Origin of the sequence: Sphingomonas profundi (assembly GCF_009739515.1) — a bacterium.
In the GTDB taxonomy this organism is placed as follows: Bacteria; Pseudomonadota; Alphaproteobacteria; order Sphingomonadales; family Sphingomonadaceae; genus Alterirhizorhabdus; species Alterirhizorhabdus profundi.
On sequence record NZ_CP046535.1, the window covers coordinates 1,414,722 to 1,469,378 of the forward strand.

Sequence of the window (54,657 nt, forward strand, 5' to 3'; positions counted from 1 at the left end):
GTCGCGCGCCAGCTCGTGCCAGCGGACGTCGAGGATGCGGACCTTCACGATCGCGTCGGCGGTGGACTCCACCAGCCACCAGGCGCCGCGCCACAGCGCCTCCATCCGCTGGAAGCCCGGATGGTGCAGCACGGCGTCCAGCTGGCGCCCGATCAGCGCATCGATGCCGACGATCAGGCGGTTCGCCCGCGCCCGCACGGCGGCGGGGTCGCCACCGACACGGGGCAGCCGCTCGTCGCCGGCGGGCGGCGCCTCCCGCGATTGGGCGGGTGGGACGGGCGCGTCGCCAAGGGGCTGCGCGCCCGCCGCCAGCCCCGGATCGGCCAGATCGGTCATGCCGTGCCTGGCCTGCCCGCCCTCAGCCTTCCTTCGCCGGGATGCGTGCGACCAGCCGCATCGAGGTCGTCAGTTCCTCGAACTGCAGCCACGGCCGCAGATGGGCAACGGCGGTGTAGGAGCCCGGCGCCCCCGGCACCTCCTTCACCTCCACCTTCGCCTCGCGCAGCGGGAATTTGGCGCGTGCCTCTTGGCCCGCGCCCTCGGACGCGTTGACATAGTTGCTGATCCAGCGGTTCAGCCACTTCTCGGTGTCGCTCGCCTCCATGAAGGAGCCGATCTTGTCGCGCGCCATCACCTTCAGATAATGGGCGAAGCGGCTCGTCGCCATCAGATACGGCAGGCGCGCGGAGATCGCCGCATTGGCGGTCGCCTCGGGCCGGTCGTACTTCTTCGGCTTCTGCGTGGATTGCGCGCCGAAGAACACCGAGTAATCGGTATTCTTATAGTGGCAGAGCGGCAGGAAGCCGAGGTCGGAGAGCTCCTTCTCGCGCCGGTCGGTGATGCCGATCTCGGTCGGGCACTTGCTGTCGAGATCGCCGTCGTCGGAATGGAAGACGTGGGTCGGCAGGTTCGTCACCTTGCCGCCGCCCTCGGCGCCGCGGATGGCCGTGCACCAGCCATGTTGCGCATGAGCGTCGGTCAGGCGGGCGCCCAGCGCGTAGGCCGCGTTCATCCAGCAATAATCGTCGTGCACCATCGGCTTCGCGTTGCCATACTCGTCGCGCGGGCCTTCCTCATAGTCGAACCCGTCGACCGGCTTGGTGTCCTTGCCGTAGGGCAGGCGCGCCAGCACCTTGGGCATCACCAGGGTGACGAAGCGCGAATCCTCCGTCTGGCGGAACGCGTTCCACTTCATGTAGTCGGCCGTCTCGAACAGCTGCTTCATGTCCATCGGGTTGGACAATTCGGTGAAGCTGTCCATGCCGAACACCTGCGCGCCCGCAGCCGAGATGAACGGGCAGAAGCCGGCCGCCGCCACGCTGGAGATGTTGCTCAGCAGCTCCACGTCCGTCGGGCTCTTCGAGAAGTAATAGTCGCCGATCAGGGCGCCGAACGGCGCACCGCCGGCGGTGCCGAACTGCTCCTCGTAGATCTTCTTGTAGATGTTGCTCTGGTCGAAGTCGGTCGCCTTCTCCAGGTCGCTGGCCAGTTCCTTCTTGGTGATGTTCAGCACCTGCACCTTCAGGCCCTCGCCGATCTCGCTGTTCTTCACGAGATAGTTGAGGCCGCGCCAGCTGCCTTCCAGCGCCTTGAACTTCTCGGCGTGCATCACCGCCGCCAGCTGCTCGCTGATCTGCGCGTCGATCTTGGCGATCGCCTCGCGCAGCGTCACCGTCATGTTCTTCTGGAACTGCACGGTGCCGCTCATCGCCTCGTTGGCGAGGGTGCGCATCAGCTCTTCCACGCGGCTGGGTTCGGTCTGCTTGGTCGCGCCGATCGCCTGGTCGAGCAGGCTTGCCTCTCCTTCCAGAACCGTCGTCTGGGCGCCGCCCTGTGCCTCGGTCTCGGCCATTTTCACTTACTCCTTGGAACCGGACTTGTCGCCGAGCTGGCTAGAAAGGCTCGCCAGCGATGCGTCGTCCTTCAGGATCTTCTCCAGCAGGCCCTCCAGCTCCTCGGAGCCGTCCGCCTTGGCCATCAGGTCGCGCAGCTGGTTGCGCGTCTCCATCAGCTTGCGCAGCGGCTCGATCTGCTCGACGACGCGCTCCGGCTCGAAATCGTCCATCGAGCGGAACTTGAGGTTCACCTCGAACTCCTTGCCGTTCTTCTCGATGGTGTTCTCCACCTTCAGCTTCAGGCCGGGCTCGATGCGCGCCATCACCTGATCGAACTTGTCCTTCTTCAGGTCGACGAACTTGCGCTCCTTCAGCGCGCGCTTGGCGATGGCCGAGTCGCCGGAGAAGTCGCCCATCACGCCGACGACGAACGGAAGCTCCTTCACCTCCTGCGCGCCCTCGGTCTCCACGTCGTAGGTGATGTGAACGCGGGGCTTACGCACGCGCTTCAGCTTGTCATGCACCGAGTCTGCCATGTCCCACCCTCCACTTCGCGCTTCATGCGCATGATGCCATGCTAGAACGGAAAGATGCCGCCGCCTATTCCTCTTCGCCCGTTTCTTCGGCGGGCGGCTTGATCCCCGATCTCCAGTAGAACGTCTCGCGCGTATCACTGTCCGGGATCAGTTCCTCCAGCAGTTTGGAGAAGCTCATCCGCGCCCGCCGGTCGATATCGCGCAGGGACGGGCCCATCGGCGACAGCGGCTCGATACGCTCGAAATACTCGGCCGCGGCGGCCACGGCGCGCAGCGCGTCGGCGCGGTTGTCGATCCGGCCGAGCACCATCGGTCCGCCCGCCCTGGCCTGGCCGGGGGCGGCCTCGGCGACGCCGGCCTCGCCTTGCTCAAGCGCCTCGGGCAGCGCGTCCTCGGGCACGAACTTCAGCAGCGACTCGAGCCACTCGCGCATGCCGCGCAGCTCGTCCGTCACCTTGGAGGTGGCGGGGAAGCGCGGCTTGGTGCGCTCCGCGATGAAGTTGGTGCCGCGCCGCCACCCCGCCTCGGCCGAGGCGAGCGCGGCGATCGCCCCCTTCAGCGATCGCGCGGAGAGCTTGCGCGCAACCCCCTCGATCTCGGTCAGCGCGGCCTCCGCCTCCTGCAGCAGAGGGGCGCGCAGCTGATCGGTCTTGGCGTTCTGCGCGGTGGCGAACTGGGTGTTGGCGACGTAGCGGTCGAGGTAGCGCAGCTCCCCGGTCGAGGGATCGCCGGCCAGCACCATGCGCCTGAGCGGCATGATGAGCGTGCCGTCCTTGTCGCTGCCGCCGCCGCTCAGGCCGGAGAGCGGCTGGAAGCGCGCCTCCACCCCCTCGTCCTCGTCCTCGGGCGGGTACAGCCCCTCGTCCCAGAAGGCCTCGATCAGGTCGGCCAGTACGTTGATCGCCCGGTCCAGCCCGTCGATCCCGTCCAGCCGGGCGCTGGCCTCCACCACCATCGCCATCGGCTCCAGATCCTTGCCGATGGTGACGAGATGGGCGATCGCGGCGTCCGCGATCATCGGCCAGCTCCAATTGTCGCCGTCGCCGGGGTCCTCGCCCATCGCCGCGCGCTGCTCGGCGCGGAAGATCTGCTTGCGCTGGCTGCGCAGCTCGCGAAAGTCGTCGCCGGGGCCGCCCTCGTCGGCGCGGCCGTCCGCCCCGGCGCCGCCATCGATCGGCGCAAGTATTCCCGAAGCGATGTCTTCGCCGACGAGCAATTCGATCCCCGATCCCGCTGTGCCTTCATGCATAAGCGGGCGCCTTCCCCCGGGGAACGATTCTTTTTGGCGGCCCGCCCGCTTTTGCCTAAGGTCCGCGTCTGGCCCGGCCGACGTGCCGATGGGGGAGAGTCGCATGGGCATGCCGGCGTCGCGGATCACCGACATGCACGTCTGCCCGATGGTCACGGGCGTGGTGCCGCATGTCGGCGGGCCGATCTCCGGCCCGTGCGCGCCGACCGTGCTGATCGGCAAGCTGCCGGCCGCCCGGGTCAGCGACATGTGCGTCTGCGTCGGCCCGCCGGACGTGATCGCCAAGGGCAGCATGACCGTGCTGACCCAGAAGATGCCGCAGGCGCGCATCGGCGATCTCACGGTGCATGGCGGCAACATCATCCTCGGCATGCCCACCGTCCTCGTCGGGGGCTGAGGCGCATGGCGCTGCGATACGCGGTCGGCGCGCGGACCCATGTCGGTCTCGTCCGCAAGGTGAATGAGGACAGCATCCTGTGCCACCCGGCCGGCGGCCTGTGGGCCGTGGCGGACGGCATGGGCGGCCACGCCAACGGCCAGTGGGCGGCGATGGAGGTGACGGCGGGCCTCGCCGCCACCGGCCTCTCCGCCGGCGCCTCGATCGACTCCGATTGCGAGCGGCTGGCCGATGCGCTGGCCGACGCGAACGATCGCATCGTCGCCACCGCCGCCGGCGCCGGCGCCACCATGGGCGCCACGATCGTCGCGCTGCGCATCGTCGGCGATCGCTTCGCCTGCCTGTGGGCGGGGGACAGCCGCGTCTATCGCCTGCGCGGGGCGGCGCTGCGCCAGATCACCCGCGATCACAGCCAGGTGGGCGAACTCGTCGAGGCCGGCATATTGACGCCGGAGCAGGCAGAGAAGCATCCGCTCGCCAACGTCATCACCCGCGCGGTCGGCGTGGCGACGGACCTCGCGCTCGACGTGGTCGAGGATCGCGTGCTGGCCGGCGACGCCTTCCTGTTGTGCAGCGACGGCCTCACCCGCTGCGTGGCCGACGCGCGCATCGCCGCCCTCGCCGCCGCCGGCACCGCCGACGCCGCCTGCCAGGCGCTGCTCGACGCCTGCCTGGCGGAAGGCGCGCCCGACAATGTCAGCCTCATCCTCGTGCGGTGCGAAGCGGCGGAGTGACGCGCGACACCGCCCGCCTTTTGACTTGCCCCTATGCGGGGCCTATCCTTGCGGTATGCCGCGATCACTCTGTTGCCGGGATCTTGACTATGTATCGGATGATTGCAGGCCTGTCCGCCACCTTGCTTGCCGCCACCTTCCTCGCCGCCACCGCCGCCCCGGCGCAGACGGCGGCCGAGCAGAAGGAGGAGGTGGTCTGCCAGCTCCTCGACACGTGCGGCAGCGAGACGGCGGCACCGCCGCAGGCCAGCCCCTCGCCGCGCGGCGCGCCGCGCACCACCAGCACGCGCGGCTTCAGCCTCGCCCGGCCGAAGGCGGACACCGCGGCCGCCGCCGCCGCCGCCCCGGTCGCGAACCGCCCGACGGCGACCAAGCAGAGCTATGCCAGCAGCAAGCCGAAGCCCGCCGCCGCCGGCAAGGCGGGCGCCTACGATCTGCGCGTCACCTTCAAGTCTGGCTCGGCCGAACTCGCACCCTCCGCCAAGTCCCGCGCGCAGATGTTCGCCAGCGCGCTCCAGGATCCGCGCCTCGCCGGCCGCCGCGTGCGGATCGAGGGTCATACAGATTCGATCGGCAATGCCGACAAGAACAAGGATCTGTCGGAGCGCCGCGCCCGCGCCGTCGCCGACCTGCTGACCGCCTCCGGGGTGGAGAGCGGCCGCCTCGACGTCGCCGGCTACGGCCCGTCGGAGCCGCTGGCGGGCCTGCCCTCCACCGCTCCGGCCCAGCGCCGCGTGGTCGCCGTGCTCGTAAAGTAGCGGGGCCTAGCTTCACACGGAAACGGAGCGGCGGCCCGCCCCTATTCGCCGGAGACCCGCTCGAACGGCAGGAAGAAGGACCGGGCGTGGTCGATGAAGCGCTGCTCGTCGGCGAACGCCTCCTGCGCGATCTCGGGTGAGGCGAGCTTGGCGGCAAGCTCCGCCACATCACCGAAATAGGCTTCGGCCGTGCCGTCATAGGATGATGGCGGCAGGCCTGTTACCGCCGCCACCAGCGCGGCGGCCGCCGTATCCTGGTGCAGCTGGCGATAGCGCGCCGCCGGATCGCGCCTGCCGAAATCGGCGTGGCGGTTCAGCCAGTAATCCTGGAAGCCGGCGCGATCCAGCGCGGCCACGCGCGTCAGCGGGCAGATCAGCGCGATCGGGTCGTCGCCGGGCATCACATGATGCTCCAGGCCGGCGATCACGCCGCAGCGATCGCTATCCACCAGGGCGTCGATCGCATCGCCCAGCCCCGCGAGCGGTGCCGCCAGCCCATCCCACGTCGTTCCCTCGTCGCCGCTGATCTCGACGACGGCGTCCACCGGCGCGCGTGCGCCGCCCGCGCCACCCTGCGGGCTCTCCCCCAAAATCCCGCGCGGCAGCGCGCGCAGCACGGCGGCACCCTCCACGCCGCGCGTCCGCCCGGCCAGCAGCGACACCAACGGCGCGATCGCCTCGTTCGATCGCGCCGCCAGCAGCAGCTGGATCTTCGCGCGGACGATCACGCCGCCGCCGCCGTCGTCTTCGCCGTCGCCAGGATCCGCTCGGCCGCGCGCCAGCCGAGCGCCATCGCCGGCGCGTTGGTGTTGCCCGAGACGGTCGCCGGCATCACCGAGCAGTCGACCACGCGCAGCCCGCTCACCCCGTTCACCCGCAGGTCGGGATCGGTGACGGCGGCATTGTCCGTGCCCATCCGGCAGGTCGCCACGGCATGGGTGCCGCACATCGAGAAGCGACGGAACGCGTTCAGCAGCGCGGCATCGTCCTCCACCGCGCGGCCGGGAAACAGCTCGCGCTCCACATGCTGCGCGATCGCCGGCTGGTCCATCCACCGGCGCATGTAGCGGATCATCGCCACGGCGGCATGCTGGTCCTCCGGCGTGGTCATCCAGTTCGGCTCGATCACCAGCGGCGCGTCCGGATCGGCCGATCGGATGCGCACGCTGCCCTCGCTCGTCAGCCGCAGCAGCTGGCCGTACATGGTGAGGCCCGGCTCGCGCTCCACGTCCGCCAGCGGCACCGGGAAATTGTCGTCGTCGCCGCGCGCGAAGGTGAAGGCGCCCATGTAGAGTTGCGCGTCCGGCCGGTCGACGCCCGGCTCGGTCCGCACGAAGGCGCCTACCTCGAACGGGCCGGTGGCCAGCGGCCCGTCGTGGCGCAGATAGTAGCGCAGCACGTTCCTGGCCAGGCCAAGCCCGTGGAACTCGCGGTTGATGCCCGGATCGCCCTTCAGCCGGTAGGGCATCGAGAAGCCGAGATGGTCGAGCATTCGCTCCCCCACCTCCGGGCTGTCGACGAGCGGATCGATGCCCAGCCCGCGCAGGCGGTCGGCCGATCCGATGCCGGAAAGCTGCAGGATCTTGGGCGAGATCAGCGCGCCCGCCGACAGGATCACCTCGGCCCGCGCGTGGTAGCTGCGCGGCTTGCCCTCGAACCGTCCCTCCACACCCGTCGCCCGGCGCTGGCCGTCGAACGTCACCCGGTCAACCAGCACGCCCGTCACCACGCGCAGGTTCGGCCGCTTCATCGCCGGCTTCAGGAAGGCCACGGCCGCGCTCTGCCGGCGGCCGCGCTTGATGTTGTGGCTGTAATAGCCGACGCCCTCCTGATCCTCGCGGTTCAGATCCTCCCGCCGCTCCAGCCCCATCTGCTCGCCCGCCGCGATCAGCGCCTCGCTCAGCGGATAGCGATAGTGGCCGGAGGAGACGTGCACCGGCCCGCCCTCCCCGCGCACCCCGTCGTCGCCCAGCTCGTGATCCTCGATCGCGCGGAAGGCGCGCTTCATCGTCGGCCAGTCCCAGCCGGTGGCGCCGCGCGTCACCCACTCCTCATAATCCTCCGGCTGGCCGCGCACGTAGATCATGCCGTTGATCGAGGAGGAGCCGCCCAGCCCGCGCCCGCGCACCCACGTCTCCGATGGCGGATCGCCGGGGATGCGCGGCTGGTCGATCGGGAAGTGCCAGGCGTGCTTCGGATCCAGCACCAGCTTGCCGAGCCCCTTGGGCATGTGGATCAGCGGATGGCTGTCGATCCCGCCGGCCTCCAGCAGCAGCACGCGGTTGCGAGGATCGGCCGACAGGCGCTCCGCCAACACGCAACCGGAGGAGCCGGCGCCCACGATGATATAGTCGTAGCTGTCGGGCACGGGCACTCTCCTTGCAGGTCTCGGCGCCTGTCTAGCCGTCGGCGGCCGGCGGCCGCACCTGATCGAAAGGCTGGCACGCGGCGAGGGATCGGCGATGGCCCCGCCACGTTCTCGCTCCGCACACGCCAGCGGAGGTTTCCATGCTCACCGTCCACCATCTCGGCATCTCGCAATCGGATCGCATCGTCTGGCTCTGCGAGGAGCTGGAGATCCCCTACGATCTGGTCCGCTACGATCGCGATCCGGTCACGCGCCTGGCGCCGGCCGAGTATAAGGCGCTGCACCCGTTCGGCACGGCGCCCGTCATCGTCGACGGCGATCTGGTGCTCGGCGAATCCGGTGCGATCATCGAGTATATCGTCGGTCGCTACGGGGAGTGGCGGCTTGCCCCGCGGGCGGACGATCCCGATTTCGCCGACTATCTCTACTGGTTCCACTTCGCCAACGCATCGATGATGCCGGCGGCGATGATCGACATCGTGATCGGCATGATCGGCGGCACGGCCGAAGGCGTGGTGGCGGCGCTGCGCGCGCGTGGCGACCGCGCTTTTGCCATGGTCGAGCAGCGGCTGGGCGAGGTCGACTATTTCGCCGGCGACCGCTTCACCGCCGCGGACATCATCATGCTGTTCCCGCTCACCACGATGCGGGCGTTCGTGCCGCGCGATCTCTCGCCCTATCCGAACATCCTCGCCTATCTCCAGCGCATCGGCGCTCGGCCCGCCTACCAGCGCGCGATGACGAAGGCCGATCCGGAACTGCCGCCGATGCTCACCTGAGCGGGCCGCCCCATTTTCGCACGACCGCCCCGGTGGCGGATACGACGCACCCCTTCCCTTCCGCTGCGACGCAATATAGGTGACGTGCGCGTAAAGCTGGGAGACACAAGAGCATGGCTATCGATTTCGCCGGTCGCGTCGCGATCGTCACCGGGGCGGGCGGCGGCCTGGGCCGCGCCTATGCGCTGGCGCTGGCGCAGCGCGGCGCGAAGGTCGTCGTCAACGATCTCGGCGCCTCGCGCGATGGCACCGGCCACTCCGACGCGGCGCTGAAGGTGGTCGAGGAGATCGAGGCCGCCGGCGGCGAGGCCATGTCGAACGGCGGCAGCGTGACGGACGCGGCGCAGATGGTGGAGATGGTCGCGAAGGCCAAGGAGACGTGGGGCGGCGTCCACATCCTCATCAACAATGCCGGCATCCTGCGCGACAAGAGCTTCACCAAGATGACGATGGAGGACTTCCGCCTCGTCATGGACGTGCACGTCAACGGATCGGCCAACGCCACCAAGGCGGTGTGGGATCTGATGCGCGAGCAGAATTACGGCCGCATCCTGATGACCGCCTCGTCGACCGGCCTCTACGGCAATTTCGGGCAGGCGAACTACGGCGCCGCCAAGCTCGGCCTCGCAGGTCTCACCAAGACGCTCTATCTGGAGGGCGCGAAGTATAACGTGAAGTGCAACACGATCGCCCCGGTCGCCGGCACGCGCATGACGGAGGACATCTTTCCGCCCGAGGCGTTCAAGGCGTTCGCGCCCGAGAACGTCGTGCCCGCCGCCCTGTACCTGGTGTCGGAGGAGGCACCGGCCAACGCGATCATCGGCGCCGGCGCGGGCTTCTACCACGCCGCTTACGTCACGATGACGCAGGGCGCGCTACTGGACGAGACGGATCGCACGCCGGAAGGCATCGCCGCCAACTGGGATCGGATCACCGATCGCACGGGCGAGCATGTTCCCGCCTCTGGCTCCGAACAGTCGATGGCGATTTTGTCCAAGCTGCAGGGCAAGTAGCACGGGAAAAACCAGGTGGCGGCACGGGTAACCACCCGGGCCGCCGCCTTACTCCTCAACCAGCTTCATCAGCTTGCGTTCGACCGGCGCCAGTACCGGGCCGAGTTCGTGCCCACGCCGCAGCACCGCCCCGCCCTCGCCGATCAGCGCCCACATGCCCTGGCGGCCGCGCAGCGCCGGACGCTTCTCGATGCGATATTCCGGCCGCTCCGCCGCCCGGCGAAAGGCGCTGAACACCGCCGCGTCGCGCCCCAGATCGATCGCATAATCGCGCCAGTGACCGGCCGCGACCATGCGGCCGTAGAGATCGAGGATGCGCGAGAGTTCGGCGCGATCGAAGCCGGTCTGGCGCGGCCCGGCGGCGGCGATCGGAAAAGGCGTCACCACCCCCGTCAGGCGCGGCTACGCTCCCCGTCGGCCTGCCGGGCGTGCTGCGCCTGCCGCTCGTCGATCAGGCTGGTCAGACGGCCGCGCAGCACCTCCATCTCGTTGCGCAGCGCCTCCAGCGATTGCGCCTGCGGGTCGCACCGCTCCGCGCAGGAGGTGCCGTAGGGCAGGAAGCTCTTCTGATACTCGGTCGCGTCCACCAGGGTCGCGCGCGCCGGTATGCCGATCATCGACGCGCCTTCGGGCACGTCCTTCGTCACCACCGCGTTGGCGCCGATGCGGGATCGGCGGCCCACCGTGATCGGCCCCAGCACCTGCGCGCCGGAACCGATGATCGCATCGTCCTCGATCGTCGGGTGGCGCTTGCCGGCCACGCCGTTGGCGGGGTTGGTGCCGCCCAGGGTCACGCACTGGTAGATCGTCACATTGTCGCCGATCACCGCCGTCTCGCCGATCACGGTGAAGCCGTGATCGATGAAGAAGTGCCGGCCGATCCTGGCCCCCGGATGGATGTCGATAGCGGTCAGGAAGCGGGAGATGTGGTTCACCAGCCGCGCCAGGAAGTACATCTCGCCGCGGAACAGCCAGTGCGCCACCCGGTGCAGGCCGAGCGCCAGCACGCCGGGGTAGAGCAGGATCTCCCACCGGGTGCGCGGCGCCGGATCGCGCAGCTTGATCGAATCGAGATACGCGACGAGTTCACCGAACATAAGCGTCCTCCCGATCGATGCGGCGATCGGACCCATGTAGGAAGCCGCCCGGCGAAACGCCAGAGCGGCGGCGGCGCATCAGATCATCGTGGCATGCACGGTCGCGACGGCCTTCAGCACCGCGCCGATGCGGGCGGCGGCCTGGATCGTCTCGGTCTTCACGCCATGCCCCTTCAGCACCTTCTCGTGGCTGTCGATGCACATGCCGCAGCCGTTCATCGCGCTGACGGCCAGGCTGAACAGCTCGAAATCGTCCTTCTCGATGCCGGGCGCGCCGATCACGTTCATCCGCAGGCGGGCCGGCAGCGTGCCATATTCGGGATTGGAGGCAAGGTGGACGAAGCGATAGTAGACGTTGTTCATCGCCATCACCGCCGCCGCCGCACGCGCGGCATTGGCCGCCTCGGCGCTCAGCTTGCCGGTGGCCTCGGCCTCCGCCGCCTCGACCAGCGGCTTGTAGCCGGAACCGTGCGCGCAGCTGAGCAGCAGGCCGTATTTGCGCTGGTCGCCCAGCGTCTGGTCGGACAGCAGGGAGCCCACGTTCAGGCGGATGTCCTTGGCGTAATCGGGCAGCGTATCGGCGAAGGCCTTGAGCGACATTGTCTGTCTCCGTTCAAATGAATCGGGCGCGGGAGGGATGGTTCCCCCCGCGCCCGATCAGCATCGTGATCGTCGGAAGGATCAGGCGGCGGGCTTCAGCACCTCTTCGCCGGCCTGCCAGTTGCACGGGCACAGCTCGTCGGTCTGCAGCGCGTCGAGCACGCGGATCGCCTCGGCCGGGTTGCGGCCCTGGTTCAGGCCGTTCACCGTTACGTGCTGGATCACGTTGTGCGGATCGACGATGTAGGTCGCGCGATAGGCGACGCCAGCCTCCGCGTCGACGATGCCCAGCGCGCTCGCCAGCTTCTTCTGGTTGTCGGCGATCCACGGGAAGTCGCAGGCCGCCAGCCGCTCGTCGGACTTGCGCCACGCGAAGTGGACGAAGTCGGTGTCGGTCGAGGCGCCGATCAGCACGGCGTCGCGATCGGCGAAATCATTCTTCAGCTCGCCATAGCCGATGATCTCGGTCGGGCAGATGAAGGTGAAATCCTTCGGCCAGAAGAACACGATCTTCCACTTGCCGTTCGTCTCGCCGGTATCGATCGTCTCGCCACCCGGCAGCGCGGCCGTGCCCTGCTGCACCGGCAGCACGAACGAGGGAAACTTGTCACCAACGGTAAGCGCCATGGGGAATCTCCATCCTTGGGGGCGTGTAAATGGAATAGAGGGGCTATTGGCAGAGTGGCGTTCAACGATCAAATAGATTATTCGGAGTTCGTTGATCGAGTGGAACGATGAATGACGAGCTTCCTGCCTACCCTGAAACAATTGCAATATCTGGTCGCCCTGCGCCAGCACGGCCATTTCGGGCGTGCGGCGGATGCGTGCTTCGTCACCCAGTCCACCCTGTCGGCGGGCCTGCGGGAGCTCGAGTCGCTGATCGGCATCGTGCTGGTGGAGCGCACCCGCCGCGTCGTCCGCTTCACGCCGCTCGGCCTGCGCATCGCCGACAAGGCGCAACGCGTGCTGCGCGAGGCGGAGGAGCTGACCGACATGGCGCGCAGCGCCGGCAAGCCGCTCTCGGGCGAGCTGCGCATGTCGGTGATCCCCACGATCGCGCCGTTCCTGCTGCCGCGCATGCTGCGCCGCCTGCGCGCCGACTGGCCCGAGCTGAAGCTCTATCTGCGCGAGGAGACGACCGGCCTCGCCTGCGATGCCCTGCACCGCGGGCACATCGATTGCGTGCTGCTGGCGCTGCCCTACCAGTGCGGCGACGTGGAGGTGGCGACCCTGTTCGACGACCGCCTCTGGGTGGCCTTCCCGAAGAGCGAGACGGTGCCGCCGGCCGCGATCGCCTCCGATGCCATCGACGAATCGCAGCTGCTGCTGCTGGAGGACGGGCACTGCCTGAAGGATCACGCGCTCGCCGCCTGCAACCGGCCGGAACTGCGGGCGGAGGCGTCGATGCTCGGCACGTCGCTGCACACGCTCGTGCAGATGGTCGATAACGGCCTCGGCGTCACGCTGCTGCCGCAGATGGCGATCGATGCCGGCATCCTCGACAATACCGACGTCGTCGCCCGGCCGCTGGCCGCCGAGCACCCGTCGCGCCGCATCGCGCTGGCGTGGCGCAAGGGATCGCCGCGCGACCGCGAATTCGCGCTCCTCGCCGATGCGCTGCGGCAGGCGCAGTCGACGCCGCCGGCGGTTGCGGTGCCCGCATGATTTCGCCAAAATAACGTTAAAGTCTCTTGCAACCGTCATGGATCGGGGGGCGTATCTCACCTGTCCGTCTTCTTCAGGCGGAATCGAACAGGAGAGTACTCGATGATGAGCATGTTCAAGCGCGGCGCGATGGGCGCTGCCATCCTTCTCGCGGTCGGTGGCGTCGCTTCGGTCGAGGCCAAAGTCACCTACCCGATGGTCGGCGGCGCCGCCATGTACCCAACGAAGAACATCGTCGAGAATGCCGTGAACTCGGCCGATCACACCACGCTCGTCGCCGCCGTGAAGGCCGCCGGCCTCGTCGACACGCTCTCCGGCCCCGGTCCGTTCACCGTGTTCGCGCCTACCAACGCCGCCTTCGCCAAGCTGCCGGCCGGCACGGTCGACACGCTGGTGATGCCGGAGAACAAGGGCACGCTCACCTCGATCCTCACCTACCATGTGGTGCCGGGCAAGATGACCGCCAAGGATCTGGCGGCGGCGATCAAGAAGGGCAAGGGCAAGGCCACCCTCACCACCGCGCAGGGCGGCACCCTCACCGCGACGATGCACGGCAAGGGCATCATGCTGACGGACGCCAAGGGCGGCATGAGCATGGTGACGCAGGCCGACGTGATGCAGTCCAACGGCGTGATCCACGTCGTCGATACGGTGCTGATGCCGTAAGCGGACGCGCCTGAGGTGAAGAACGGGCGGCTCGCCGGCAGGCGGGCCGCCCGCTTTTGCGTCGTGAACGCCGCATTTATGGTCTTCGCAACTAGCCTGGGCCGCGGGCGGAAATTTCCAAGATATCTGTCATCGCCTCGAGCAATGTCGAAAACCAGCTGCAATCCTGCCCCATCGCGGGAACACGATCATGCAGCCACACCAATCCCCATGGGCTTTGCGGGCCAAAGCCTTCGTCGCAATACACTATGGCGACGCCCCTTAGCGGCTCTTCCGCTATCTTCCAGCAGCGAAGGGTCTCGGCTACCAGGCTGTAATCCCATCTACATCGCATGAGCGATGGCTCGACAAGCCTAGCGACAATGATGCTCCTCACATCGACGTCTGAAACCTCGGCCAACTCACCTTCGATGCGCTTTAGAATTTGGCGCCGGGTGAGAGTCACTTATCGTCCGTATCTTGCCGGCTTGCTCTAGGACGAAAGGAAGTTGCTGGGCGCGGCAAGCTCACGCCCCCGTCAGCGCCATCGGCTTGCCCGAATACATCACCGCGCCGGTCGGCCTGCCCGCCGGCGCGCCGCCCTCCGGCTCGGCGGTGATGGCGAAGGTGCTGGCGTTCAGCCGGTCGCCGCGCGCCATCATCGGCCCCAGCGGCATCTCCATGCGCGCGTCGCCGGCGATCGTGCCCAGCGACTGCGGATCGCGGCCCTCGCCGATATACCACAGCTCCAGGCTCTTGCGCGCCGGCGGTGTCAGGCCGATCGCGCGGACGATCGCCTTGCCGGTGGCGGCGTCGATCGTCACCAGCAGCGCCGGCTCCGCGCCCTTGGCCGTCACCGCCGCGACATAGGCCGGGCCGGCCGCCGGCGTCGACGCGAGCACGACCGGCGCTGGGATCGGCGAGGCAGGGAGCGGCGGCCGCAGCGCGAGCGTGCCCGTCACCACCGCCAGCAGCGAGGCGGCGATCGCCAGACCGCGCCAAAGAGGGGACACGCGATTGTCGTTGGCGGCCGCGGGCGCCACGCGACGCTCGATCGCCGCCCACAGATGCGGTGGCGGCGCGATCTCCGGCGCGGTCGTCAGCAGCGGCTCCAGCCGGCCGCGCCACGCCGCCACGGCCCGCCGCGCGGCGGCGTCCCCCGACAGCCGCCGGTCGAACGCCGCGCGCTCTGCCGCGTCCAGAGTGCCGAGCACATATTCGCCGGCCGCCGCCTCCAGCTCCTCAGACACCGCTCAGGCACCCCCGCAACGAGGCGAGGCCGCGGCTGATCCACGACTTGATCGTGCCGCTCGGCTTGCCGAAGCGCGCGCCCAGTTCCTCGCGGCTGGCGCCGTGCAGGTAGGCGAGCAGGATGCACTCGCGGTGCACCGGATCGAGCGTGGCCAGGCACTGCGCCAGCGCCGCGCTCTCGGCGGGATCGGTATGTTCGTCGGGGATCGCCGCCAGCAGCTCGGCGTCCACGTCGACGACGCGGCCGTGCGCGCCCGATCGCTCGCGCCGCAGCACGTCGAGCGCCCGGTTGCGCGCGATCGTGGCGAGCCAGGTGATCGGCCGGCCGCGCGCGGCATCGTAGCCGCCGGCGATGTGCCAGATCCTCGCATACACATCCTGCAGCGCATCGTCCGCCTGCCCTCCCTCCGGCAAGATACGCAGGATCGTGCCGTAGAGTTTCGCCGCCGTGCGCGTGTAGAGCGTGGCGAAGGCACGGCGATCTCCCTCGGCGATCGCGGCGAGCAGCTCCTCCAGCGGGCGGTCGTCGGCGTCAGGCCCGCTCACCAGCGCGACGCGGCCTCGTCGTCCGCCGCGCGCGGCGCCACCCAGCCGGTTGTGCCGTCGGCGAAGCGTTCGCGCTTCCAGAAGGGCGCCCGCGTCTTCAGCCAGTCGATCAGGAAGGCGCACGCCTCCAGCGCGGCGCCGCGGTGGCGGGCGGCGGTGCCGACGAACACGATACGCTCGCCCGGCGCCATCTCGCCAAAGCGATGCACCACGATCAGGCCCAGCAGCGGCCACCGCGCCGCCGCCTGATCGGCGATGGCACCCAGCATCCGCTCCGTCATGCCCGGATAATGATCGAGCGTCAGGCTGGCGAGATCCCCCTCGCCGCGCACGATGCCGGTGAAGCTCGCCACGCCGCCGCCGCCCAGCGCCTCCAGCCGGTCGAGCTCCTCGCCGGGTATGAACCGGCCGGCCTGCACGCGCACCTCGATCATGCGGCGCCCGATCCGCCCGTCACCGGCGGGAAGATCGCCACCTCGCGTGCGCCGGCCAGGCTCGTGTCCAGCGCGGCGAACTCCTGGTCGATGGCGGCGCGCAGGCGGGATCGGTCGGCAAAGGCGCGGGCGTGGCCGTCGCTGCCGGCCGCCAGCCAGTCGAGCAGGGCCGTCACCGTCGTCACTTCCGCCGGCGGCTCCACCCGCTCGCCGTCCCGGCCGATCGCCTCGCGCACCCAGGCGAAATAGAGCATCTCCAGCGCCATCGCCGTCAGTCCATGTGCTTCAGGCCGACGCGCAGATAATCCCACCCGGTCAGCAAGGTCAGCCCCGCCGCCGCCCACAGGCTGACGAGGCCGACCATCCGCACGAACGGGAACTGGGTGAGCGCGCCGCCGAGGATGATCGCGCCGAGCGAGATCAGCTGGAATGTCGTCTTCCACTTGGCCAGCTGGCTGACCGGCACGGAGACGCGCAGCTGCGCCAGGAACTCGCGCAGGCCGGAAACGGCGATCTCGCGAAGCAGGATCACCAGTGCCGCCACCACGTGCCAGCCCTCGATCAGCGGGCGCTGCGTGGTGATGCTGTCGAACGCTACCAGCATCACGATCACGGAGGCGACCATGATCTTGTCGGCGATCGGATCGAGGAAGATGCCGAGCTTGGAGACGGTGCCCTGCGCGCGGGCGAGGTAGCCGTCGAAATAATCGGTCACGCCGATCAGCACGTACAGCACGAAGGCCAGCGCATAATCGTACCAGCCCGGGTGCCACAGCAGGAACACCAGGATCGGCACGGCGAAGATGCGCGACAAGGTGAGGATATTGGGCAAGGTCAGCATGATCGCCACCGCCTTAGCGCGCGCCGCGCCGCTTGGGGAGGGGCCGCGCGGATTATCCGGCAGGCAGCGCTTGGACGTGCCCGCGCTAATCGGCTATGGCCCGCCCGAACAACGACAGAGCGACCGCGCGTCCGCATGACCCCTTCCATCCGGCTTCTGGCCCGGCGCAGATTCCTGCCGCTGTTCGCCACCCAGTTCCTCGGCGCGTTCAACGACAATCTGTTCAAGACGTCGATGGTGCTGATCGCCACGTTCGAGATCTACTCGAACCCGGAGGTGGAGGCCGGCTTCAACGCGCTCGCCACCGGCCTGTTCACCCTGCCCTTCTTCCTGCTCTCCGCCCTCTCCGGCCAGCTCGCCGACACGCGCGACAAGGCGCGCATCGTGCGGCTGGTGAAGACGTTCGAGATCGCCATCATGGTGGTGGGCGCCACCGGCCTGCTCCTTCAGGCGATCCCGGTGATGCTGGCGGCGGTGCTGGCGATGGGCGTGCACTCCACCTTCTTCGGCCCGATCAAATACGCGATCCTGCCCCAGCATCTTGAGCCGGACGAGGTGCTCGGCGGCACCGGCCTGGTGGAAGCCGGCACCTACATGGCGATCCTGGCCGGCACGATCCTGGCCGGCTTCATCGACAGCAAGGCGGCGGCGATGATCGTGCTGGGCGTGGCGCTGCTCGGCTGGCTGACGGCGCGGCAGGTGCCGCCCGCGCCGCCGATCGGCACGGATCTGCCGCCGCTCGACTTCCACATCATCCGCTCCTCGATCGCGCTCGTCTCCGGCACGATGCACATCCCGCGGCTGTTCCTGGCGATCTGCTCGATCAGCTTCTTCTGGACGATCGGCGCCGTGCTCATCATCGAGTTCCCGCCGCTGGTGAAGAACGTGTTCACCGCCGACGAGCGGGTGGCGAGCCTGTTCCTCGCGATCTTCTCGGTCGGCGTGGCGATCGGCTCCGTCGCGATCAACCGGCTGCTCGGCGGCAAGGTCTCCGCCCGCTTCGCGCCGGCATCGGTGATCGCGATGGGCGGCTTCGTGCTGTTCATGTACTTCGTCGCCAAGGGATGGGAAGGGCTGCCCGGCGGCCGCCTGTACGGCCTGGTCGAGTTCGTCGAGCATCCGAAGGCGCTGCTCGTCTCGATCGCACTGATGGGCGTGGCGATCACCGGCGGCATGTTCGTGGTGCCGCTCTACGCCTTTCTCACCACCACCGTGCCGAAGGATCAGACGGCGCGCACGGTGGCGGCCAACAACATCGTCAATTCCGGGGCGATGGTGGCGGGCGCGCTGATCGTGATGGCGATCACCTGGATCGGCGCGACGGTGCTGGAGATCCTGCTGCTGGCGCCGGCGATGTGCCTGGTGGCCGCCTGGCTCGCCAGCAAGCTGCACCGCGCCTGCGATTGAGGCGGAGCCGTCAGGCGAGCAGGATCAGGAAGAACAGGAAGCCCGCCGCCCAGGTGAGCGCGAACAGGCGGAGATCGTCGCGCCAGCCGCCGGGCGCAGATACGCCGGGCTCATCGCCTCCGTCGCCCTGCACCATGGCGCGGAGCCGGCGCATGGCGTGGGCCCCTGCGGTATCCTGAACGTCCCCGTCGATCATCGCCGATGTTTAACGCGGCGCTAACCGGATTGTCGCGCGGCGGATCGCGCCGCCGCGTCCCGCTCGGGGACGATCGGCACGGCGCACATGAAAACGGGGCCGATCGGCCCCGTTCCCACATCGCCCGACGTCAGGGCGGGGTCATGCTCAAGCGATCAGGCGATCGCCGCCTTCCGCTCCGCGCGGCGACGGCGCAGCGTGCCGCCGATCAGGCCGAACCCGCCGAGCATCATCGCCCAGGTGCCCGGCTCCGGCACGATGGAAATGCCGTCCGCCACCGAGATGCCGTACAGCGTCTCACCGACGGAGCCGAGCGAGGTCAGCTGGCCGGACGCGAGATTCACCGAGTAGAGGTTTGTCGCATCCAGCACATAGCCGACGCCGTTGCGCGCGATATCGAAGCTGGTGCGCGAGTTCAGGTCCACGCCCAGCGCGCCGACCGACGCGAGCGTGCCGGCATTGTTCGCCTGCGTCACCAGCAGGTCGTTCGCCGTATCGATGCCGTAGAGCTGAGTCGGCCCGCCGAATACGGACGGCGTATAGGCCGATGCGACCACGTCCGGTTCCAGGCCGTTGCCGTAGGAGACATCGGTCGCGATCAGCTGGATGGCGCCCGTATCCGGGTTCAGCACGTAATTGTCGTTCGCGTTGCTCACCACGCGGATACGATCGATGCTCTGGTTGAAGTCGAAGCCGAACTCGGTGCCGTCCAGCGCCAGCGGCGATCCGATCCGCTGCGCCGCGCCGTTCAGGCCGATCTTCACCAGCGAGAGATTGGTGGTGAGGCCGTAGAGCGCGCCGTCCGCCAGGCGGAAGTCGATCGCCTTCACCGCATCGGTGATGCCGGTGATCTTCATGCGGGACTGGATCGTGGACGGGCTGGCGCTATCGAAGCGCACCAGCTCGTTCATCTCGTTCACGCCGTAGATGGACGCCGCACTCGCCGGCGCGCCCAGCGACGCGATGGCCGTCGCTGCCAGGATCAGGTTGCGCATGACTTCCTCCCGTCAGGGCGCGCCCGCGCACCCCCTCTTCGACCAGAAGCGGTCAAACATTAAATATCCATAATATTTCGTTCAGGTCCAGCGCAATCGAACGCGGCAACGAAAGCTTACGCGATGCGGCCGTGACAGTGCTTGAACTTGTTGCCGGAACCGCACGGGCACGGTGCGTTGCGGCTCACCCGGCCGCGCCACTCGTCGGGATCGTCAAGCGTCTCGGGCATGTCGGGCTGGCCGATCTGCATCGGCGCGATCCGCGTCGTCACCAGCCCCAGCGCCGCCGCATCGCGATCCCACGTATCGTCCTCGCCGGTCAGTGGATCGTAGTGGCTGGTGACGAAGTCCGGCATCTCCGGCATTTCGGGCGGCGCATCCATGAACTGCGCGTGGCTCAGCACCCGGGTCACATCCTCGCGGATCGACGTCAGCATCCGCTCGAACAGCGCGAAGGCTTCCTGCTTATATTCGTTGATCGGCGTCTTCTGCGCATAGGCGCGCAGGTGGATGACTTGGCGCAGCGCGTCCAGGGTCGCCAGATGCTCCTTCCAGTGATGATCGAGCGACTGGAGCAGCACGCTTTTCTCCACGCCGCGCCACGTCTCCACCGGCAGCTGCGCGGCCTTCGCCTCGATGCCGGCGGCCGACGCCTCCTGAAAGCGTTCGAGCAGCAGCTCGGGATCGATTCCCTCCTCCGCTACCCACTCGTCGACCGGCAGATCGAGGCCCAGAAGCTCCTGCGAGCGTTCCCGCAGCAGGTCCACATCCCACTGCTCGGGGTAGCTGTTCGGCGGGCACGCCAGGCCGACCAGGCCGTTCACCGACTCGCTGCGCATGTCCGCCACCACGTCGTCCACCGCCTCGGCGTCCATGATGTCGGATCGCTGCTCGTACACGACCTTGCGCTGGTCGTTCATCACGTCGTCATATTCGACGACCTGCTTGCGGATGTCGTAGTTTCGCGCCTCCACCTTGCGCTGCGCCGTCTCGATCGCCTTGGAGATCCAGGGGGAGACGATCGCCTCGCCGTCCGCCAGATTCTTGTTCATCATCTTGGCGAACATCGTCTGCGGGCCGAAGATGCGCAGCAGGTCGTCGTCGAGGCTCAGATAGAAGCGGCTGAGCCCCGGATCGCCCTGCCGGCCGGAGCGGCCGCGCAGCTGGTTGTCGATGCGGCGGCTCTCGTGCCGCTCGGTGCCGAGCACGAAGAGGCCGCCGGCATCCAGCACGGCCGCCTTCTCGGTCGCGATCTCGGCGCGGATGCGCGTGGCCGCCGCGTCATATTCGGGCGTGCCCTCGACCAGCTCGGGATGCTCGTCCAGCATGCGGAACTCCAGGTTGCCACCCAGCTGGATGTCGGTGCCGCGTCCGGCCATGTTCGTGGCGATCGTCACCGCCTTCAGCCGCCCGGCCTGGGCGACGATATGCGCCTCCTGCTCGTGGAAGCGCGCGTTCAGCACCTTGTGCGCCACACCGTCGCGATTGAGGAACTCGCTCAGCAGTTCGGACTTCTCGATCGATACGGTGCCGACCAGCACCGGCTGGCCGAGCGCCGATTTCTCGCGGATGGCGGCGGCGATCGCGGCGAACTTGTCCGCCATGTTCTTGTAGAACTCGTCATCCTCGTCGATCCGGCGCACGGCGACGTTCGTCGGGATGGTGACGACGTTCATCTTGTAGATCTGGTAGAATTCCGGCGCCTCGGTGGCGGCGGTGCCGGTCATGCCCGAGAGCTTGGGGTACATGCGGAAATAATTCTGGAAGGTGATCGAGGCGAGCGTCTGGTTCTCCGGCTCGATCTGCACGCCCTCCTTGGCCTCCACCGCCTGGTGCAGCCCGTCGGACCAGCGGCGCCCGTCCATCATGCGGCCGGTGAACTCGTCGATGATGACGATCTTGCCGTCCTTCTCGATATAATCGATGTCGCGCTTGAACACCACGTTGGCGCGCAGCGCCTGGTTCAGGTGGTGGACGACCTGGGTATTCTCGAAATCGTAGAGGTTGGCGCCTTCCAGCAGGCCGGCCGCCTCCAGCATCCGCTCCATCCGCTCGGTGCCGTCCTCGGTGAGGATCACGGATTTCTGCTTCTCGTCCAGCTCGTAATCCTGCTGGTCGATCTGCTTTACGATCGCGTCGACGGCCTTGTAGAGTTCGCTCTTGTCGTCGGTCGGGCCGGAGATGATCAGCGGCGTGCGCGCCTCGTCGATCAGGATCGAATCGACCTCGTCGACGATGGCGTGGGCGAAGGGGCGCTGCACCATCAGCGCGCGCTCATACTTCATGTTGTCGCGCAGATAGTCGAAGCCGAACTCGTTGTTCGTGCCGTAGGTGATGTCGGCGGCATAGGCGTCACGCCGCTGCTGGTCGCTCAGGTTGGGCACGATCACGCCAACGGTGAGCCCCAGGAAGCGGTACACCTGCCCCATCCACTCGGCATCGCGGCTGGCCAGATAGTCGTTCACAGTGATGACGTGCACGCCGTTGCCGGTGAGCGCGGAGAGATAGGTGGCGAGCGTCGCCACCAGCGTCTTGCCCTCGCCGGTCCGCATCTCCGCGATCTCGCCGCGATGGAGCACGATGCCGCCGATCATCTGCACGTCGTAGTGGCGCTGGCCCAGCACGCGCCGCGCCGTCTCGCGCACCGTCGCGAAGGCTTCCGGCAGGATGTCGTCGGTCGTCTCGCCGTTCGCCAGCCGCGCCCTCAGCACCACCGTCTGGTCGCGCAGCGCCGCCTCGTCCAGCGCCTGCATCTGCGGCTCCAGCGCGTTGATCCGCTCGACGATACCGCGCAGCGACTTGACGTAGCGATCGTTCGACGATCCGAAGAGGGCCTTGGCGACGGCGCCGAGCATGGGCTTTCCTTAACGTGCGGCAGGCCGGCGCGCGGCCGGCATTCTGGTGGCGCAGATAGGTGCCGCGCGGGTGCAGGTCAATTCGGCGGCGTGACGGTGGCGCGCAGTTCCGCCCGCCCCTCCCCGGCGATCCAGCGGAAGGCGCGCACGTCGCTGGATCGGATCGGCCTGCCGGTGGCGTCGGACGCGGGGCGGTAGCGCGCCCGCTCCTCGATCAGCGGGCAGGTGGCGTCGTCCAGCCGCAGATAGCCGCTCGACCGGATCACGCGGCAATTCTCGACCGCGCCGGTCTCGGTCACGTCGAACGCCGCCGTCACCTCGCCCTGCTCGCGCGCGGCGAGCGACTCCGGCGGATAGTCGCTCTGCTTCAGCCAGTTCAGCACCACCGGCCGGTCGCGCGGCGCGGGCGCGGCGGGGCCGTAGGTGGCGGCGGCGGCGGCGAGCGGCGCGGCGCCTGCCAGCCAAAGGATGAAAGCCGGGATCCGCATCGGCCGGCCCTCAGAACGGCTTCAACACGTAGGGCACCACCGTGTCCGGCTGTGCCACCGGGATCTGCCAGCGTACCCGCCGGGCGGCGGCGGCGCGCGCCGGCCTGCCTTTCCTGTCGAGCGCCGGCGTGTAGCGAGCGCGCTCGACGATCAGCCGGCACGTCGCTTCGTCCAGATCGGGCGATCCGCTGGAGGCGGTGACGGCGCAATTCTCGGCCCGGCCGAGGATGCTGATGTCCCACTTCACCGCCACCACGCCTTCGGCGTCGGCCTTGAGCGCGGCGGCCGGATAGTCGTCCGCGGTGATCCACGTCTCGGACGCCTGCGCCACCGCCGCAGCGGAGCGGTCCTTCGCGTGAGCCGGCACGGACAGCGAGAGCGCGGCGACAAGGATGGCCGCCATCGGCAGCGGGCGGCGCGAGAAAGGCATCGTCATCGTCGGCAGTCTTGTTTCCCGTTCGAACGACGGCCGCTATAGCGCGGCCTCCAGACTGGAGCCAACGCCCGATGTCCACCCGTTCGCCGCTCGCCCCCGCCGGCTTTCCCGCGCTGCCCGCGATCCGCGGCGTGCGCCTGGCGGTCGCCCGAGCGCGCTACAAGGCGTGGGATCGGTGCGACCTCACCTTCGTCACGCTGGACGAGGGCACCGCCGTCGCCGGCGTCACGACGCAGAGCCGATGCCCCTCGCCGGAGGTAGAGTGGTGCCGCGCCGCGCTCACCCTCGGCCGGGCGCGGGCGCTGGTGGTGAATGCCGGCAATTCGAACGCCTTCACCGGCCATCGCGGTCGCGCCGCGGTGGAGGCGATCGCCGCCAGGGTGGCGGGCGGCATCGGCTGCCAGCCCTCCGACGTGTTCGTCGCCTCCACCGGCGTGATCGGCGTGCCGCTGCCGATCGACCGGGCCGAGGCGGGGATCGACGCCGCGCTGGCCGCGCCGGAGGCAACGTGGGAGGAGGCCGCCGCCACGATCATGACGACGGACACCTTCCCCAAGGCCGCGGTCGCCCGCGCCAGCCTCGGCGGCACCACGGCGAGCGTCGTTGGCATCGTCAAGGGATCGGGCATGATCGCGCCGGACATGGCGACGATGCTGGGCTTCGTCTTCACCGATGCCGCGATCGATCCCGCCTTCCTCCAGACGATGCTGGCCGAGGCGAACCGCCGCAGCTTCTCCTGCATCACCGTGGACAGCGACACCTCCACCAGCGACACCGTGCTGGCCTTCGCCACCGGCCGCGCCGGCAATGCCCCGCTCGCCTCGTTCGACGATGCCGGCGCCGACGCCTTCCAGGCCGCGCTGACCGATGTGTGCACCCAGCTGGCGCAGCAGGTGGTGCGCGATGGCGAAGGCGCGACGAAGTTCGTCACCGTCACCGTCACGGGCGCCACCGCCGATGCCAGCGCCCACCGCATCGCCCTCTCGATCGCCAACTCGCCTTTGGTGAAGACAGCGATCGCCGGCGAGGACGCGAACTGGGGCCGGGTGGTGATGGCCGTGGGCAAGGCGGGCGAGCCGGCCGAGCGCGACCGCCTCGGCATAATGTTCGGCGCGACGCAGGTGGCGCGCGACGGCCTGGCGGTAGAGGGCTATGACGAAGCGCCCGTCGCCGCGCACCTGAAGGGCAGCGAGATCGACATCGGCGTCGACCTCGGCCTGGGCGAGGGCCGCGCCACCGTGTGGACGTGCGACCTGACCCACGGCTACATCTCGATCAACGCGGATTATCGCAGCTGATGCACGCGCTGCACGAGAGCGTCTCGGCGCTGATGCGCACGGTGGCGGCCGACGTGGTGCTGCCGCGCTTCCGCAACCTGGCGGCGGGCGACGTGTCGGAGAAGACGCCCGGCGATCCGGTGACGATCGCCGATCGCGAGAGCGAGGTGCGGCTCCACGCCGGCCTGGCGGCGCTGCTGCCGGACGCGCGCATCGTTGGCGAGGAGGCGACGGCGGCGGACGCCACGCTGCTCGACCGGATCGACGAGGGCGCCGTCTGGATCATCGATCCGATCGACGGCACGTTCAACTTTGCCGCCGGCCGGCCGCCGTTCGCGATCATGGTGGCGCTGCTGCGGGACGGCGCGCGCGAGGCCGGCTGGATCCTCGATCCGCTGAGCGGGCGCATGTGCCACGCGGCCCGTGGGCTGGGCGCCTGGATCGACGGTGATCGCGTCTCGGCGCGCGGCAGCGGCGGCGCGCGGCTGGTCGCCGGCATCAGCACGCTGTTCATGCCGCCGGCGCGCGGCGCCGAGATAGAGGCGCGCGCCGCCGGCCGGATCGATCTCGCGCCGATCCCGCGCTGCGCCGGCGAGCAATATCCGCGCATCGTCCTCGGCGAGAACGATCTCGCCATGTTCGAGCGCACGCTGCCATGGGATCACGCGGCGGGCGCCCTGTTCGTCGAGGAGTCCGGCGGCACCGTCCGCCGCCTGGACGGCACGGCATATCATGTCGGCGATGGCCGCACCGGCCTGATGGCCGCCGCCTCCCCCCGCATCTGGGACGAGGCGGCGGCGATCCTGCTCTGACGCCCGCACTCGTCCGACGGCAGATGGTCAGGCTAGCGCTGGAGACAGGTCGTTATTTTCTTCGATCCGCAACATGCGGATGTCTCGAACGGATGGCACGAACCAGTTATAGGCTCTTTTCAATTCCTGAACGGCAAGGACGCAATCGACGGCCGTTACCCGTTCGTTGCCGAAATAGGTCGAACCCTGCTGCCAATCGAAACCCTTGGTCTCCAGGGTCCGGCGAATGTCGGCATATGCGTTTCGCCAAGACTGATTCGGGTAAGTCTGCTCAAGCGTCGCCGTGTCTAGATCGAAGACGATCGCGTACATACGCCCTCCGAGTGGTCGATTATGGCCAATGCCGGCTACCATCGATCTTTCCTGCGGTCAGTCGGCATCGGCCCTCGATCCTGTCAGAGCGCGCCCTCGATCCAGCCCTTCAGCTGGCTCTTGGGCGCCGCGCCCACCTTGGTGGCGGCCGGCACGCCGCCCTTGAACAGGATCATCGTCGGGATGCCGCGCACGCCATATTGCGCCGGCGCGTCCGGATTCTCGTCGATGTTCAGCTTGGCGATCGTCACCTTCCCGCCCAGCTCGTCCGAGAGCTCCTCCAGCGATGGCCCGATCATCTTGCACGGCCCGCACCATTCCGCCCAGAAATCCACGAGCACCGGGCCGCCGGCATCCAGCACGTCGTCCTTGAACGAATTGTCGGTGATCTTCTTGGTCGCCATGCCGGACACTCCTGTTTGTCTTCGCCGTGCGAGATAGGATGCGGGCGCCCGCCCCTCAACCCGCCGCTCCACCATCGAGAGGCAGGATTTGCTGCGTGCCTGTCAAGCCCGGCTTGTGCGATCCCAGCAGCGCCGCCGGCAGATCGATCAGGATCGGGCCGGCCGTGTAGAGCAGCGCCGCCTCCACCGCGCGGCCGGGAAACACCTGCTCCAGCGCCGCCACATAGGCGGCCATCTGCTCGACATGGTGGCCGGGCACCGCCGCAAGCCCGGCCGGCACCCGCCGCCCGGTCTTGAAGTCGATCACCCGCACGCGGTCCGCCGTCACCAGCAGCCGGTCGACCGTGCCGGCGATCACGTCGCCGGCCACCACCGCGGCGATCGGCGCCTCCGCCAGCGACTCCGGACCGAACAGATCGGCGAAGCGCGGATCGGCGATGATCGCGCACGCATCGGCCACCAGCCCCTCGCGCACGTTCACGTCGGCGATCCCGGCCGATCGTTCCAGCCACCGCCCCGCCGCGTCTGCGCGATCGGCCGCGGCGATCGCCGGCAGCCGCTCGAACAAGGCGTGCAGCAGGCGCCCGCGATCGGCCGCCGCCCGCATCGCCGCGCCGGGCGGCGGATCGGCGACGAGATCGCGCCCGATCGCGGAGGGCGCCAGCGGGCGCGGCGGCCGTTCCTCCTTCGGCGGATCGCGCCTGAGCCAGTCGGGCGCGGCCGGCTCGGCCACGGCGGTGCGCGGCCGGGCGGTGCGCGCGGTCGTGGCCGGGCCGCCGCGATGGTGGCGCGCCTCGCCCCAGTCCGCATCCGCCTCCCACTCCGCACCCAGGCCGGAGAGCGCATCCTCGATCGCGCGATACCAGCTCTCGGCCGGCGGCTCGCCCTTCGCGCGCGGGCCGAGCGCGCCGCCGATCACCAGCCGCTCCTCCGCCCGCGTCGCGGCGACGTACAGCAGGCGCCAATGCTCCTCCCGCTCGCGCCGCTCGATCCGCGCCAGATCGTCCGCCAGCGTGCCGGCCAGCTCCTCCTTGCGCGGGCGGATCACCGGCAGCACCGGCAGTTCGGGGTCGAGCGTCCAGTCGAGATCGGTCAGCCGCCCCGCCTCCGGATCGGCGGTGGCGTCGGCCAGGATCACGAGCGGCGCCTGCAATCCCTTGGCGCCGTGCACCGTCATCACCCGCACCGCGTCCAGCGGCGCGGAAGGATCGCGCGTGATGTCCACCTCGCCGCGATCGAACCAGTCGAGGAAACGCTGGAGCGAGGGCGTGTCCGCCGCCTCGAAGGCGAGCGCGGCGTTCACCAGTTCCTCGATCGGGTCGCGCGCCTCCGACCCCAGCCGCGCGAGCAGGCGGGCGCGGCCCTGCAACGGGCCGGAGAGGATCGTCTCAAGGAAGCGGTAGGGCGTCGTCAGGTCCGCCTGCGCCAGGATCGCGCCCAGCCCGGCGCGCGCCGCCGCGAAGCCCTCGGCCGCGCGCAGCGCATCCCACAGCGTGCCGGGCCGGCCGAAGCCGATGCGGTAGAGATCGTCCTGCGACACGCCGAACAGCGGCGAGACGAGCAGGCTGGCGAGGCTGAGATCGTCGGCCGGCTGCAGGGCGAAGCGGATCGCCGCCAGCAGATCGCGCACCGCCAGCGGCGCCGTCAGCCGCAGCCGGTCGACGCCGGCCACCGGCACGCCCTCCGCATGCAGCCGCGCCACGATCAGCGAGGCGAGCGCGCCGCGGCTGCGGACGAGGATCAGTATGTCCTCCGGCCGCAGGTCGCGGCCCTTGCCGGCGATGCGGAACGGATCGTCCAGCCACGCGCGGATCTGCCGCGCCAGCCGGCCGGCGAAGGCGCGGGTGGCATCGTCGATCCAGCCCTCCTCGCCCTCCGCATCCTCGTCGTCGCCGGCCTGCGCGCCCGCCGCCACCGGCCGCCACAGCGTGACGACGCCGGGCAGGTGCGCCTTGGCGCTCACATGCGGGTTCGCCGTCGCGTCCAGCCCCAGCCGTTCCGGCCCAAGCTCGTCGAGCAGCCGGTCGACCACCTCCAGCACCGGCGGGGACGAGCGGAACGAGCGATCGAGCGACAGCGACAGCAATTCGCGGTCCACGCCCCGCGCCCGCTCGGCGAAGTGCAGGCCGGCGGCCCGGAAGGCGGCCGGATCGGTGCCCTGGAAGCCGTAGATCGCCTGCTTGAAATCGCCGACGGTGAAGATCGTCCGCGGCCGGCCGCCGCGCGCGCCGTCCCCGGCGAAGAACTCGGCGGCCAGCGCGGCGACGATCGTCCACTGCCGGCCGTTGGTGTCCTGCGCCTCGTCGACCAGGATGTGATCGGTCGCCTGATCCAGCTTGTAGCGCACCCAGTCGCCGATGCCCTCCATCAGCAGCAGGCGCTCCGCCAGCCGGATCAGATCGTCGAAGTCGAGCATCCCGGCCGCCCGCTTCGCCGCCTCGAACGCCTGGGCATAGGCCTGCCCGGCGCGCAGGCCGGCGGCGATCAGATCGGCCAGCGCCGCGCGTCGCCGCAGGCCGGAGAGGGCGGCGCACGCATCACCCAGGCGGCCCGCGTGATCGGCATAGTCGGCGGCGGCGGCCAGCAGCTTGGGCGATGCCTTGCGCGGGCTGCCGTCCTTCGTCAGCACCAGCGCGGCGATCTCGTCCAGCAGGGCGGCACGCTCCTGCCCGCCGGCCGCCAGGAAGGCGGCGGCGCGATCGGCGGCGGCGAGGCCCGTGGCGGTGCCCCAGGCGGCGTTGGCGGCCGCCACCGCCCGCAGTGAGGCGAGCGCGAACGGGGCGATCCCGTCGGCCTCGGCGGCGTCGTCGCCGCAGGCGGCGGCGATCATCGCCTCCACGTCGCCGGAGGGTACGTCCAGCGCGCGGCGTACCTTGGCGGCGATCCCCTGCCCCAGCGCCGCCATCGCCTCGGGCGCGCGGGCGCAGCGCTGGAGATAGGCCTCCGCCGCCGCCTCGCCCAGCCGCCGGCTCAAGGTCTGGAGGTCGTCGATCAGGCCCAGCCTCCCGCCGGCCTCCGCCTCCGCCACCAGGGCGGCCAGCGTGCGCCGGGCGAGCGCCGCGCCCTCGCGCGGGTCCAGCGGGCGAAAGCCGGGGGTCAGCCCCGCCTCGCTGGGAAAGCCGCCGAGCAGGGTCTGGCAGAAGCTGTGGATCGTCTGGATACGCAGGCCGCCGCCCGGCGCATCCAGCACCCGCGCGAACAATGTCCGCGCATCCGCCACCGCGTCGTCATCGTGCGGTTCGCCAAGCGCGAACAGCTCCTTGGCGAGGTCGTTCGGTTTCATCCGCACCCACGCGGCCAGCCGCCGGTGCACGCGCTCCGCCATCTCGGCGGCGCCCGCCTTGGTGAAGGTGAGGCACAGGATCGCCTCCGGCGCGGTGCCGTGCAGCAGCAGCCGCAGCACGCGCGCGCTCAGCACGTGCGTCTTGCCCGTGCCGGCGGAAGCGGAGAGCCAGACGAGCTCGGCCGGGTCGGAGGCGAGCAGCTGCTCCCCCTTCAGCGGGATGAACGGCGCGTGCCTAGACATCGTGAACCGCCCCAGGCCGGATCGACATTGAGCGGATCAAGCCGGTTCTTACACGCATCTTATGCACGCCGCTTATCCTGAGAAGCCATTGAGCCTGTCGAAATGGCTCCTCGGGATGGGCGGACATGCAGAAAGCTGAATGTCGACACGCCCTAGTCGCCACGGCCATACCATTCCTCCAGCCGCATCAGCTGGTCGTAATCGCCGTAGGGTGCGTGCTCCGGGTGCAGCTTGGCGGTGAATGGCGCGTCGCCCGTCAGCCACGTCGCCGCCGCATCGGCCAGGATGCGCGCGGCATGGCCGACGAAATCTTCCTCGGCGATGCCCTCGCCGCGCTTGTTCAGCCCCGCCGGGCTGGTGACATGGCCCAGCCTGCCCTTGGCCGCCGCCATCGACCAATATTCGAACACCGCCGGCGTGCCGCCATAAGGCTGCCCGTCGGCATCGCGAAAGCCGCCGCCCTCCGCGATCAGCCCCAGCAGGCCCAGCTGCATCGCATAGCCGGCCGCCACCTGCGACCGGCCCGGCGGCTTGCCCGTCTTGTAGTCGATGATGGCCAGGCCGCCGTCGGCCAGCCGATCGATGCGGTCGATCTTGCCGTAGAGCGCCACGTCGCCGGCCCGCACCTCGCCGAAGATCTCGGCCGTCAGCGGGCGGCGGCCCTCGGCCAGATTCCCGGCCACCGTCCTGGCGGTGAAGTCGATCGCCTCCATCAGCCGCGGCGTCCACAGCGCCTTCAGCACCGGATGGGCCACGATCTCCGCCAGCATCGCCCGCGCCCGCGCCTCCAGCTTCGCCGGATCGCAGCCGTCCTGCTTCATCCACCGCTCGAACACGGCGTGCACCGCATTGCCGCGCCACGCCGCGCTCGGATCGGCATCCACCGCGTCCAGCCGGGCCAGCCGCAGCATCGTATCGGCGTAGAAGGCGAACGGATCGGCCTTCAGCCGGTCCAGCCGGGTCACGGCGATGCGACGTGGCCGATCCTCGGAAGGCGGCGCCGGCGCCGGGCGATCTGCCGGCGTCACCGCCGCCGGATGATCGAGCAGCCGCGCCCAAGCGGCGAGGCGCGGCTCGCGCGGCAGCCCGCCCGTCATCGCCGCCAGCCGCAGCCACAGGCGGGAGGCGATCGCCGGGCCGGCCGCGCCGCGCCGCGCCCGCGTCACCAGCACCTCCGCGCCGCCCAGCCCCTGCGCGAAATCATGCGCCGCGACGCCGATCCGCCGCTCGACGCCCGGCAGGCCGAGGTCGGCGCGGATGCGCGGTGCCAGCCACGGATCGGTCGGCGGCAGGCCGGGCCAGACGCCCTCGTTCAGCCCACCCAGAATGGTGAGGTCCGCGCGCTGCAGCCGCGCCTCGATCAACCCCCACACGAACACGCGCGGATGATCGCCGGCCGGCGGCCGCACGGCGACCCCGTCCATCAGCTGCCGCAGGATCGCCGCCACGTCCTCGCCGCGAACGGCCGCTGGCCCCTCGCCTGCCGCCGCCTCGACGCCGGCGATCAGCTCGGCGGCGGCGCGCCCGGCGGGTCCGGCCCAGGCCGCGTCGCCCGCCAGCCGGTCCGCCGCCTCGCGCAGCGCCGCGATCAGGTCCGCCAGGGTCGCCCGGCCGGAGAAGGCGGCCTCCAGCGGCGCGAGCAGCGCCCGCGCCTCCGCCCACCACGCCTCCGCCGCCGCGCGCAGGCGCCGCGTGCGATCCTCGCCGCCGGCCAGAGCGGCGGAGATGCCGGCGAGGCCCGCTGGCGGGCGCGGCCCGCGCAGCGCCAGATCGAGCCGGCGGACGCCATCAAGCCACGCGAGCCGCGCCTCGCCCTGCGCCGACAGCGGATGCTTGAGCAGCGCCAGCAGCGGCACGGGCGCAAAGCCCTCCGCCGCCGCCTCGGCCAGCCCGATCAGCAGCGTGCCGGGCGGCGTGGCGGAGAGCGGCCGGCCAGCGGAATCGTCGGCGGCGATGCCCCAGCGGCCCAGATGCGCCACCACCCGCCGGGCCAGGTCGCGGTCCGGCGTCACCAGCGCCACAGTGCGGGCGGGCTGCTCCAGCGCGCCGCGCATGGCGATGGCGATGGCCTGCGCCTCCTCGGCCGGGCCGGCCAGCTCCGCCACCCGCACGCCGGCCAGCCGCCGCTCTCCGGGCGGCAGGTCGCTCCACCGCGCGGTGAAGGCGGCGGGCGCCATCGCATGGCCGATCACGCGGGTGCGCGCGGCCGGCGCGCTCCGTCCGCCGCGCCATGGCCAGGGCAGCACCTCCCGCCGCCCCGCGCCGATCGCATCCAGCATGCGCTTGGGCAGATATTGCGGATGGGTCTCGATCGCCGGCTTGGCGCGGGCGCCCTCGGTGGTGGCCACGTGCGGGCCTAGCGCGTCCCACTCGGCGTCCGGCATCGCCAGGTCCAGCCCGGCGAACACCACCATGCCGGCCGGCAGCGCGGCGATCGTGCGCAGCAGCCGCCCGGCGCTGGGCGCGGACACGGCGATGCCGGCGGCGACGACGAAGCCCTGCGGCGGGGCCGCCCGCCACGCCTGCGCCGCGCGATCCAGCAGGCGGTTGCGCCGCTCGGCCAGGTCGATCCGGCCGCGGGCCGCCAGCTCCCCGGGCCAGGCCACCAGGATCGTCTCCAGCACCGCCAGCGATGCCTGCCAGTGGGCGGAGAGCAGCGGCTCGATCGCCGGATCGACGACGCGGGTGAGCCGGCGCGGATCGACGTCCTCGGTCACGAGTTGGTCCAGCGTGCGGGCCAGGTCCGCCGCCAGCCGCACCGCTTCCGCCGCACCCACCGGCTCGCCGGCGCGCACCCGCGCCTCCGCCACCAGCCGGGCCAGGACGAACTGGCGCTCCAGCGGATCGATCGCGGGCGGTATGTCGTCCGCCCCGATCGGATCGAGCAGGCTGCCGAGCCGCTCGTCCAGCTCGGGATCGCCGATCGCCGCCATGCGCGGCAGCAGCAGCCCGCCCGCCGCCCGCCGCACGAAGGCGTCGCGCAGTGCGGTGATCGCGCGGTTGTTCGGCAGCAGCACCAGCCCGCGCGCCAGCGCCAGCGGATCCTTGCCCGCCCGCGCGATCAGGCCGGCGGCCAGGGCATCGGCAAAGGCGCGGTGCGGCGGGATCGTGTAGAGCGCCAGCCGTGGCGCGCCCGCCCCCTCGTCGCGCCTCTCGTCCGCTCCCGCCTCAGCCACCGGCGAGCATCGCCTCCGTCGCGCCGATCGCGCCCGGCGTGCCGACGTCGAACCACAGGCCCTGATGCACCACGCCATAGGCGCGGCCCGCCGCGATCGCCCGATCCCACAGCAGATTGGTCGAGAACGGTCCTTCCGGCACGTCGGCGAACAGCCGGCGGGATGCCAGCTGCACGCCGGTGAACACGAACGGCGCCACCCGCCCCGGCCGCCGCCGGCTCAGCACGCCATCGGCATCCATGTGGAAATCGCCCCTGCCCTTGTGGCAGTTGGCGCGGGCCAGCGGCACCACCAGCAGCAGCGCGTCCATCGCCGCCTCGTCCCACCGCTGGGCGAGCAGGCCGATCGCGTCCACCGGGCCGTCCACCCAGTAATTGTCGCTGTTCACCACCAGGAAGCGATCGTCCTCGATCAGCGGCAGCGCCTTGGCAACGCCACCGCCGGTCTCCAGCAGGTGGCCGCGCTCGTCGGATACGGCGATCTCCATGTCGGCCATCTTGTGCCGCAGGTGCGCCTCCACCGAATCCGCCAGATAGTGGACGTTCACCACCGCCCGCGCGATGCCGGCCGCGCGCAATCGATCGAACACATGGTCCAGCAGCGGCTTGCCCGCCACCTCCACCAGCGGCTTCGGCCGCGTCGCGGTGAGCGGCCGCATCCGCTTGCCCAGCCCCGCGGCCAGAACCATGGCGGTGCGCACGGGCGGCGCATCGCCGGTGGGGCGCAGCGCGAGGGGCTTGGCGAAACGGCTCATGCGGCAAACTCTTCCCAGGCGGCGGCACGCGCCGCGGCGGGCACGTTGGCATCGAACCATGACGCGACGGCGGCGAGCGCCGGATGGGCGAGATCCCGCTCCAGATAGCGCCATACGCGTGGGCAGAAGCGGCGGTAGCCCGGCTTGCCGTCGCGCCGCCACAGCCGCACGAAGATGCCGAGGATCTTGGCGTTGCGCTGCGCGCCCAGCAGCGCGTAGGCGCCCTCGTCCAGCCCGCGGGCGGCGCGGTAACGGGCGAGCATCTCCGCCTCTATCGCCACCGGCACGTCGCGGCGCGCATCCTGCAGCAGCGAGACGAGATCGTAGGCGGGATGGCCGGCCAGCGCATCCTGGAAGTCGAGCAGGCCCAGCCGGCCGTCGTCCGGCAGCATGATGTTCTCGGCATGATAGTCGCGCAGGGTCGTCACCGTGCCGGCATCGGCGATGGGCGCCAGCGCCTCGTCCCAGGCGGCGCGATAGCCGGCCTCGTCCACCGCCAGGTCCAGCGCGGGCGCGTACCATTCGGTAAACAGCCCCGCCTCGCGCTGATACTCGGCCATGTCGTAGCGGCGCAGGCCCGGCGCCGGCGGATGATCGTGGAGGTCGACGAGCAGGTCGATCGCGCGCGCATAGACCGGCCGCTCGGCGGCGGCATCGGCGTCCACCGTCTCGCGCATCCGGGCATCGCCGAAATCCTCGATCAGCACCAGGCCATGGTCGAGATCGGTGGCGAGGATGCGCGGCGGCGCGAACCCCAGCGCCGCCAGATGAGCGGCCACGCGCAGGAACGGGCGGGGATCCTCGTGCGGCGGCGGCGCGTCCATCAGCACGGCCGCGCGCCGGCCGTCCACGATGCGGAAGTAGCGGCGGAAGCTCGCGTCGCCGGCCAGCGGCAGGATGGCGGCGCCCGCCCAGCCGTTCGCGGCCAGGAAGGCGGGCGCCGCTGCGGGCGGGATCATCGCGGAAGGCGGTGCGGAGGCGGCCATCGCGTCTCCCAAGCCGCCGGCACATCCCAAGTCAAGCGGCGCGCGCCATCGGGGGTGACGGCGAAGGCGAGCAGCAGCGCGTGCGGCCAGAGCGCCGCGCCCAGCCGTTCCGGCCATTCGATCAGCAGCGCGCCGTCCGTCAGCAGGTCGTCCAGACCCAGCTCCTCCGCCTCGGCCGGATCGTCGATGCGGTAGAGATCGACATGGCCGACGGGCAGCGACACCTCCGGCGGCGCATAGGCCTGGACGATCGCGAAGCTGGGGCTCGGCGCCTCCTCGGCCAGCCCCAGCGCCGCCAGCACGCCGCGCGCGAAGCTGGTCTTGCCCGCGCCCAGATCGCCGCGCAGCGCCACCACGTCGCCCGCCCGCAGCAGCGGCGCCAGCGCCGCGCCGGCGGCGTGGGTGGCGGCGGCATCGGGCAGGTCAATCGTCATAAGCGGGCCATACGGAGAGCTCGGCCAGGCATTCCTTTCCGCGTCACCCCGGACCATTCAAGGCACCCTCCCATCCTAGCGCACCCGCGGCAGGCGGATGATCAGGGTGGTGCCCTCCCCGGGTTCGGAGGTGAGCGCCAGCGTGCCGCCATGCGCCTCGACGAACTGGCGGGTCAGCCGCAGGCCCAGCCCGCCGGCGGTCTGGCCGTCGCGCGATCGGGCGCTGGCGCGCTCGAAGCCGGCGAAGATGCGGTCGCGCATCTCCGCGCCGATGCCGGGCCCGTTGTCGGAGACGACGATCTGCGCCGTCTGCCGGTCGCCCTCGACGTGGAACAGCACGCGCCCGCCCGTCTGGGTATAGGTGATCGCGTTCTTCAGCAGATGGTCCACCGCCTGGCGCAGCCGCCGCCCGTCCCCCTCCACGGCGCCGACCGAACGGTCGATCCGCGTCACCAGATCCAGCCGGCGCGCCCGCGCCGTGTCGGCGATGTCGGCCGCCGCCTCGCGGCACAGCGCGTGGAGGTCAACCGGCTGGCGCGCCATGGGCAGGCTGCCCGCCTCCACCTGCGTCAGATCGAGCACGTCGTCGATCAGCGCGCCCAGCCGGGCGACCGACTCCAGGATCGCGCCGACATATTCGCCCGCCGTCTCGCCCAGCGGCCCGGCATAGCCGCCGGCCAGCATCTCGGCGAAGCCGCCGATCGAGGTGAGCGGCGTGCGCAGCTCGTAGCTCATGTTGGCGACGAAGGCGTTCTTCAGCCGGTCCGTCTCCTCAAGCGCCTCGTTGCGGTCGCGCAGCGCGCGCTCGATGCGGCGGCTGTCGGTGACGTCCAGCATCGTGAACAGCGCGTTCCCGTCCGGCAGCGGCACTGCCGCGAAATCGAAGTCGCGCCCGTCGACGAACGAGACCCGGCCGGATCGCTGCTGCCGCTCGGTCGTCGCGATGCGCACCAGCTCGCGGATCAGGCTGGCGCGGGCCGGGTTGGCGAGGCGCTTGGCCGCCGCCTCCACCAGCGCGTCGACGCGGGGGTGCTGCGCCAACTCCTGCTCGGTCAGCGCCCAGGCATCCCGGAAGCGGCTGTTCCACAGGTTCAGGCGGCCGTCGGCGGCGAACACGCCGACCGCCTCGAACAGATTGTCGAACGTGGCGGTGCGCACGCGCACCAGCGTGTCGCGGGCGGAGGCAAGCTGCACCTGCTCGGTGCGATCCTCGAAGATCAGCAGCAGGCCGCCATCGGGCAGCGGTTGCGCCAGCACCCGCAGGTGCGCGCCGTCGGGCAGCAGCCAATTCTCCTCGATCGATTCCTCGGCCACGTTGAACCAGCGCCGCCGCTCCGCCTTCCAGCCGGGGAAGTCGCGGCTCTCGGGCAGGTGGCCGCCCTCGCGCATCCGTTCCAGCACGCGATCGAATTCGGGGCGGTCGGCCAGCCACTCGGGCCGCAGCGCGAACAGGCGGGCGAAAGGCTGGTTGGAGAAGACGAGCGACCGATCCGGCCCGAACTGCGCCACCCCGGCGGAGAGCAGGTCGAGCATGTCGCGCTGGGCGCGGGCGAAGCGGACCAGGTCGGCGCGGGCATTCTCCAGCTCCTCCACGTCGATCGCATAGCCGGCGACGCCCGTCTCGCCGATCGGCACGTCGACGATGCGGATCGTGCGGCGGGTGCCGCCGATCGTGGCGGGCGCGGTGCGGGTGGCGATGCGCCCGCTCTCGCGCACGGCGGCGGCGGCGGCGAGCGGCCCCTTGCCGCCGCCGCCCTCCACCAGTTCCAGCCCGCGCGCCACCACGTCGGCCGCATCCTCGCCCTCCACGGCCAGCACATAGGCGCCGTTCACCAGCGCGAGGCGCAGGTCCGGCCCGCGATACCACATCGGGAAGGGCGCCGCCTCGATCACGGCGGAGAGTCCCTCGATGGCGTTGCCCAGCCGCGCGCCTTCCTCGCCCAGCCGCTCGATCTCGGCCTGGCTGTCGGTCGCGTCGAAGAACCAGAGGACGATCTCGCCCGGCCGCGCCGCCGGCCGGCCGCGCACCATCATCACCCTGGCCGAGCCGTGCGCCCGCACCGGCCGCGCGAAGGCCGCGCCGGATCGCTGGGCGGCGGCGATGTCCTGCAGCAGCGCGGCGTGGTCCGCCGCGAGGAGCCCGGTCTCGCCGCCCGCCCCGGCGAGATCGGCGAGCGTGGCGGGCGCCGCGGTCAGCCCCAGCCAGTCGCCCAGCCGCGGATGGGCGCGCAGCCGCCCCTCGCCGTCGACGCGCACCGGCACGGCCGGGCCGTGGGCCAGCAGCTCGTCAAGCTCGCGCTGGCCCGCGATCGCCCGCCGCGCGGCGGCCGCGCGGCGCACGCCGGCCACGGTCGCCAGCACGGCGGCAACCAGCCACAGCGCCATGACGGTCGCGGCGATCGCGGCGGCGGTCGGCGAGAGGGCGATCACGGGCGGGCGGCGGCGGGCATCGTCACCCGTCTAGCGGCAGGCCGGGCGATGCTGAACCTCTTTCGTCGGCGGCAGGCGCGCGAAACCAGGTGCGATCCCGATCCACCTCCATTTGCCCGGCCAGCAGCTTCGCGTCTATTCGCCACGGCTCCGGCGAAGTCGCGATCGAAGAGGGTGTGCCGCATATGGAGCGTTGGCTGCTGCTGTCCAACTGCCAGACGTTCGGTCTTGCGAACAGCTTCTCGCTGCTGAACAGCAAGCTCCACGTCGACTCGGCCGATATCTGGACGTTCAAGGTCGATGCGGAGCGCTACAATCGCGAGATGGCCGATTATGATCGCGTGATCGTCCACCCCGATATCATCATGGCGCCGGAGTTCGACGCAAGCCGGGCGGTGAACATCAACCATCTCCCCTCGATCGATTTCGGCGCCTACCATCCCGACTTCGGATATTTCTGGATCGACGGCACCTTCGTCAACAGCCCGATGACGGCCTACCACTCGGTGATCGCCGTCGCCGCCTATAATGAGGGGCTGTCGCTGGCCGATACCCGCCGCCTCTACAACGGCCGCATGTACGAGGCGTGCGGCTATCATCGCGACTGGGCGCCGCAGCGGGATGCGCTGCTGCGCCGCTACAAGGATCATGGCGTCGATCTGGCCGCCAGCTTCCAGCACTGGGGCCGTGGCCGCGCCTTCATGTACAGCGTCAACCATCCCCGCATCGAGGAGCTGTACCAGGTCGCCCGCGCCTTCGTGCTCGCGCTCGGCCTGCCGATCACCGAGACCGACATCGTGCCCGCCGACAATCTGATCGCCGGCCCCTGCCTGCCGGTCTACGACGAGGTGGGCGAGATGCTGGGCGTGCGCGGCTCCTATCTGTTCAAGGCGGTCGGCCGGTACGCCTATGTCGGGCTGGACACCTTCCTGGACGAGAGCTTCGCCATCTTCGCCGGGCACGGCCGGCACGTGATCCAGCCGCACCCGCACTACCAGCCGCGCTACGATCAGGTTCTCTCCGTCATACGAGGTCAGGCATGAGCAGCCCGTACAGCACGCTGAAGGACTATCAGTTCTGGCGCCGCGCCGTATCCCGCACTGAAACGCACCTGTTCGATCCGGTGGTGGCGCCGCGCTTCCGGATCGCGGCGGATGCCCGGGTGGCGACGGCGGGCAGCTGCTTCGCTCAGCACATCTCCCGCCGGCTGCGCGAGATCGACTTCAACTATTACATCCCCGAAGCGGGCGAACATCTGCCGGCCGAGGAGCGGGGGCCGCGCAACTACGGCGTGTTCTCGGCGCGCTTCGGCAACCTCTACACCACCGCCCAGCTGCACCAGCTGTTCCTGGAAGCGTTCGGCGAGCGCATTCCGCACGAGATGGCGTGGCGGCGGCCTGACGGCCGCTACGTCGATGCCTACCGCCAGCAGGTGGAGCCGGCCGGCTTCGCCAGCGCGAACGAGGTGGCGGCGGATCGCGCCCGCCACCTGGCGGCGGTGCGAGCGATGTTCCTCAACGCCGACGTGTTCGTGTTCACCATGGGGCTGACGGAGGCGTGGCGATCGCGCGTGGACGGATCAGTCTTCCCGCTCGCCCCCGGCGTGGTCGCCGGCAGCTTCGATCCGGAGCGGTATGAGGCGGTGAACTTCGGCGTCGAGGAGGTGCGCGGCGACCTCGTCCGCTTCCTCGATCGGCTGAAGGCGGTGAACCCCGGCGTGCGCGTGCTGCTGACGGTATCGCCGGTGCCGCTGATCGCCACGTTCGAGGATCGCAACGTGCTCTGCTCCACCACCTACAGCAAGTCGGTGCTGCGCGTGGTGGCGGACATGGTGACGCGCGAGCATGACTGGACGGACTATTTCCCGTCGTTCGAGATCATCACCGGCAGCTATGCCGGCGGGCTGTACTACGAGGACGATTATCGCGACGTGAACCGCATCGGCGTGGCCCACGCGATGCGCTGCTTCCTGAAGAATTATGTCGAGCGGGACGCACCGCCGCAGCCGGACGCGGCCGCAGCGCAGCTGGTGGCGGCCCGCGCCGCCAGCTCCGGCGTGATCTGCGACGAGGAGGCGATCGACGCGATCCGCGCCTGAGGCGATTCGTGCCCCGGCGCGCGCTCAGGCGGCGCGTGCCGGGAGCGGAGTCGGCGCGTCGCGCGGGGCCTCCGTCGCCTCGACGGCCTCGGGTGCCGTCGCCTTGTGGCGCAGCACGATCATGTCCTGATGGCCCAGCGCGCCGCGCGGGATGTAGCTCATGATGTCGAAGAAGCGGCCCCAGTGCGAAAAGACATAGGCCGGCGTGTGGAAGCTGCTCTGGTAGAAGCTCGGGAAATTGTCAGCCCACACATCGTCGACGAGGAAGTAGAAGCCGTCTTTCGCCAACGCCTCCCGCGCTCCCGTGACCACCCGTTGCAGCGCCGCATCGTCCTTCGGCAGCACCGATGTCCAGTGGTCGAAGGCGAACGGGCCGTGCACCGTCAGCATCAGCACGCCGCCGGGCGCCAGCACGCGGCCCAGCTCGGCCAGCCACGCATCCTGATAGGCTTCGTCCAGATGGCTCAGCACGCTGTGGTTGATGATGAGGTCGAAATGGCCGTCGGCATAGGGCAGCGGCGGCAGGCCGGGCGTGTGCTGCACATGCAGATAGGGCAGGTTGTCACGCAGCCACGCGATGCCCTTCGGATCGATGTCGCAGCCGTGCAGTTCCTGCGCGTGCGGGTGGAACGGCAGGTGGCGCAGGATGCGGCCGCAGCCGCAGCCCCATTCCAGGATGCGCGCGAACTGCGGCAGGCTGCGGCCGATACCAGCCAGCGCCATGGCGAAGTTCTGCACCGACAGGGCGCCAAGCGTATCGAACAGCACGGGATCGCGCGTGCCCGCCACGTTGAAGCGAAGGTCCTCCGGCGGAAGCGGCAGCATCGATCATCCTCCTGTCGCGGGCACGACGCCCGCGGCAGGAGGTATAGGCATCAGCCGCTCGCCGCCGACACGCCTATCCGGACCGGATCGGAAGCAATCGCGGTCGGCGCACGGCCCAAGGCGACGGATCAGTAGCGGTAATGATCGGGCTTGAACGGGCCTTCCGGCGTCACGCCGATGTAGCTGGCCTGCTTGGCCGTCAGCTTCGTCAGCTTCACGCCCAGCTTCTCCAGGTGCAGCGCGGCGACCTTCTCGTCGAGATGCTTCGGCAGCACGAACACCTCGTTGGCATAGTGGCCGGGCTTGGTCCAAAGCTCGATCTGCGCCATCACCTGGTTGGTGAAGCTGGCAGACATCACGAACGACGGGTGGCCGGTCGCGCAGCCGAGATTCACCAGCCGGCCCTTGGCGAGCACGATGATCTGCTTGCCGTCGGGAAACTCGACGAGGTCTACCTGCGGCTTGATCTCGGTCCACTTGTAGTTGCTGAGGCCCGCGATCTGGATCTCGCTGTCGAAATGGCCGATGTTGCACACGATGCTCATCGGCTTCATCGCCGCCATATGCTCGGCGGTGATCACGTCGGCATTGCCGGTGGCGGTGACGAAGATGTCGGCGCGCTTCACCGCCTCATCCATCGTCACCACCTCGAAGCCCTCCATCGCCGCCTGCAGCGCGCAGATCGGATCGATCTCCGTCACCAGCACGCGGGCGCCGCCGTTGCGCAGCGACTGGGCCGAGCCCTTGCCGACATCGCCGAAGCCGGCGACGGTCGCCACCTTGCCGGCGAGCATCACGTCCGTCGCGCGGCGGATCGCGTCGACCAGCGATTCCTTGCAGCCATAGAGATTGTCGAACTTCGACTTGGTGACGCTGTCGTTCACGTTGATCGCGGGGAAGGGCAGCTCGCCCTTCCTGGCGATGTGATAGAGGCGGTGGACGCCGGTGGTGGTCTCCTCGGAGACGCCGCGAATGTTCTTCACGGTCTCCGTGAGATAGCCGGGCTTGCGCGCGACGAACGCCTTCAGCGATCGGTGGAATTCCACCTCCTCGTCATTCTCCGGCTCGGCCAGCGCGTGGCCGGCCTCCAGCTTGGCGCCCAGCAGCGCGAACATCGTCGCGTCGCCGCCATCGTCCAGGATCATGTTGCAGGTGCGGCCGGTGCCGTCGTCCCAGTCGAAGATGTTCTGCACATAGTCCCAATATTCCGCCAGGGTCTCGCCCTTCAGCGCGAACACGGGGATGCCGGCGGCGGCGATCGCGGCGGCGGCATGGTCCTGCGTGGAGAAGATGTTGCAGGTGGCCCAGCGCACCTCGGCACCCAGCGCCACCAGCGTCTCGATCAGCACCGCCGTCTGGATCGTCATGTGCAGCGATCCGGTGATGCGCGCGCCCGTCAGCGGCTTGGCCGCGCCGAACTCCTCGCGCAGCGCCATCAGGCCCGGCATCTCGGTCTCGGCGATCCTGATCTCGGCGCGGCCATAAGCGGCCAGCGAGATGTCGCGCACGAGATAGTCGCTAAAGCTTTCGACGGGCAGGCTGGCCACGATCACGTCTCCCGGGAAGATGGGCGGCCGCCGGATGGCGGCCATATGGTCGCCCGGTTACAAGCCGGACGCGCCGATTGCAAATATAAAGACTTCTTTATGTCTTTATCGAGACAGGCGCGCCGGGTTGCGGCTCAGGCCGTGCCGGCGCCCGCCGCCAGCAGCCGCGCATCGATGCCGGCACTGTCGAAGCCCGCCGTCCAGCGCCGGTCCGCCGGTCGCTCGAACAGGATGGCGTCGTCGCCGGGCGTCGCGAACCAGCCATGGCGGGTCATCTCCATGTCAAGCTGCCCCTCGCCCCAGCCGGCATAGCCCAGCGCCACGATCCACCGCGCCGGCCCGGTGCCCTCGGCGATGGCGCGCAGCACGTCCAGGGTGCCGGTCAGCGCCCAGCGCCCGCCCACCTTCAGCGTCTCGTCGCCGATCCAGTCCTGGCTGTGCAGCACGAAGCCGCGCTGCGGCTCCACCGGCCCGCCGACATGCACCGGCGCGTCGGGTGCGTCGCCCGGCGCGATCTGGAGTTCGGCGAGAAGGCCATGCAGGCCCAGCCGCGGCACCAGCCGGCCCACGCCGATGCCCAGCGCCCCGTTCGGATCGTGCGCGCACATCGCGATCACCGCGCGTTCGAAGCGCGGATCGCCGATTCCCGGCATCGCCAGCAGATATTGGCCGGCGAGAGAGGCTGGTGCTTCCATCCCGTCATTTTATAGAGGGCTGTCATGGCGCGTCCACACTCCTTCCCCCAAATGCGTGATGGGCCGGCCGCGCCGGGCCGCAGCGGAGGCACGGGATGAACGATCACGCGCCCGCCGTCTCCGTGATCGTGCCCGCCTATGGCCTCGCGCATCTCGTTGGCGAGACGCTGCGATCGCTCCAGGCGCAGCGTTTCCAGGACTGGGAGGCGATCGTGGTGGACGATGGCGCGCCCGACGACGTCGAGGGCGCGTTGCGGCCGTTCCGGACCGATTCGCGAATCCGGCTGCTGCAGACCGACAATCGCGGCGTCGCCACCGCGCGCAACCGCGCGATCGGCCACGCCCGCGCGCCACTGATCGCGCTTCTCGACGGCGACGACCTCTACGAGCCGGATTATCTCGACACGATGGTCGCCGCGATCGACCATGATGCGCGGCTCGGCTTCGTCAGCTGCGACGCCACCTATTTCGGCGAGGCGGCGCGCGAGGGGCGGCGCTTCTCCGAGTTCAGCCCGCAGGTGCCGCCGATCACGCTCGATCGGATGATGCGACGCGAGTTCAACGTGTTCACCGCCTGCATCCTGCGGCTGGCCGCCTTCAACGAGGTGGGCGGCTATGACGGCACGCTGCCAGCCGCCGAGGATTTCGACCTGTGGCTGCGTCTGCTGGAGGCCGGGTGGCAGGGCGGCTATGTCGCGCAGGTGCTGGTGCGCTACCGGCGGCGGGCCGAGTCGCTCTCCCGCCAGACGGCGAAGATGATGGCCGCCCTCGCCCGCGTCTACCGCGCCGCCGCCGCCCGCCTGGGGCAGCGGCCGGAGGCCGGCGTCGCCGCCGAGATGGCCGCGCAGATAGAGCGGCAGACCGCGTGGGAGGAAGGCGACGCGCTGATCCGCGCGGGCCGCGTGCGCGAGGGGCTGCGCGTGCTGCGGGCGGCGCGCGCGTGGCAGCGATCGCGGCGGTGGTGGGTGGCGATGCCGCTGATGCTCGCCGTGCCCGCCCTCGCCAAGCCGCTGCTGCGCGGACGCCAGCGATGGAACGAAGCGGGCTGACCGGCCTTTCGCTTCCACCGCCGCCACGCAGGCGCGGCACCAGTTTCGACCGGAAGGACCAGATGATGACGATCAAGGTAGGCGATACGATCCCGGAGACCGGCTTCGTGAAGATGGGCGAGAGCGGGCCGGAGCCGGTCGATTCCGCCAGCTACTTCAAGGGCCGCAGGATCGCCTTGTTCTCGGTGCCGGGCGCCTTCACCCCCACCTGCTCGGCCAAGCACCTGCCGAGCTTCGTGGAGAAGGCCGATGCGCTGAAGGCCAAGGGCATAGACGAGATCGCCGGCACCTCGGTGAACGACGCGTTCGTGATGGGCGCCTGGGGCAAGAGCGCCGGCACCGACGGCAAGATCACGCTGCTGGCGGACGGCAACGGCGATTTCGCCCGCGCCGTGGGGCTGGAGATGGACGGCACCAAGTTCGGCATGGGCAAGCGCGGCCAGCGCTTCTCGATGGTGGTGAACGACGGCGTGGTCGAGCAGCTGAACGTCGAGGCGCCGGGCGAGTATAAGGTCAGCTCCGCCGAGCACATGCTCGAACAGCTCTGAGCCGATCGCCCGTCCGATCGGGCTACCGGCCGACGGGCGCGAACGTCACGCGATCGCGCCCGTCCAGCTTCGATCGGTAGAGCGCGTCGTCTGCCCGCGCGAGAAGCGCGTCCAGCGAGGCGTCGCCCGGCGCGAGTTCGGCGACGCCGAAGCTGGTCGTCACGGTCTGCGGCGGATCGATCGGCAGGTCGATCGTCGCCACGTCGCGGCGCAGGCGGTCGATCACCGCCACCGCCGCCTCGCCGGGCGTGTTGACCAGCAGCAGCACGAATTCCTCGCCGCCCAGCCGGCCGAACAGGTCGCCCTGGCGGATCGCCTCACCGATCCTGTCGGAGAAGCGGCGCAGCAGCGCGTCGCCCGCCGCATGGCCGTGCGCGTCGTTCACCGCCTTGAACCGATCGAGGTCGGCGATCGCCAATGACAGCGGCTGGGCGTGGCGCAGCGCGTTGGCCATCACCCTGCCCGCCGCCTCCTCGAACCCGCGACGGTTGAGGATGCCGGTCAGCGGGTCGCGCGCGGCCAGCGCCCGCATCCGCTCGGCCAGATCGGCGGCGAGCAGGAAGGTGATGAACAGGCCGGTGCCGGCATAGGCCGCCGGCAGCCCCAGCAGCAGCAGCCAGCGATCGAGATGGCCGAAGCGGCCGCCATCCAGCGCCGATCCGATGGCAACGGCGGCCACCGCGATGCTGAACAGCGCGAACAGCCACAGCATCGCCACCATCGACCGCTCGGCGGCGCTCGCCTGCTCGCCCCGGCGGCCCACCACCGCCGCCGCGCCGGCCAGCACCACGCCGCGAAACAGCAGCGGCGCGGCGCGCGTAAGCCATCCGGTCGGCGCGATCACGATCGATCCGATCAGCACCGCCACGATGAGCGCGCCGGCACCGGCGAACAGCAGCCGATGTTCCTCCACGCCGGCGCGCTGGCGGAAGCCCAGCGCCAGCAGCGCCGAAACCACCACCGAGAGGATATTGACCAGCAGGAACAGCCACGCGCTGCCGCCGCCCAGCACATGGACGAGGTTGATCGTCCACTGCACGGTGCCGATGGCGAAGGCGATCGCCCAGGTGCGGGCGTGGCGCGGCCGCTCCAGCGTCACCCACGCGATGGTGAGGATCGCCGCCAGCATCGCACTCAGCAGCAGCAGGGCGACGAGAACCGAAAGACCTTCGTGCATGCCCCTCCCCATCCCGCACCCGCCGCCGCCCGCCGCAGGTCAGGGCGCGGGCGCATCTAGATCAAAGGGATAGGCAGCCGCCACATGTCTTTGCGGAATCGTGGCTTTGTCGCGATCTGTCGTTCGTTTACCATGGCGCGACGCGCACGATCTTGCCTCACCAGCCGCACTGCCGGCCCTTGTTCTGCTCCTTCAGCCAGTCGGCCAGCGGCGCGAAATAAGCGAGCATCGCCGCGCCATCCATCTCGCGGGTGCCGGTGAAGGTCTCCAGCGCATCCGGCCACGGCTTCGACGCGCCCATCTTCAGCATCGCATCCAGTTTCTCGCCCACCGCCTTGTTGTCGTAGAAGGAGCAGCGGTGCAGCGGCCCCGTCCACCCGGCCTGGTCGCACGCCGCCTTGTAGAACTGGAATTGCAGGATGCGGGCGAGGAAGTAGCGCATATAGGGCGTCGTCGCCGGCACATGATATTTCGCGCCGGGATCGAACGCCGTCTCCGGCCGCTCGGCCGGCGGCACGATGCCCTGATATTGCAGCCGCAGGTCGGTCCATGCCTTGTTGTAGAGATCGGGCTTGATCGTCCCGTCGAACACGCCCCAGCGCCACTTGTCGATCAGCAGGCCGAACGGCAGGAAGGCCACCTTGTCCATCGCCTGGCGTAGCAGCAGGCCGATGTCCTTGTCCGCGCCCGGCACCTTGGCCGCATCGAGCAGACCGATCTTCACCAGGTAATCGGGCGTGATCGAGAGCGCGACGAAGTCGCCAATCGCCTCGTGGAAGCCGTCGTTGGCGCCGTCACGGTAGAGGAAGCTCTGCTGGTTGTAGGCGCGCTGATAGTAATTGTGGCCGAGTTCGTGGTGGATGGTGACGAAGTCGTCGCCGTTCACCTTGGTGCACATCTTGATGCGGATATCGTCCTTCGCATCGACATCCCAGGCGGAGGCGTGGCAGATCACCTCGCGGTCGCGCGGCTTGGTGATCTGCGATCGCTGCCAGAAGGTCTCCGGCAGCGGCGCGAAGCCCAGCGACGAATAGAAGCCCTCGCCGGTCTTCACCATCTTCACCGGATCGTATTTCTTCGCCAGCAGCAGCGCCGTCACGTCGTAGCCGATGCCCCCAGCCCCCTTCGGCGCGACGATATCGTAGATGTTGCCCCACTCCTGCGCCCACATGTTGCCGAGCAGGTCGGCGCGGATCGGCCCGGTCTTCGGCTGCACCGCATCGCCATATTTCTCGTTCAGGCGGGCGCGGGTGTAGCAGTGCAGCTCTTCGTAGAGCGGGCGCATCTGCTGCCACAGCCGATCCGTCAGCTTCGCGAAATCGTCCGCCGGCATGTCGTAGCCGGCGCGCCACATCGCGCCCAGATCCTTGTAGCCCAGCTCCTTGGCGCCCTGGTTGGCGATCTCGACCAGCCGGGCATAGTCCTGCTTCATCGGCGCGCCGACATTGTCGTGCCAGCTCGTCCACATCTCCTTCAACTGGGCGGGGTTGCGATTGTCGCCCATCGCCGCTTCGATGTCTGATCCGTTGATCTCCTTGCCGGCCAGCGTCCCCCGCCCCTTGCCGTAGAGCGAGGACATGCGCGTCGAGAGCTCGTTCAGCGTCTTGGCGGCGCCCGGGGTGGAGGGGGCCGGCAGCGTGATCGACTGTTTCAGCTTCGCCAGCTTGCGCGCGGTATCGTAGCTCAGCCCCTGCACGCCGTCGAAGCGGGCGGCCTGCTTGGCCAGCCGCACCTGCCGTTCCGTCGCCTGCGCGCCCACGGCGGCGGCGACCGCATCCGTGTCGTCGGTGATGTTGGTCGCGTTGATCCACTGCACCTGCTGCTCGAAGGTGGCGGCGTCGGTGAACTCCTTCTCCGCGGCGGCGACGAAGGCGTCGGCCTCCGCCACGGTCGGCGCGGCGGCGGCGGTGTCGGCCGGGCGGGATGCGGAGCGGGGCGCGGCCACCGCCGGCGCGGCGAACGCCGGCAGGGCGACGCAGGCGGCCAGCGCCAGCGCCGAAGTCAGGGTGCGGAACTGCATGATGATGCCCTCTGATGCCAGTTTATGGCACCGGGCGTGCGCCGGATCGGCGCGGCGCGTCAAGCGCCGGTTCAGCCGGCCAGGAAGTCGGCGATCGCCCGGCCCAGTTCCGGCCGGGTGACGGCGCTCATGTGGTTGCCGGGTATTTCCTCGAAGCCCGCATCCGGCAGCGCCGCCGCCAGCGCCCGGCCCGATCCGTTGTCGTCGTCCTCCGCGCCGGTGACGACCAGCATCGGCACGTCCAGCGTCGCCAGCGTCGCGGCCGGCGTATCGACGAAGGTGGCCAGGATGTGCAGCAGCGCCTGCGGATCGCCCTTGGTGGTCTTGAGGAACGCCTCCGTCATCCACTCGGACGTGCCGCGTGCGAAGCTGCCGAGGTTCGTCAGCACGTGGCGGAAATAGGCGCCGCGCCCCTGCGTATCGAGGATGCCGTCCAGCCCCATGCCGCACAGCACGGCGCGGCGCGGGCGGGCGCCGGCCGCCAGCATCCGCAGCACCGTGCGCCCGCCCAGCGAGTAGCCGGCGAGATCGTGATCCGGGCCGAGGCCGAGATGCGCCACCAGCGCGGCGCCGTCGTCCGCCAGCACGTCCGGCGGGTAGGCGGCGGCATCGTGCGGGCGGGCGCTGTCGCCATGCCCGCGCAGGTCCGGCATGATCACGCGGTGGCCGGCCGCCGCCAGCAAAGCGGCGTGGCCGTAGCGGATCCAGTTGGTGAACGCGTTGGAGAAATAGCCGTGGATCAGCACCAGCGGCCTGCCGCCGTCCGGCCCGGCGACGCGATAGGCGAGATCGGTGCCGTCGCGCGCTGCGAAGCGGTGAACCGGCAGGTCAGTCGGGGCGCTTGCCAACTTCGTTCATCCAGCGATCGGCGGGGAGGACATGGTCGGCCGTCCGATAGCCGGACGGGCCGCCCGTGTCACGCCGGCCTCATCGGGGCCCGGGCCACGACCCGCGCCGGAACATGCCGCCCCGGCCAACGGTTTACGCCGCGGAGTATCTGGGAGAGTGTCATGAGAAAGCAAAGTCTTGTGCTGGCGACGGCGCTGCTCGCGCTTACCGCATGCAACAATCGCACCGCCGAGCAGGCGGGCAGCGACGCGGCCGCCGCCGGCGCCTCGGCCGGCAATGCGATGGAGGCCACCGGCGCCGCCGTCGCCAACGCCGCCGATGCGATCACCCCCGCCGCCATCGCGACGCCGACCGCCGCCGAGTTCGTGCAGAAGGCGGCGATCAGCGACATGTACGAGATGGAGGCTGGCAAGCTCGCGCAGAAGATGTCCAAGTCCGCCGCCGTCACCAAGTTCGCCGGCGAGATGGTGAAGGCGCATACGGAGACGACGGCCAAGCTGAAGGCGATCACCGCCGGAGACGCCGCGCTGAAGCCGCCGGCGGCACTGGACGACGCGCACCAGAAGCTGATCGCCGACCTGAAGGCGGCGGCGCCCGACAAGTTCGATACGCTCTACGTCGATCAGCAGACGTCGGCCCACTCGGACGCCCTGTCGCTCATGAAGAGCTATGCCGACGGCGGCGACAATGCGAAGCTCAAGGCGTTCGCCGCCGAAACCGCGCCGAAGGTGCAGATGCACCTCGATATGGTCAAGCAGATCGACCATTCTGGCGTGCCGGACGCCCAGGCCGGCAACGCCGGCACCCGGCCGTAAGCGGGCGCGCCCTCCCCGATCCGGTCGGGGAGGGCGCCGCCCGGATCAGCCCTTCTTCAGGTGCCGCCGGCCCAGCAGCTCGGCGATCTGAACGGCGTTCAGCGCCGCGCCCTTGCGCAGATTGTCGGACACGCACCAGAGCGCGAGGCCGTTCTCCACGGTGGGATCCTCGCGCACGCGGCTGACGAAGGTGGCGAACTCGCCGACGCACTCGATCGGCGTCACGTAACCGCCGTCCTCGCGCTTGTCGATCAGCATCACGCCGGGCGCCTCGCGCAGAATGTTCTGCGCGTCCTCGGCGGAGAGCTCATTCTCCATTTCGATGTTGATCGCCTCGGAATGGCCGACGAACACCGGCACCCGCACGCAGGTGGCCGTCACCTTGATCTTGGGATCGAGGATCTTCTTGGTCTCGACCACCATCTTCCACTCTTCCTTCGTGTAGCCGTCGTCCAGGAAGCTGTCGATGTGCGGGATCACGTTGAAGGCGATCTGCTTGGTGAACTTCTTCGGCTCGGCCGGATCGCCGACGAAGATGTTGCGGCTCTGCTCGAACAGTTCGTCCATGCCCGCCTTGCCCGCGCCGGAGACGGACTGGTAGGTAGAGACGACCACGCGGGTGATCTTTCCCGCATCGTGCAGCGGCTTCAGCGCCACCACCATCTGCGCGGTGGAGCAGTTCGGGTTGGCGATGATGTTGCGCGCCTTGTACCCGTCGATCGCCTCCGGGTTCACCTCCGGCACGATCAGCGGCACGTCCGGGTCCATCCGGTAGAGCGAGCTGTTGTCGATCACCGTGCAGCCGGCGGCAGCGGCGATCGGCGCATATTTCTTCGTCGCTTCCGATCCGATCGCGAACAGCGCGATGTCCCAGCCCGCCCAGTCGAAATATTCGATGTTCTGGATCTTGTGCTTGCGGCCGGTCTCGCCGAAGTCGACCTCGTCGCCGGTGCTGCGCGAGGAGGCGAGCACGGCCAGCTGATCGATCGGAAATTCACGCTCGGCAAGGATGTTCAGCATCTCGCGGCCGACATTCCCGGTGGCCCCTGCGACGACGACACGATAGCCCATATCTTTATTCCCTGATGGGGCGCGTCACCCGGTCCGTCAGGCGGCTTGCCTGCCTCCGGGAGATCCCGGCCCTGCCGGAACGACGCGTGCATGTGGTGAACGGTGCGGACAAGCAAACGGCCGGTCTCCCCTGTGGGAGCCGGCCGCCTGCGAGGTTGGTGGGGAGCGTGGTGCTTACGCTTCCTTGGCCTCGGCGGCCGGGCGGGTATCGCGCCGCTCCGCAATACGGGCCGATTTGCCAGTGCGGCCGCGCAGATAATAGAGCTTCGCGCGCCGCACGACGCCGCGGCGGACGACCTCGATCGAATCGATGTTCGGCGAGTAGAGCGGGAACACGCGCTCCACACCCTCGCCGAACGAGATCTTGCGGACGGTGAAGCTGCTGCCCATGCCCTTGTTCGCGCGGGCGATACACACGCCCTCGTAATTCTGCACGCGGGTGCGCTCGCCCTCGACGACGCGCACGCCGACCTTCACCGTGTCGCCGGGACGGAATTCCGGCAGGGTCTTGTTCGCCTTGAACTTCTCGATGGCCTCGGCCTCGAGCGTCTGGATGAGGTTCATCCCATCACTCCTTCTGTCGCCGCGCGCCAGAGGGCGACTGGACCCGAGCGCCCTCATGGCGCTCCCAAAGATCCGGCCGCCTTAGCCGTGTATCGTCCTGGGCACGGGCCTTGCGCCATGCCTGGATCGCCGCATGATCCCCCGATCGCAGCACTTCGGGGATCGTGCGCCCTTCCCACTCACGCGGTCTGGTATAATGGGGATATTCGAGCAGCCCCGTCTCGAAGCTCTCGTCATCCCCGCTATGCGCCGCGCCCATTACGCCGGGCAGCAGCCGGATGCAAGCGTCCAGCAGGGTCAGCGCCGCCATCTCCCCGCCCGAGAGGATATAGTCGCCGATCGACACCGGCTCGATCGCGCGCGCCTCGAACAGGCGCTCGTCGATGCCCTCGAACCGGCCGCACAGGATGATCGCGCCCGGCCCCGCCGCCAGATCGCGCACCCGCGCCTGGCCGAGCGGACGCCCGCGCGGGCTCATCGCCAGCAGCGGCACGCCGGGGGCCTGTGCGGCCGCATCGTCCACCGCCCGCGCCAGGATATCGGCGCGCATCACCATGCCCGCGCCGCCGCCGGCCGGCGTATCGTCCACGCTGCGGTGGCGGTCGGTCGCATAGTCGCGGATCTGCACCGGCCGGCAGCACCAGCGCCCCTCGGCCAGCGCCCGGCCGGCAAGGCTGTGGCCCAGCGGGCCGGGGAACATCTCCGGATAGAGCGTCAGGATCGTCGCGGCAAAGCTCATCCGGCCATGCTACCGCGCGCGGCCGGTGGCGAGCGCGAACGACCAGTCGCCCCGCCCCTCCGCGCGCGCCTTGGCGGACGCGGCGGCGAAATCATAGTCCGCCTCCAGCAGGTCCACCGCGCCATCCTCCACCAGCGCGTAGCGCGCGCGGGGCGTGCCGCTCTCCATCACGTGCCAGTGCGGCAGCGGATCGGCGTAGGCCGGCAGGCCGACGCTGCCGGGGTTGGCGACGGTGCGGCCGTCCGCCAGCCAGAGCAGACGGGCGAGATGGCTGTGGCCGCAGAGCGTCAACCGCTCGCGCCGCCCCGCCAGCCGCTCCGCCACGGCGCCGGGCGCGGCCGGATAGGCGCCGTCCTCGCCCACATCCTCCAGCAGATAGGCAGAGTCGCTGGCCGGCGTGCCGTGGCAGAGGAAGATGTCCGCCGCATACTCCAGCGTCGATGGCAGCGTCGCCAGCCAAGCGAGTTGCGCCGGCCCCAGCCGCTCGCGCGCGAACCGATCGGAGGCGCCCATCGTGGCCAGATGCTCCTGCACCACCTGCCGATCCTGATTGCCCGCCAGGGTCGGCCAGCCGAGCGCCATCAGCAGCGCCGCCGTCTCGCGCGGCCAGAGCGGGCCGGAGACGCTGTCGCCGAGATTGACGAACGCATCGGCGCCGCGCGCGCGGGCATTGGCGATCACCGCCTCCAGCGCGGGCAGGTTGCCGTGAATGTCGGAGAGGACGGCCAGACGCATCTCGAACTCCGCTCCCGATCCGCCGGCCACATCCTGGCTACACGATGAAGCCGCGCTCCACCGTCAGCCGCGTCTCGTCCCACGTCGGCACGGCATCGGCGCTCATCGGCACCATGAACCGCTTGCCGCCCGGCCGCTCGACCTCGATCACGTCGCCGGCGCCGAAATTCTCGACCGCCACCACATGGCCCAGCGCCTCGCCGTCCGTCGCCACGCAGGCGAGGCCGATCAGGTCGGCATGATAATATTCGCCCGGCGCCAGCGGCGGCAGGTCGGCACGCGGCACCCGCAAGGCGGTGCCGCGCAACGCCTCCGCCGCCGTGCGATCGCCGATCTCGGCGAAGCGGGCGACGGCGCCGTTCGGTCCGGGCCGCACGGTCTTCAGGCTCAGGCGGCGGTCGCCCGCCTCGAAGGCGGGATAGGCGCGCAGATTGTCGGCATCGTCGGTGAACAGCTTCAGCCGCACCTCACCCGATACGCCATGCGCGCCGATCACCGCCGCCAGCGTCACCATCCGGTCCGGCGGACCATCGGCGCGCGTTTCGCCGTCAGGCGGCCCGGTCGGCCGATCCGTCGTCTCCGGCGGGGGTGTCGTCGGCTCCCTCGGCGGGTTGCTGGGACGAGACGCCCTGCCCGCCGCCTTCTCCGGCGCGGTCATCCTCGCGCGCGCCTTCGGCCTGATCCGGCTGGGTGGCGTTGGTGGACATGATGCACCTCCTCTATCGACAGTCGCATCACGAACGCCCCAGCCACCCGTTCGTGCCTCACGCCTCGGCGTCGGCGCTCTCGGCCGGCGCGGCGGCGGCCGCAGCGGCGGCGGCCTTCTTCTCGCGCTCCTCGGCGCGCTCAACGGCCTTCTCGCCGGGCTTGCCCTTGCTCGGGTTGCTGCGGGCGGACCGCTCCTTCAGGCCGGCGGCGTCCAGGAAGCGGGCGACGCGATCGGTCGGCTGCGCGCCGACGCTCAGCCAATGCTTCGCGCGTTCGGCATCCAGCACCACGCGCTTCTCGTCATCCTTGGCGAGCAGCGGGTTGTAGGTGCCGATCTTCTCGATGAAGCGGCCGTCGCGCGCGTCGCGGGAGTTGGCGACGACGATGCGATAGTAAGGACGCTTCTTGGCGCCACCGCGGGCGAGACGGATTGCAACGGACATTCGTACTTCCTTTCAGAGACTTGAGATTATTTCTTGCGGAACTGGTTGAAACCTGGCGGCAACCCGCCGGGGCCGCCGCTGCCGGGCAGCCCGGGCAGGCCACCCGCCCCCGGCGGCAGCTGCGGCATCCCGCCGCCGCCGAGCAGGCCGCCCAGCCCGCCACCCTTGCCGAGCATGGCGCCGAGCCCCTTCAGGCCGCCCATCTTGCGGATCTTCTTCATCGCGTTGGCCATTTCCTGGTGCATCTTCAGGAGCTTGTTCACCTCCTGCACCGTCGTGCCGCTGCCCTTGGCGATGCGGATCTTGCGCTTGGCGTTCAGCAGCTCGGGCTTGGCGCGCTCCTTGGGCGTCATCGATCCGATGATCGCGTCCAGGTGGACGAGCATCTTGTCGTCGCCCGCGCCGTTCGCCATCGCCTGCTTCACCTGCTTCACGCCCGGCAGCATCCCCGCCAGCGCGCCCAGGCCGCCCATCCGCTTCATCTGGTTGAACTGGGCGCGCAGGTCGTTCATGTCGAACTGCCCCTTCGCCATCTTGGCGGCGAGCGCCTCCGCCTCCTCGACCTGGATCGTCTCGGCCGCCCGCTCGACGAGGCTGACGACGTCGCCCATGCCCAGGATGCGGCCGGCGACGCGGGCCGGCTGGAACAGCTCCAGCCCGTCCAGCTTCTCGCCCGTGCCGACGAACTTGATCGGCTTGCCGGTAACGGCGCGCATCGAGAGCGCAGCGCCGCCGCGGGCATCGCCATCCATGCGCGTCAGCACCACGCCGGTGAGCGCCACCTGCGTGGAGAAGCTGGTCGCCACGTTCACCGCGTCCTGACCGGTCAGCGCATCGACGACGAGCAGGATCTCGTGCGGCGTCGCGATGTCCGCGACGGCCTTCATCTCCTCCATCAGCGCCTGGTCGACATGGAGGCGGCCGGCCGTGTCCAGCATCAGCACGTCATAGCCCTGCAGCCTGGCCGCCTGCAGCGCCCGCCGCGCGATGTCGACCGGCGACTGCCCCTGCACGATCGGCAGGGTCGCGACCTTGGTCTGCGTGCCGAGCGTCGCCAGCTGCTCCTGCGCGGCCGGGCGATTGACGTCGAGCGACGCCATCAGCACCTTCTTGCGGCCCTTCTCGGTGAGCCGCTTGGCGATCTTCGCCGTCGTCGTCGTCTTGCCGGAACCCTGGAGGCCGACCATCATCACGATCGCCGGCGGGGTGACGTCCAGCTCCAGATCGGCCGCGTCCGATCCCAGCATCTCGACCAGCGCGTCGTTGACGATCTTGACGACCTGCTGGCCCGGCGTGATTGATTTCAGCACCGACTGGCCGACCGCCTTCTCGGTCACGCCGTCGACGAACTGGCGCACCACCGGCAGCGCGACGTCGGCCTCCAGCAGCGCGATGCGCACCTCGCGCAGCGCTGCGCGCACGTCCGCCTCGTTCAGCGCGCCACGGCCGCGCAGGCGGTCGAACACGCCGCCCAGCCGATCGCTCAAGCTCTCGAACATCGCCACACTCCCGGCGCGCAACACGCCCTGAAACCTTGC

At 69.9% G+C, this 54,657-nt stretch carries 57 protein-coding genes (1 of these 57 cut by a window edge); 15 read left to right on the forward strand and 42 right to left on the reverse strand.

What is annotated here, in order from left to right; all coding sequences use genetic code 11:
- The 4 genes from tssC (GNT64_RS06495) to GNT64_RS06510 form a co-directional block, all read right to left on the reverse strand.
- On the reverse strand, window positions 1–336 hold the start of the coding sequence (tssC, locus tag GNT64_RS06495) for a type VI secretion system contractile sheath large subunit (RefSeq protein ID WP_156678763.1). Its footprint begins 1,122 nt before the window's first position; 336 of the gene's 1,458 nt are visible here — the first part of the coding sequence; its start codon is at window positions 334–336; its stop codon lies off the left edge, out of view.
- 22 nt (window positions 337–358) lie between these two features.
- A complete protein-coding gene (tssC, locus tag GNT64_RS06500) occupies window positions 359–1,852 on the reverse strand; it encodes a type VI secretion system contractile sheath large subunit (protein ID WP_156678764.1) in 1,494 nt (497 codons plus the stop codon).
- Between the two features lie 6 nt (window positions 1,853–1,858).
- Window positions 1,859–2,371: a type VI secretion system contractile sheath small subunit gene (gene tssB, locus GNT64_RS06505; RefSeq protein WP_156678765.1), complete on the reverse strand. Its 513-nt coding sequence runs from the start codon at window positions 2,369–2,371 to the stop codon at window positions 1,859–1,861.
- A 64-nt stretch (window positions 2,372–2,435) separates the two neighbouring features.
- Window positions 2,436–3,620, reverse strand: a complete 1,185-nt coding sequence (locus tag GNT64_RS06510) for a type VI secretion system protein TssA (protein ID WP_197277300.1) — start codon at window positions 3,618–3,620, stop codon at window positions 2,436–2,438.
- A 103-nt stretch (window positions 3,621–3,723) separates the two neighbouring features.
- Here GNT64_RS06510 and GNT64_RS06515 point away from each other — a divergent pair, with 103 nt between their 5' ends.
- The 3 genes from GNT64_RS06515 (at window position 3,724) to GNT64_RS06525 (ending at window position 5,509) form a co-directional block, all read left to right on the forward strand.
- Window positions 3,724–4,017 carry a PAAR domain-containing protein gene (locus tag GNT64_RS06515; protein ID WP_156678767.1) on the forward strand — a complete coding sequence of 98 codons (294 nt, stop codon included), beginning with the start codon at window positions 3,724–3,726 and terminating at the stop codon, window positions 4,015–4,017.
- Window positions 4,018–4,022: 5 nt separating this feature from the next.
- On the forward strand, window positions 4,023–4,751 hold the full coding sequence (locus GNT64_RS06520) for a PP2C family protein-serine/threonine phosphatase (protein ID WP_156678768.1): 729 nt from the start codon (window positions 4,023–4,025) through the stop codon (window positions 4,749–4,751).
- Window positions 4,752–4,849: 98 nt separating this feature from the next.
- Complete coding sequence (locus GNT64_RS06525; protein WP_197277301.1) at window positions 4,850–5,509, forward strand: OmpA family protein; 660 nt, start codon at window positions 4,850–4,852, stop codon at window positions 5,507–5,509.
- Window positions 5,510–5,550: 41 nt separating this feature from the next.
- Here GNT64_RS06525 and GNT64_RS06530 read toward each other — a convergent pair whose 3' ends face one another.
- Together GNT64_RS06530 and GNT64_RS06535 are read right to left on the reverse strand one after the other, a co-directional pair.
- A complete protein-coding gene (locus GNT64_RS06530) occupies window positions 5,551–6,237 on the reverse strand; it encodes an EthD domain-containing protein (protein WP_156678770.1) in 687 nt (228 codons plus the stop codon).
- Entirely contained in the window at window positions 6,234–7,877 is a 1,644-nt protein-coding gene (locus GNT64_RS06535) for a GMC family oxidoreductase (protein ID WP_156678771.1), read from the reverse strand. Before GNT64_RS06535 ends, GNT64_RS06530 begins: the two co-directional genes overlap by 4 nt.
- Before the next feature lie 140 nt (window positions 7,878–8,017).
- Between GNT64_RS06535 and GNT64_RS06540 the strand changes: the two genes are divergently transcribed.
- Complete coding sequence (locus GNT64_RS06540; RefSeq protein ID WP_156678772.1) at window positions 8,018–8,656, forward strand: glutathione S-transferase family protein; 639 nt, start codon at window positions 8,018–8,020, stop codon at window positions 8,654–8,656.
- A gap of 113 nt (window positions 8,657–8,769) precedes the next feature.
- Window positions 8,770–9,669, forward strand: coding sequence for an SDR family NAD(P)-dependent oxidoreductase (locus GNT64_RS06545; protein ID WP_156678773.1), 900 nt, complete (start codon window positions 8,770–8,772; stop codon window positions 9,667–9,669).
- 48 nt (window positions 9,670–9,717) lie between these two features.
- Here the strand turns inward: GNT64_RS06545 and GNT64_RS06550 are convergent, their stop codons facing one another.
- The 4 genes from GNT64_RS06550 to GNT64_RS06565 all read right to left on the reverse strand — a co-directional run bounded on the left by GNT64_RS06550 (window position 9,718) and on the right by GNT64_RS06565 (window position 11,993).
- Entirely contained in the window at window positions 9,718–10,065 is a 348-nt protein-coding gene (locus GNT64_RS06550) for a DUF2794 domain-containing protein (protein ID WP_156678774.1), read from the reverse strand.
- The gene (gene epsC / locus GNT64_RS06555) at window positions 10,062–10,766 is read right to left on the reverse strand and encodes a serine O-acetyltransferase EpsC (RefSeq protein WP_156678775.1); all 705 of its coding nucleotides are present in this window, start codon (window positions 10,764–10,766) and stop codon (window positions 10,062–10,064) included. Before epsC ends, GNT64_RS06550 begins: the two co-directional genes overlap by 4 nt.
- 78 nt (window positions 10,767–10,844) lie before the next feature.
- On the reverse strand, window positions 10,845–11,366 hold the full coding sequence (ahpD, locus tag GNT64_RS06560) for an alkylhydroperoxidase, AhpD family (protein WP_156678776.1): 522 nt from the start codon (window positions 11,364–11,366) through the stop codon (window positions 10,845–10,847).
- 81 nt (window positions 11,367–11,447) lie between these two features.
- Complete coding sequence (locus GNT64_RS06565; protein ID WP_156678777.1) at window positions 11,448–11,993, reverse strand: peroxiredoxin; 546 nt, start codon at window positions 11,991–11,993, stop codon at window positions 11,448–11,450.
- A gap of 111 nt (window positions 11,994–12,104) precedes the next feature.
- On the opposite strand from GNT64_RS06565, the gene GNT64_RS06570 reads away from it, so the two are divergent.
- Together GNT64_RS06570 and GNT64_RS06575 are read left to right on the forward strand one after the other, a co-directional pair.
- Window positions 12,105–13,031, forward strand: coding sequence for a hydrogen peroxide-inducible genes activator (locus tag GNT64_RS06570; protein WP_156678778.1), 927 nt, complete (start codon window positions 12,105–12,107; stop codon window positions 13,029–13,031).
- Window positions 13,032–13,136: 105 nt separating this feature from the next.
- The gene (locus tag GNT64_RS06575; RefSeq protein ID WP_156681476.1) at window positions 13,137–13,697 is read left to right on the forward strand and encodes a fasciclin domain-containing protein; all 561 of its coding nucleotides are present in this window, start codon (window positions 13,137–13,139) and stop codon (window positions 13,695–13,697) included.
- A 506-nt stretch (window positions 13,698–14,203) separates the two neighbouring features.
- Here GNT64_RS06575 and GNT64_RS06580 read toward each other — a convergent pair.
- Genes GNT64_RS06580 through pgsA form a run of 5 tightly spaced genes read right to left on the reverse strand, consistent with a single transcriptional unit; the run spans window position 14,204 to window position 16,748 of the window.
- The gene (locus GNT64_RS06580; protein WP_156678779.1) at window positions 14,204–14,926 is read right to left on the reverse strand and encodes an anti-sigma factor; all 723 of its coding nucleotides are present in this window, start codon (window positions 14,924–14,926) and stop codon (window positions 14,204–14,206) included.
- Window positions 14,919–15,473 carry a sigma-70 family RNA polymerase sigma factor gene (locus tag GNT64_RS06585; RefSeq protein WP_231639337.1) on the reverse strand — a complete coding sequence of 185 codons (555 nt, stop codon included), beginning with the start codon at window positions 15,471–15,473 and terminating at the stop codon, window positions 14,919–14,921. Before GNT64_RS06585 ends, GNT64_RS06580 begins: the two co-directional genes overlap by 8 nt.
- A complete protein-coding gene (locus GNT64_RS06590) occupies window positions 15,470–15,907 on the reverse strand; it encodes a molybdenum cofactor biosynthesis protein MoaE (RefSeq protein ID WP_156678780.1) in 438 nt (145 codons plus the stop codon). Before GNT64_RS06590 ends, GNT64_RS06585 begins: the two co-directional genes overlap by 4 nt.
- Complete coding sequence (moaD, locus tag GNT64_RS06595) at window positions 15,904–16,173, reverse strand: molybdopterin converting factor subunit 1 (protein WP_156678781.1); 270 nt, start codon at window positions 16,171–16,173, stop codon at window positions 15,904–15,906. The genes GNT64_RS06590 and moaD overlap by 4 nt, the downstream gene beginning before the upstream one ends.
- 5 nt (window positions 16,174–16,178) lie before the next feature.
- Window positions 16,179–16,748, reverse strand: a complete 570-nt coding sequence (gene pgsA, locus GNT64_RS06600) for a CDP-diacylglycerol--glycerol-3-phosphate 3-phosphatidyltransferase (protein ID WP_156678782.1) — start codon at window positions 16,746–16,748, stop codon at window positions 16,179–16,181.
- A 135-nt stretch (window positions 16,749–16,883) separates the two neighbouring features.
- Between pgsA and GNT64_RS06605 the strand changes: the two genes are divergently transcribed.
- A complete protein-coding gene (locus GNT64_RS06605) occupies window positions 16,884–18,155 on the forward strand; it encodes an MFS transporter (RefSeq protein ID WP_156678783.1) in 1,272 nt (423 codons plus the stop codon).
- A 10-nt stretch (window positions 18,156–18,165) separates the two neighbouring features.
- Here the strand turns inward: GNT64_RS06605 and GNT64_RS06610 are convergent, their stop codons facing one another.
- The 5 genes from GNT64_RS06610 to GNT64_RS06630 all read right to left on the reverse strand — a co-directional run bounded on the left by GNT64_RS06610 (window position 18,166) and on the right by GNT64_RS06630 (window position 23,125).
- A complete protein-coding gene (locus GNT64_RS06610) occupies window positions 18,166–18,309 on the reverse strand; it encodes a hypothetical protein (RefSeq protein ID WP_156678784.1) in 144 nt (47 codons plus the stop codon).
- 197 nt (window positions 18,310–18,506) lie between these two features.
- On the reverse strand, window positions 18,507–19,346 hold the full coding sequence (locus GNT64_RS06615; RefSeq protein WP_156681478.1) for a DUF4394 domain-containing protein: 840 nt from the start codon (window positions 19,344–19,346) through the stop codon (window positions 18,507–18,509).
- Window positions 19,347–19,462: 116 nt separating this feature from the next.
- On the reverse strand, window positions 19,463–22,201 hold the full coding sequence (gene secA, locus GNT64_RS06620) for a preprotein translocase subunit SecA (RefSeq protein WP_156678785.1): 2,739 nt from the start codon (window positions 22,199–22,201) through the stop codon (window positions 19,463–19,465).
- Window positions 22,202–22,278: 77 nt separating this feature from the next.
- Window positions 22,279–22,689 (reverse strand): energy transducer TonB, encoded by a 411-nt coding sequence (locus tag GNT64_RS06625; protein WP_156678786.1) that lies wholly within the window; start codon window positions 22,687–22,689, stop codon window positions 22,279–22,281.
- A gap of 10 nt (window positions 22,690–22,699) precedes the next feature.
- On the reverse strand, window positions 22,700–23,125 hold the full coding sequence (locus GNT64_RS06630; protein WP_156678787.1) for an energy transducer TonB: 426 nt from the start codon (window positions 23,123–23,125) through the stop codon (window positions 22,700–22,702).
- A 71-nt stretch (window positions 23,126–23,196) separates the two neighbouring features.
- On the opposite strand from GNT64_RS06630, the gene argJ reads away from it, so the two are divergent.
- Together argJ and GNT64_RS06640 are read left to right on the forward strand one after the other, a co-directional pair.
- A complete protein-coding gene (gene argJ, locus GNT64_RS06635; protein ID WP_156678788.1) occupies window positions 23,197–24,423 on the forward strand; it encodes a bifunctional glutamate N-acetyltransferase/amino-acid acetyltransferase ArgJ in 1,227 nt (408 codons plus the stop codon).
- Window positions 24,423–25,214 (forward strand): inositol monophosphatase family protein, encoded by a 792-nt coding sequence (locus GNT64_RS06640; RefSeq protein WP_156678789.1) that lies wholly within the window; start codon window positions 24,423–24,425, stop codon window positions 25,212–25,214. Before argJ ends, GNT64_RS06640 begins: the two co-directional genes overlap by 1 nt.
- Window positions 25,215–25,241: 27 nt before the next feature.
- Here GNT64_RS06640 and GNT64_RS06645 read toward each other — a convergent pair whose 3' ends face one another.
- The 8 genes from GNT64_RS06645 to GNT64_RS06680 all read right to left on the reverse strand — a co-directional run bounded on the left by GNT64_RS06645 (window position 25,242) and on the right by GNT64_RS06680 (window position 37,191).
- Entirely contained in the window at window positions 25,242–25,526 is a 285-nt protein-coding gene (locus GNT64_RS06645; RefSeq protein WP_156678790.1) for a virulence factor, read from the reverse strand.
- Between the two features lie 83 nt (window positions 25,527–25,609).
- Window positions 25,610–25,930 (reverse strand): thioredoxin TrxA, encoded by a 321-nt coding sequence (gene trxA / locus GNT64_RS06650; RefSeq protein ID WP_156678791.1) that lies wholly within the window; start codon window positions 25,928–25,930, stop codon window positions 25,610–25,612.
- A 55-nt stretch (window positions 25,931–25,985) separates the two neighbouring features.
- Window positions 25,986–29,456, reverse strand: a complete 3,471-nt coding sequence (gene addA / locus GNT64_RS06655) for a double-strand break repair helicase AddA (RefSeq protein WP_156678792.1) — start codon at window positions 29,454–29,456, stop codon at window positions 25,986–25,988.
- 152 nt (window positions 29,457–29,608) lie between these two features.
- A complete protein-coding gene (gene addB / locus GNT64_RS06660; protein ID WP_231639339.1) occupies window positions 29,609–32,632 on the reverse strand; it encodes a double-strand break repair protein AddB in 3,024 nt (1,007 codons plus the stop codon).
- Entirely contained in the window at window positions 32,625–33,386 is a 762-nt protein-coding gene (locus tag GNT64_RS06665; protein WP_156678794.1) for a nucleotidyltransferase family protein, read from the reverse strand. Before GNT64_RS06665 ends, addB begins: the two co-directional genes overlap by 8 nt.
- Window positions 33,383–34,345: an aminoglycoside phosphotransferase family protein gene (locus GNT64_RS06670; protein WP_156681479.1), complete on the reverse strand. Its 963-nt coding sequence runs from the start codon at window positions 34,343–34,345 to the stop codon at window positions 33,383–33,385. Before GNT64_RS06670 ends, GNT64_RS06665 begins: the two co-directional genes overlap by 4 nt.
- Window positions 34,342–34,806 carry a tRNA (adenosine(37)-N6)-threonylcarbamoyltransferase complex ATPase subunit type 1 TsaE gene (gene tsaE / locus GNT64_RS06675; protein ID WP_156678795.1) on the reverse strand — a complete coding sequence of 155 codons (465 nt, stop codon included), beginning with the start codon at window positions 34,804–34,806 and terminating at the stop codon, window positions 34,342–34,344. Before tsaE ends, GNT64_RS06670 begins: the two co-directional genes overlap by 4 nt.
- A gap of 75 nt (window positions 34,807–34,881) precedes the next feature.
- On the reverse strand, window positions 34,882–37,191 hold the full coding sequence (locus GNT64_RS06680) for a sensor histidine kinase (RefSeq protein ID WP_156681480.1): 2,310 nt from the start codon (window positions 37,189–37,191) through the stop codon (window positions 34,882–34,884).
- A 230-nt stretch (window positions 37,192–37,421) separates the two neighbouring features.
- Here GNT64_RS06680 and GNT64_RS06685 point away from each other — a divergent pair, with 230 nt between their 5' ends.
- A complete protein-coding gene (locus tag GNT64_RS06685) occupies window positions 37,422–38,279 on the forward strand; it encodes a WcbI family polysaccharide biosynthesis putative acetyltransferase (protein WP_156678796.1) in 858 nt (285 codons plus the stop codon).
- Complete coding sequence (locus tag GNT64_RS06690) at window positions 38,276–39,334, forward strand: GSCFA domain-containing protein (protein ID WP_156678797.1); 1,059 nt, start codon at window positions 38,276–38,278, stop codon at window positions 39,332–39,334. Before GNT64_RS06685 ends, GNT64_RS06690 begins: the two co-directional genes overlap by 4 nt.
- A gap of 24 nt (window positions 39,335–39,358) precedes the next feature.
- Here the strand turns inward: GNT64_RS06690 and GNT64_RS06695 are convergent, their stop codons facing one another.
- The 3 genes from GNT64_RS06695 to GNT64_RS06705 all read right to left on the reverse strand — a co-directional run bounded on the left by GNT64_RS06695 (window position 39,359) and on the right by GNT64_RS06705 (window position 42,401).
- Window positions 39,359–40,159: a class I SAM-dependent methyltransferase gene (locus GNT64_RS06695; protein WP_156678798.1), complete on the reverse strand. Its 801-nt coding sequence runs from the start codon at window positions 40,157–40,159 to the stop codon at window positions 39,359–39,361.
- Between the two features lie 128 nt (window positions 40,160–40,287).
- Entirely contained in the window at window positions 40,288–41,697 is a 1,410-nt protein-coding gene (gene ahcY, locus GNT64_RS06700) for an adenosylhomocysteinase (RefSeq protein WP_422396633.1), read from the reverse strand.
- Between the two features lie 143 nt (window positions 41,698–41,840).
- Entirely contained in the window at window positions 41,841–42,401 is a 561-nt protein-coding gene (locus tag GNT64_RS06705; RefSeq protein ID WP_156678800.1) for a YqgE/AlgH family protein, read from the reverse strand.
- Window positions 42,402–42,496: 95 nt separating this feature from the next.
- On the opposite strand from GNT64_RS06705, the gene GNT64_RS06710 reads away from it, so the two are divergent.
- Together GNT64_RS06710 and GNT64_RS06715 are read left to right on the forward strand one after the other, a co-directional pair.
- Window positions 42,497–43,450, forward strand: a complete 954-nt coding sequence (locus GNT64_RS06710; protein WP_156678801.1) for a glycosyltransferase family 2 protein — start codon at window positions 42,497–42,499, stop codon at window positions 43,448–43,450.
- 65 nt (window positions 43,451–43,515) lie between these two features.
- On the forward strand, window positions 43,516–43,998 hold the full coding sequence (locus tag GNT64_RS06715) for a peroxiredoxin (protein WP_156678802.1): 483 nt from the start codon (window positions 43,516–43,518) through the stop codon (window positions 43,996–43,998).
- Between the two features lie 22 nt (window positions 43,999–44,020).
- Here the strand turns inward: GNT64_RS06715 and GNT64_RS06720 are convergent, their stop codons facing one another.
- The 3 genes from GNT64_RS06720 to GNT64_RS06730 all read right to left on the reverse strand — a co-directional run bounded on the left by GNT64_RS06720 (window position 44,021) and on the right by GNT64_RS06730 (window position 48,043).
- Window positions 44,021–45,175 (reverse strand): GGDEF domain-containing protein, encoded by a 1,155-nt coding sequence (locus GNT64_RS06720; protein ID WP_197277304.1) that lies wholly within the window; start codon window positions 45,173–45,175, stop codon window positions 44,021–44,023.
- A gap of 157 nt (window positions 45,176–45,332) precedes the next feature.
- Entirely contained in the window at window positions 45,333–47,195 is a 1,863-nt protein-coding gene (locus tag GNT64_RS06725) for a M2 family metallopeptidase (RefSeq protein WP_197277305.1), read from the reverse strand.
- Between the two features lie 71 nt (window positions 47,196–47,266).
- Window positions 47,267–48,043, reverse strand: a complete 777-nt coding sequence (locus GNT64_RS06730) for an alpha/beta fold hydrolase (RefSeq protein WP_156678804.1) — start codon at window positions 48,041–48,043, stop codon at window positions 47,267–47,269.
- A gap of 162 nt (window positions 48,044–48,205) precedes the next feature.
- Between GNT64_RS06730 and GNT64_RS06735 the strand changes: the two genes are divergently transcribed.
- Entirely contained in the window at window positions 48,206–48,859 is a 654-nt protein-coding gene (locus GNT64_RS06735) for a DUF4142 domain-containing protein (RefSeq protein ID WP_156678805.1), read from the forward strand.
- Between the two features lie 45 nt (window positions 48,860–48,904).
- Here the strand turns inward: GNT64_RS06735 and GNT64_RS06740 are convergent, their stop codons facing one another.
- The 8 genes from GNT64_RS06740 to ffh form a co-directional block, all read right to left on the reverse strand.
- Window positions 48,905–49,930 carry an aspartate-semialdehyde dehydrogenase gene (locus GNT64_RS06740; RefSeq protein ID WP_156678806.1) on the reverse strand — a complete coding sequence of 342 codons (1,026 nt, stop codon included), beginning with the start codon at window positions 49,928–49,930 and terminating at the stop codon, window positions 48,905–48,907.
- A gap of 174 nt (window positions 49,931–50,104) precedes the next feature.
- A complete protein-coding gene (gene rplS, locus GNT64_RS06745) occupies window positions 50,105–50,494 on the reverse strand; it encodes a 50S ribosomal protein L19 (protein ID WP_156678807.1) in 390 nt (129 codons plus the stop codon).
- Between the two features lie 4 nt (window positions 50,495–50,498).
- Window positions 50,499–51,233: a tRNA (guanosine(37)-N1)-methyltransferase TrmD gene (gene trmD / locus GNT64_RS06750; RefSeq protein WP_156678808.1), complete on the reverse strand. Its 735-nt coding sequence runs from the start codon at window positions 51,231–51,233 to the stop codon at window positions 50,499–50,501.
- A gap of 9 nt (window positions 51,234–51,242) precedes the next feature.
- A complete protein-coding gene (locus GNT64_RS06755) occupies window positions 51,243–51,968 on the reverse strand; it encodes a metallophosphoesterase family protein (protein ID WP_156678809.1) in 726 nt (241 codons plus the stop codon).
- Between the two features lie 37 nt (window positions 51,969–52,005).
- Window positions 52,006–52,482 carry a ribosome maturation factor RimM gene (gene rimM / locus GNT64_RS06760; protein ID WP_156678810.1) on the reverse strand — a complete coding sequence of 159 codons (477 nt, stop codon included), beginning with the start codon at window positions 52,480–52,482 and terminating at the stop codon, window positions 52,006–52,008.
- Window positions 52,483–52,516: 34 nt separating this feature from the next.
- Window positions 52,517–52,675: a hypothetical protein gene (locus GNT64_RS06765; protein WP_156678811.1), complete on the reverse strand. Its 159-nt coding sequence runs from the start codon at window positions 52,673–52,675 to the stop codon at window positions 52,517–52,519.
- A gap of 57 nt (window positions 52,676–52,732) precedes the next feature.
- On the reverse strand, window positions 52,733–53,119 hold the full coding sequence (rpsP, locus tag GNT64_RS06770) for a 30S ribosomal protein S16 (RefSeq protein ID WP_156678812.1): 387 nt from the start codon (window positions 53,117–53,119) through the stop codon (window positions 52,733–52,735).
- Between the two features lie 26 nt (window positions 53,120–53,145).
- On the reverse strand, window positions 53,146–54,618 hold the full coding sequence (ffh, locus tag GNT64_RS06775) for a signal recognition particle protein (protein WP_197277306.1): 1,473 nt from the start codon (window positions 54,616–54,618) through the stop codon (window positions 53,146–53,148).
- Window positions 54,619–54,657: the final 39 nt, after the last annotated feature.

Bases quoted from the DNA above. Each gene is read 5' to 3' on its own strand.
- ahpD (WP_156678776.1), bottom strand. From the start codon at position 11,366: ATGTCGCTCAAGGCCTTCGCCGATACGCTGCCCGATTACGCCAAGGAC.
- rimM (WP_156678810.1), bottom strand. From the start codon at position 52,482: ATGGTGACGCTGGCGGCGGTGATCGGCGCGCATGGCGTATCGGGTGAG.
- ffh (WP_197277306.1), bottom strand. From the start codon at position 54,618: ATGTTCGAGAGCTTGAGCGATCGGCTGGGCGGCGTGTTCGACCGCCTG.
- GNT64_RS06520 (WP_156678768.1), top strand. From the start codon at position 4,023: ATGGCGCTGCGATACGCGGTCGGCGCGCGGACCCATGTCGGTCTCGTC.
- GNT64_RS06610 (WP_156678784.1), bottom strand. From the start codon at position 18,309: ATGCGCCGGCTCCGCGCCATGGTGCAGGGCGACGGAGGCGATGAGCCC.
- GNT64_RS06625 (WP_156678786.1), bottom strand. From the start codon at position 22,689: ATGCGGATCCCGGCTTTCATCCTTTGGCTGGCAGGCGCCGCGCCGCTC.
- GNT64_RS06575 (WP_156681476.1), top strand. From the start codon at position 13,137: ATGAGCATGTTCAAGCGCGGCGCGATGGGCGCTGCCATCCTTCTCGCG.
- GNT64_RS06720 (WP_197277304.1), bottom strand. From the start codon at position 45,175: ATGCACGAAGGTCTTTCGGTTCTCGTCGCCCTGCTGCTGCTGAGTGCG.
- rplS (WP_156678807.1), bottom strand. From the start codon at position 50,494: ATGAACCTCATCCAGACGCTCGAGGCCGAGGCCATCGAGAAGTTCAAG.
- secA (WP_156678785.1), bottom strand. From the start codon at position 22,201: ATGCTCGGCGCCGTCGCCAAGGCCCTCTTCGGATCGTCGAACGATCGC.
- GNT64_RS06665 (WP_156678794.1), bottom strand. From the start codon at position 33,386: ATGAGCCGTTTCGCCAAGCCCCTCGCGCTGCGCCCCACCGGCGATGCG.
- epsC (WP_156678775.1), bottom strand. From the start codon at position 10,766: ATGTTCGGTGAACTCGTCGCGTATCTCGATTCGATCAAGCTGCGCGAT.
- GNT64_RS06715 (WP_156678802.1), top strand. From the start codon at position 43,516: ATGACGATCAAGGTAGGCGATACGATCCCGGAGACCGGCTTCGTGAAG.
- GNT64_RS06680 (WP_156681480.1), bottom strand. From the start codon at position 37,191: ATGGCGCTGTGGCTGGTTGCCGCCGTGCTGGCGACCGTGGCCGGCGTG.
- GNT64_RS06545 (WP_156678773.1), top strand. From the start codon at position 8,770: ATGGCTATCGATTTCGCCGGTCGCGTCGCGATCGTCACCGGGGCGGGC.
- GNT64_RS06695 (WP_156678798.1), bottom strand. From the start codon at position 40,159: ATGCTGCCGCTTCCGCCGGAGGACCTTCGCTTCAACGTGGCGGGCACG.
- GNT64_RS06740 (WP_156678806.1), bottom strand. From the start codon at position 49,930: ATGGGCTATCGTGTCGTCGTCGCAGGGGCCACCGGGAATGTCGGCCGC.
- GNT64_RS06630 (WP_156678787.1), bottom strand. From the start codon at position 23,125: ATGACGATGCCTTTCTCGCGCCGCCCGCTGCCGATGGCGGCCATCCTT.
- GNT64_RS06615 (WP_156681478.1), bottom strand. From the start codon at position 19,346: ATGCGCAACCTGATCCTGGCAGCGACGGCCATCGCGTCGCTGGGCGCG.
- GNT64_RS06565 (WP_156678777.1), bottom strand. From the start codon at position 11,993: ATGGCGCTTACCGTTGGTGACAAGTTTCCCTCGTTCGTGCTGCCGGTG.
- GNT64_RS06570 (WP_156678778.1), top strand. From the start codon at position 12,105: ATGACGAGCTTCCTGCCTACCCTGAAACAATTGCAATATCTGGTCGCC.
- GNT64_RS06710 (WP_156678801.1), top strand. From the start codon at position 42,497: ATGAACGATCACGCGCCCGCCGTCTCCGTGATCGTGCCCGCCTATGGC.
- GNT64_RS06525 (WP_197277301.1), top strand. From the start codon at position 4,850: ATGATTGCAGGCCTGTCCGCCACCTTGCTTGCCGCCACCTTCCTCGCC.
- GNT64_RS06735 (WP_156678805.1), top strand. From the start codon at position 48,206: ATGAGAAAGCAAAGTCTTGTGCTGGCGACGGCGCTGCTCGCGCTTACC.
- tssB (WP_156678765.1), bottom strand. From the start codon at position 2,371: ATGGCAGACTCGGTGCATGACAAGCTGAAGCGCGTGCGTAAGCCCCGC.
- GNT64_RS06765 (WP_156678811.1), bottom strand. From the start codon at position 52,675: ATGTCCACCAACGCCACCCAGCCGGATCAGGCCGAAGGCGCGCGCGAG.
- GNT64_RS06670 (WP_156681479.1), bottom strand. From the start codon at position 34,345: ATGATCCCGCCCGCAGCGGCGCCCGCCTTCCTGGCCGCGAACGGCTGG.
- GNT64_RS06515 (WP_156678767.1), top strand. From the start codon at position 3,724: ATGGGCATGCCGGCGTCGCGGATCACCGACATGCACGTCTGCCCGATG.
- GNT64_RS06540 (WP_156678772.1), top strand. From the start codon at position 8,018: ATGCTCACCGTCCACCATCTCGGCATCTCGCAATCGGATCGCATCGTC.
- GNT64_RS06755 (WP_156678809.1), bottom strand. From the start codon at position 51,968: ATGCGTCTGGCCGTCCTCTCCGACATTCACGGCAACCTGCCCGCGCTG.
- GNT64_RS06590 (WP_156678780.1), bottom strand. From the start codon at position 15,907: ATGATCGAGGTGCGCGTGCAGGCCGGCCGGTTCATACCCGGCGAGGAG.
- GNT64_RS06725 (WP_197277305.1), bottom strand. From the start codon at position 47,195: ATGCAGTTCCGCACCCTGACTTCGGCGCTGGCGCTGGCCGCCTGCGTC.
- trxA (WP_156678791.1), bottom strand. From the start codon at position 25,930: ATGGCGACCAAGAAGATCACCGACAATTCGTTCAAGGACGACGTGCTG.
- GNT64_RS06645 (WP_156678790.1), bottom strand. From the start codon at position 25,526: ATGTACGCGATCGTCTTCGATCTAGACACGGCGACGCTTGAGCAGACT.
- GNT64_RS06690 (WP_156678797.1), top strand. From the start codon at position 38,276: ATGAGCAGCCCGTACAGCACGCTGAAGGACTATCAGTTCTGGCGCCGC.
- GNT64_RS06510 (WP_197277300.1), bottom strand. From the start codon at position 3,620: ATGCATGAAGGCACAGCGGGATCGGGGATCGAATTGCTCGTCGGCGAA.
- GNT64_RS06705 (WP_156678800.1), bottom strand. From the start codon at position 42,401: ATGGAAGCACCAGCCTCTCTCGCCGGCCAATATCTGCTGGCGATGCCG.
- moaD (WP_156678781.1), bottom strand. From the start codon at position 16,173: ATGGCGCTGGAGATGCTCTATTTCGCCTGGGTGCGCGAGGCGATCGGC.
- addA (WP_156678792.1), bottom strand. From the start codon at position 29,456: ATGTCTAGGCACGCGCCGTTCATCCCGCTGAAGGGGGAGCAGCTGCTC.
- rpsP (WP_156678812.1), bottom strand. From the start codon at position 53,119: ATGTCCGTTGCAATCCGTCTCGCCCGCGGTGGCGCCAAGAAGCGTCCT.
- pgsA (WP_156678782.1), bottom strand. From the start codon at position 16,748: ATGCTGACCTTGCCCAATATCCTCACCTTGTCGCGCATCTTCGCCGTG.
- GNT64_RS06605 (WP_156678783.1), top strand. From the start codon at position 16,884: ATGACCCCTTCCATCCGGCTTCTGGCCCGGCGCAGATTCCTGCCGCTG.
- trmD (WP_156678808.1), bottom strand. From the start codon at position 51,233: ATGAGCTTTGCCGCGACGATCCTGACGCTCTATCCGGAGATGTTCCCC.
- GNT64_RS06640 (WP_156678789.1), top strand. From the start codon at position 24,423: ATGCACGCGCTGCACGAGAGCGTCTCGGCGCTGATGCGCACGGTGGCG.
- tssC (WP_156678764.1), bottom strand. From the start codon at position 1,852: ATGGCCGAGACCGAGGCACAGGGCGGCGCCCAGACGACGGTTCTGGAA.
- tsaE (WP_156678795.1), bottom strand. From the start codon at position 34,806: ATGACGATTGACCTGCCCGATGCCGCCGCCACCCACGCCGCCGGCGCG.
- argJ (WP_156678788.1), top strand. From the start codon at position 23,197: ATGTCCACCCGTTCGCCGCTCGCCCCCGCCGGCTTTCCCGCGCTGCCC.
- GNT64_RS06685 (WP_156678796.1), top strand. From the start codon at position 37,422: ATGGAGCGTTGGCTGCTGCTGTCCAACTGCCAGACGTTCGGTCTTGCG.